Origin of the sequence: Nostoc sp. (genome assembly GCF_036919595.1) — a bacterium.
In the GTDB taxonomy this organism is placed as follows: Bacteria; Cyanobacteriota; Cyanobacteriia; order Cyanobacteriales; family Nostocaceae; genus Nostoc.
This window is the reverse complement of the sequence record NZ_JBALCO010000092.1, coordinates 1-56709: the sequence shown is the minus strand read 5'-3', so window position 1 is coordinate 56709 and position 56709 is coordinate 1. Positions and strand designations below refer to the sequence as shown.

Genomic DNA, 56709 nt, shown 5'->3' with positions numbered 1-56709 from the left:
GTTAAACATTCCCAATTTTTCAAATAGTGATTTTCGGCCTATCGCAATACCAAATACGGGTGAATCAAATCCCCAACGGCGAAAAAATATCTGACGTAGTAGATATTTACCTGATACTACTCCTTCAAATGGCTCTTTACATATGCAGACAATTTTTTCGGTGTCATTAATGGTTGTATGTTGATAGAAAGCAAATGCTACATTGGGATATTTGTCTAATGCCTCGTACCATAGAGCAAACAGTTCTGGCTCATACCTATCAGCATCATGTAAAATAGCAACATATTCATATTTTGCTATTCTGATACCTTCGTTAAGATTATGAGGCATTCTTAAATTGCGATCGCGTCTAACATAATGAATCCGATTATCTTTGGTAGCAAATTCTTCACAAATTTCCTTTGTATGATCTGGCGAACAATCATCACAAATAATGAGTTCAAAATTTGCAAAAGATTGATTGAGAATATCTTGTATTGCTAATTTCAGTCTTTCTGCACGATTATATGTAACAAGAACAGCGCTAATCATATTACAATACTTAAAAACAGTATGAGCATATTTAATCTTGAGCGCACCATTGTAAAATAGTCTTCAATCTAGCAGTATAAGTGTTTGATTCTTTAACTATAAACTGGATGCCTAGTTGCCTCATTTGCTCTCTCTCTATTGGATGATCCAAGAGCCACTTACATTTGTTTGCTAAGTCTTCAGGTGAAGAGAAAAATCCATATTCGGGATAGCAGGACAAAATTTTACGATGTTCTGAGGTGTCCTCATAAATTCCACATCCACCACAGGCAGCTATTTCAAATGTTCTCATAGTTGACTCATCTTTATTACGTTTTCTAACAATACCAAGTGACAACTTAGAACAATAAGTGGCTAACCGTAATTCATGTTCAAAAACTGCTGGTAGCTTTTGCCATTTTTTTAGATTCAATTTATGCCAAGCTGAACCATAGATTTTTAAATGAGATCCATTCAATGAAGCTATAGCATCCAAAAAAGGAATACGTTCACTATCACCTGTACCTATGAAGGAAATATCTGCTTTAAAGAAATCTTGCTCAACTTGAGAAACTTTTATCGGTTGGTGACAAAGAAACGCATCATAGCCAAATGGCAAAAAACTAACTTTTTTAACTTCATATTTAATTAGCTCTAACAAGATTTTGGTTTTTGTACTTATAACTAAATCATAATTTTTAAGATTAGATATAAAAAATGCACTATTATGGTTTGGATTCCACGGATAATCAGTTAAGTAATTAACAATCTTTGTACCTATTTGAGAACAGATATCGAATACTTCATTTGTTAAAGGAAAAATTCCTGTTACTAAAACGACTTGTGGACTAAACTCATTTATACAGTTAACTATTTTTTTATTCAACGACCACCATTCCAAAGGACGTTTTCCTGATATTTTAAAAAATATTTTGCCCCATGAATTTTTCATAGATGGAGCGTAGGAATTCCAGCTTGTATCGCTGGTATCGAACAAAATATTTAATTCTTGAGATGCTCTAACCAATATAGAACCTAATTGATAACTTTCTGAAGTATTGCCAACAATTAGTATTTTATAATTCATAATGAACATTTATTAGGTTTACCCAACCATTCATCGCATTCAAATCCATATAAATCTTTATTTATTAGTATCATAGTATAATTGTAATTCTGCAAAATAGCTTGACAATCACTAACTTCTTTTTTACCATGTGTAGCTAGTAATATAATTGGTCTATGTGCTTGAAAAAATTTTTCTCCACCCCTTAATACATTTGCTTCAGAACCTTCAACATCTATTTTAACTAAGCTAACTGGATTATTTAAATTATGTAACGAATCTAAAGTAATTACAGAAACTTCTAAATCTCCGTTATCTGTCAAATATCCTTGTGCGTGTAAATGAGAACTAGCAAAGTTATTTTTCCCTAATTTATCACTGACTGCTGCTAAAATAATCTCAATATTATCTATTTTATTCAACTGTATATGCTGATCAATAAACTCAATATTTCTAGGTAATGGTTCAAAAGATATTACTTTACCTGTTGCACCAACTAGACGGCTCAAGAAGATACTAAAAAAACCTACATTCGCACCAATATCTAAAACAGTAGTGCCTTCAAGCGATAACTCAGTCATTAGCTTCTGCTTATCTGCTTCATATGAGCCTAGCCACATTCCATGTACTCCACTTCCCACAATCCACTTCATTCCTTTTGCTGGGCCTTGCAGAATAGGAAGTATAGATTTTGTAGGTAATAAAGATAAAGGAAAACGAATAAGTTTTCCAATTGGATTGTTTGAGCGAATATTACTAAAATTAAATGCTATCATATATTAACTAAGCAATTAATTGAATATAAACATTTGTAGCTAGTTTACTTGAATTAGGTAATGATTTTAATTCTCTAGATTTTAAATTAGTTTGCAAGATTTCTTGCGAAATTATTTTTGCCAATTCCAGAAAATTATTACATGAAAAAATTCCACCATGTTTAATATCTGTTATCAATTCTTTTGCACAACCAACCTTATTACTTACAATAGCTCTCAACCCAAACTGAAGGGCTTCATTAACAACTAATCCCCAAGTTTCTCCACTTCTTGAAGGAAGAATTAATGTGTCTGCAATTGCATAATATTGACCTAATTCAGACTGATTTTTAAAACCAACAAAAATTGCTCTTTCACCTAACTGCACTTTTATTCTTCGTTCAAATTCTTCTCTTAATTCCCCATCTCCCACAGCAAGAAACCAAATTTTTTCTTTTTCTACTGGTGATAGATTTTCTAAGGCATCAGGAATTATTAAAGGATTTTTTGGTGGAAACATCTTGCCACAATAAATCAGAACATGGTCTTGTTCTCCAATACCTGCGTTAGCTCGTAAAGCTTCTCTCTGTGGTAGCCAAAAGTCCACCTGTTTTTGAAAAAACTCTATATCAATGGCGTAGTGAGCTAATGTCATACGACTCTTATCTACTCCCATCCACAAATAATGATTGATGGAATTTGTTCCAATAGGGAAAAAATGAGTAAATTGACGATAGTAAAAAGACAAGAATAATTGACGTATTTTGTCCTTAATATAAGAACGTGATAATGCCTCATCTGTTGTTTCTGCCCTAAGCATTAACTTATGTCCAGCTAGACGTAGCAACAAAGTACTAGCAGTAATAAAAGTAGGTGAATAAGCAAAAATAAGTATCGCATCAGGTTGATAGCTACTAATAGCATTAAAAGCTTTAGTCGCTAATCTGATACCTCTTAAGCCTTTTAAATCTTCCAAATAATTGTCAGATAAAAACTCGTGTTCAAAACCTACTGTTGGCTGACAATCCCATTGGAAGACTACGCCAAAGTTAGGATCTTCCCTTGGTATTACCCCATGATTACAACCAAAAAATACTTTTATTTGTAAATTTGGTTGCTGTGCTAACTCACGAAATACAGGTGCAAAATACTGAACTGGATGAGTAAGGAGAATTGCCAGTTTTATTAACATTTTATTTACTTTCTCCAGTATCTTTTAGAGGTTCTAAATTACTTTTATAGAAAATTAAGTAGTTTAGAAGTTAAAAAATGGTATTTGTTGAACACCATTGACATATTTCAAAAAGTAAACAAGAATCCTCTATTAATATTAAAATTCATGATTGAATTCCTAAATCATCCACATTAAACTCATATTGCGCCTATAACTTTACACAACCTAAATCTTGAACTACCTCAGAAAAAACACTGATTTTCCAAAATTATTAACCAGTTAAAGCAGTCTTAATCCAGTGATTTTACTTAAGTTAGACTTAATCTTATCCTTCTTCCCTGAATTATTCTTTCCATTATTTGTATGGGAGTAGTAGTAGTTGTAGTCATTATGATCAGTAGTTACACAATTCACTACCATTCCCAACACAGTCACACGCGAATGTTCTAACAGTGCTTTTGTAGTCTTAGCTGTATCAGAATTAACTACACCAGGACGTGTAACTAGCAAGATTCCATCTGCCATTTTGCCTATAATCGAGGCATCTGCCAGAAGGCTTAAAGGCGGAGTGTCAATAATCACGCAGTCATAATCTTGAGCAGCTTGTTGCAGTAACCCATTCATCCGCTGTGAGTCTAGTAGTGCAACAGGGTTGGGCGGTATGGTGCCAGAACTGAGCAATTCTAGATTTATCACCACTTCCTTGGCAGCTTCTGCTAACGTAGCCTGCCCCACTAAAACATTACTTAACCCCATTAAGTTAGATTGCTGCCACATTTCGTGTTGACGAGGACGACGCATATCTGCATCAATCAATAGCACTCGCCGTCCCATCTGGGCAGTAGCAACTGCTAAGTTAGCTGCCACAAAAGACTTGCCCTCATTCATCACAGAACTGCTAACCACAATCACGTTTAGTTCCTTATCAGAAAGGGTAAAACCCAGGTTAGTCTGGAGCATTTCAAAGGCTGCATTAACCGATGAATAAGGGTTATTAAGTACCACTAATTCGGTTGTACTTTCACCACGAGCCAGTCTAGCTTTTTGATCAAAAACCGGAATCGTACCCAACAAGGGATAGTCCAATAACTCTTGGGCTTCTTCTGCTGTCTTCACAGACTTGTCCACAGCTTCTAGCAATAAAGCTGCTCCAATAGCTAAGAAGAATCCTAAAAATCCCCCTAGTGCCAAATTCAAGCTAATATGAGGAGAAATTTTCTTCTTAGGAACTAAAGCCTCAGAAACAATCGTGGCGTTGCCTACATTTTGGTTCTCTACTAATTCAACTTCTTGCAACTTTCTCAGTATTTGCTCGTAGGTTGTTTGTGCTACTTGTAGCTGTCGTTGTAGCTGTAGCTGTTGTTGTTCCAGTTTGGGTAGGCTTCTGAGACGTGCTTGATAAAGTACAAATTCCTTCATTAATACACCAACTTGATTCTCCAATCCCAACCGTTCTACTTCCACTTGCACCAAATTAGCAGTTAGAGTCTGCTTGAGTTCTCCTATTTGTAAATCTTGCTCTGGGATAGGCTGTGAACTACCCAGAGTTTGGCTGACTCTTCCTTCTAGTTGCTTTTTGAGAGCTTGTTCTTTACTTAACAAATTAGTAATGACTGGGTGTTCATCGGTAAATTGTGACCTCTCCACTGCTAACTGGTCTTGAACCTTCTGATATTCTGATAGCACTTGTTGCACTGCTTTAGATTGACTTAAGTTGGTGAGTGCCATAGCGTGCCGTGTGTTCAATGCCAATTGATTTTGGAAAGCACCAGAACGGCTCTTAGCATCAACCAACTGCGCGCGTAGTTGGGTTATCTGGCTGGATAAGTCATTCAGCCTTTTGACTCCTTGTATAGCTTCTTCTTCTAGGGAAACAACCTCATATTTTTCTTTAAACCGACGCAGTGCTGCTTCCGCCTCTGTGACTTTTGCTTCTATTAGAGGTAATTGCTTGCTTAAAAATTTTCGTGCTGCTGTGGCTTCGGAACGGTTAATCCGAACATTATTTTCCAGATAAGCACTCATCAATGTATTGACGATAGCTGTGGCTTCTTGACGATTAGTACTACGGTAAGAAAGTTGTAAAATATCCGTCCCTCGGATACTCTTGATTTTCAAGTTAGGCAGAAAATTATCTATTTCTAATGGTTGTCCCAGATTATCTTTGAGCTGCAACTTAGCAATAGTTTTTTGACTCAGGGGGTAGGAGCGAATAATTTCGGCTTCGGTTTCCAAAGGGTTAGAGAGACTTGTCACTCCACTGAGTTGTCCCAGTTGTCCCATCTGCTCACTTGCACCTGTAAGGGAAGAGACACTACTTTGTTTATTAAAAAGGAGTTTGCCCTCGGCTTCATAAATTGGTTTTTGACTAAAAGTAACCAGCGCTGTAACTCCTAAGACCGACCCCATAATGGTTATTATCAGTAACCAACGTCTTTTTACAGTCAGCCAATAGTGTTGAAAATTAATCAGGTCTTGCTCGTTTTGATGAGAAGGCATAATTCACCTAATACTCTACATATGGAAACTGTTAAACATTTAGTTGGCTCATTTGTACTGATATAAAGCAGTTCTCGTTTGCATAAAGTGCATTTTTCAACCTTACCCCTAACCCTCTCCTTGGCAAGGAGAGGGAAGTGTTTGTGTCAGCAAATTCAGGGTGACGTTCCAACTGTATTGCACCGAAGTGAGAACTGAATATAGAGCAAAGAAGTAGAACAAGAGAGGTGATACAAGTAGATGGGTGTAAATAAATATAATATGGACTGTGATTGCGTTCGCTACGCAAACGCAATCACATATTACGTTTAATTATGCCTACCTACTTATCAACTGGTGTAATGTTCTTTAAAATTGCTCCTTATTGATTGCAACTGGATCTGAATAATCTATAAAGATTTAGTTAAAGATTATCAAGGTTTTTCTGTTAAAAAACCTACGTATTTTTACGGTTTTTTTTTGATTATGTTACTTAATTTTTAATGTATAATTTACTATAAACACTGTTAATGTATTTACTCAAGAAATATTTTAGCGACGCCGATAGTGAAGCGTTAGCGAGTATTCGTTCGCGCAGCGTCTCATAAGAGAGCGTCATAGCCCGCACTTCTCTACGAGACACTGCGCGTAGCAAGATCCCCGGTTCGACTACTTCGGCTGCGCTCAGTACAAGTGCGCTCACCAGCCGCTCAGTGACGACCGCCCCAAGTAAATCAATAAATATAATGAACAACAAATTTCGTCATAAGCTTTTTACAGCAAGATTTAGCGAAATTGAATTATCATCTGATTTTATGTCTCTCCAGATGTACGGAGCTTTCTCAAAAATCAAATAATATTTGTATATGAATTCAAATAGTTACGTAATTTCTACATGGTTGGATAGCTAAAATAAGGATTAAAAATAAAGGGTTAATAAAGATATGGTAAAACACACAATATGACTTTTCTTATTAAGCTCATAAAACTTGGTTTTTTTAGTAAATACTGGCTTTTATTTTCGATGGATTATCATTGATTTTGCTGAGATTTTGAAATATTTTTCACTAATAAAATTTTATATTAGAATTTCATGATAATTATTGATTGTGTCCAATTTTGTTAGATGTATGCTGTAATTTACTAATTTTTCCTAATTTCTGCAAATGACTATTACTCTTGCTGTTGGCAAAAAAACCAAGAAATTCTCTCAAACAGATAATCTGCTCTGTGTATTACTGTTATTAGGGGATATAGTGTGTTTCTTGTTGAGTTTGTCTCTCTCTTTATGGTTACGATTGAATAAAAATCTGAATAGTTTTGATCCTTTAATTTATTTATTTTTTTTCCTAGTTCTCGCAGGGCTGTATTTAGCAGATACTTACCATCCAGATACCCAAATAGCAGGGTTACGCGCTCCGTTCCGCATTTTGATTAGTAATGTTGTTGTTGGTAGTATTATCGCAGCTCTCATTTACTTTACTGATGTTTGGGGGAAAGATCTGATCTTGAAACGAGGAATTTTGCTCCCCAGCCTAGGCATATTTACTATCTGGGCAATGGGATCAAGAATATGGGCAGCCAAGTGGGTGCGATCGCAAGCTCAACACAGCCGTTGGCTAATTTTGGGTGCAGGTAAAAAAGCCATTTTATTTAGCAAAACTTTTTTAGAACACAGTTCATTAGGGCGCTTGGTTGTTCTAGCAACAGCAGAGCCAAACACCAATGAGTTAGCAAAAAGTAATCGAGTTTTTGTGGGGAGCCTCAATGACTTACCCCAATGGAGTCAACAACCTTGGTCAGGGGTAGTAGTAACAACTCCAATGGAATTATCTGGTGCAGAGATACAGCAGTTGATGCAGTTACGTTTATCTGGTGTCTCCATCTACGGGATTCCCGATATTTGTGAAACCTTGTGGCACAAACTTCCCTCATTTCTGCTTCAGGATAACTGGCTGGCTTTTGGTGCTGGTTTTAATTTAGCGGCTGACAGCATTAGTCAAAAGCTTAAGCGGTTATTAGACATTATTCTGGCATGGTCATTATTTCTGTTTTTATCTCCACTGATGTTGCTAGTAGTACTAGCAATTAAGTTAGATAGTCCAGGCCCAGTGTTATACACACAGATGCGGACTGGTTTGGAAGGAAAGCCCTTTAGAGTTTACAAATTTCGTTCCATGTATCAGGATGCCGAAAAACGGGGAGTGCAGTGGGCGAACGAACGAGATCCTCGGATTACTAGATTCGGACGCTGGTTACGCCTGACTAGAATCGATGAACTACCACAGATTTTAAACGTTCTCTGGGGAGAAATGAGCCTCATTGGCCCCCGTCCAGAACGGCCAGAATTTGATATCAAGCTGCGACAAGAAATTCCCTACTATGACTTACGTTATGTCATCAAACCCGGAATCACAGGCTGGGCGCAGGTAATGTATCCCTACGGTGCATCAGTAGAAGATGCTTACGAGAAATTAGCTTACGACCTCTACTACATCAAAAATTATTCCCTAGCTTTGGATTTAGCGATCATCTTCAAAACCATTCGGGTAGTATTACTGGGTAAAGGCAGATGAATAAAAAAGTCTTAGTTACTGGTGGAGCAGGATACATTGGCTCGCACGTGGTTTGTAAGTTGGGCGAAGCAGGTTACGATGTTGTGGTGTATGACAATTGTTCTACGGGTTCACCCCAAGCAGTATTGCATGGTGAGTTAATTATTGGTGATTTAAAAGATTCAGAATGTCTCTGTCAGGTCTTTTGTCAGCATCAATTTACAGCAGTGTTACACTTTGCTGGCAGTCTGAACGTACCCGAATCTGTTTCTCGTCCCCTAGACTATTACGCTAACAATACTCGCAACACCCTGAATTTACTCCGTTGTTGCAGCAACATGGATGTCAACCAAATTATCTTTTCCAGTACAGCAGCTGTTTATGGACAACCAGAAACAAGTCCTGTTACTGAATCCACACCAGCTGAACCTATTAACCCCTATGGGCGATCAAAACTTTCTTGTGAATGGCTGATTCGTGACTATGCAAAGGCTTCTGATTTACGTTACGTAATTTTACGATACTTTAATGTTGCTGGAGCAGAACCTGGTGGCCGATTGGGACAGATGTCAAAAGGAGCATCTGATTTAATTCGAGTTACGTGTGATGCTGCACTCAAACGCAGACTAGGAGTAAAAATTTTTGGTACAGATTTTCCTACACCAGATGGAACGGCAATTAGAGACTACATTCATGTTGAAGACCTAGCAGCAGCACATTTAGATGCTTTAACCTATCTAGAGCAAGGTAACAAAAGCCAAATTCTCAACTGTGGTTATGGACAAGGATACAGTGTCCGTCAAGTTATCGAACGGGTTAAGGTTATTTCTGGGGTAGATTTTCCGGTTATTGAAACAGAACGTCGCCCTGGTGATCCTGCTTGTGTGATCGCTGATGCTGATAAAATCTCTAAATTACTGGGTTGGCAACCAAAATATAATGATTTAGATCAAATTGTGTACACTACCCTAGCTTGGGAAATGCACCAGAAAGATTTGATGGTGACATCCTCCATACACTGATTCGGAGTACTGAATCAGTGTCAGTAAACCAAAAAGTTTTTCCTGAAAGGTGATCGCTATTAAGTAAAAAGGAAGCATCAAATGTAATCTAGGAACATCTGGTTTGATGTTCTTAGTGATACATCATGAGTTAAAGTGCTATACTAGTCCAATTTATTAATTGTTAACGATTCGTTGTTGATATTCCTGCTCAGTGATCATATCGAGAGTGTTCTCTAGACGATCTACAAATACGATACCGTCGAGGTGATCGAACTCGTGTTGAAAAATCCGAGCAATAAAATCGGTTAATTCTTGCTTCTGTAAGTTGCCTTGACAGTCACTGTATTCCACTTCAATAGATTTATACCGAGGAACTAACCCCCTAATTCCTGGAACACTTAAACAACCTTCCCAATCTTTGACAACTTCAGTTGAATGAGCAATGATTTTGGGATTAATCATCGCAGTAGGTTGCATTTCCGGGGCATTGGGATACCTGGCATTAGGACGGGAAGCCACAATAAATAAACGATAGGATTGTGCTACTTGAGGCGCAGCAATTCCTACGCCGTTAGCCTTGGCAACGGTGGCGATTAAGTCTTCAATTAATTTTTGGATATGCTCATCTTGAATATTCTCAACCCAAGCAGCTTTTTGACGCAATGTTGGATTGCCTAATTGAATTATTGGCGCTAATTCAGTCATGATAAAAACTCCTTTTGGTAACGGGGCATTGGGCATTGGGCACTTGTACTGAGCATCTCGGCTTGCTTCTCTTCGAGAGGCTGCGCCAACGACTGCGCTACTTCGACGCCGCTCAGTACAAGTCAGCACAAGTCACTCGATGGAACCGGCGTCGTAAAGCCTGCGGCATAGCTACGCTTAGGGCACAGCCTCTCTAAGAGTTGTATTGGGCATTAGTTATTCTCTCCTACTCAGCACTCATTACTCCTTACTTCTAATATCATCCTTCACGTCTCACGGGCAAAGGAGCAGGTTGGATTCCTACTTGGACAATTTGCCCATTGCGTTCCACTTCTATTGGTAACTTAGTCCCGATTTTGCTCTTTTCTACTAGCTTTTGTACTTCTTCAATTTTAGTAACAGGCTGGTTATTAATGCTTTTAATCACATCGCCAACTCGTAGTCCAGCCACAGATGCAGGCGATCGCGGCACAATCTCAACCAGCAAAACGCCGTCATCTGCTGTAATATTTAAGCCATCGCCTGCTACATTTTTTATTCTTTCTTTATTTTCTGGTGTCAATGTCACCATCTGAACACCCAAATAAGGATGATCGACTTTGCCTTTAGCAATTAATTCTTGGGCAATTTTTTGCACAGTGTTGATGGGAATAGCAAATCCTAAGCCTTGAGCGCCTCGAATAATAGCTGTGTTCATCGCAATTACCTGGCCACGAGCATTTAACAATGGGCCACCAGAGTTACCAGGATTAATCGCAGCATCCGTTTGGATGTAATCAACCCGCTTGTCACTAGCACCGATATCACTACCAGAGCGACCTGTAGCACTAATAATCCCAGAAGTGACGGTATTATTCAAGCCTAACGGGTTGCCAATAGCTATTACTGCTTCTCCTGGTTGTAAGGCATCGGAGTTACCCACAGATAGAGTTGGCAGATTATTAGCGTCAATTTTGATCGTAGCCACATCTGTTACTGGGTCTTCACCCAAAACTTTCCCGTCAAAAGTCCGGCCATCTTTGAGTATGACAGTCACTCTATCAGCACCATCTACCACATGAGAATTGGTCACAATTTGACCTGAGGAATTAATGATAAATCCAGAGCCGCTACCCTGCTCTACCCGTTGTCTAGGCTGTGGCGCTGCGTCTTTAAAAAACCGCTGGAAAAATGGATCGTTAAATTCGTCTGGTACGCGAGAAGTGATTGTTCGGGAAGAATCAATGCGAACTACCGCAGGCCCCACATTTTGCACTACTTTTACCACAAAATTAGGATCTCCAGACGACGAGAAAATCGGCGGGGGGATGATTCCCGGATTAGGTTCTATTGTTTTTTGGGCTTGAGTGTCGCTTTGTCGAGTCTCAAAGGTCTTGGCTGGTAGAACAGAGCAGCTCCCTAAGAACACCACTGCTACCCCATATGAGAGCATCCACAACCTGTAGGGAAAACCCCTGGTATCAATCTTTTTGGGCGCTAAATCATCGTTTGTTGTCTTCATGTGTCCTTGCTTCTCCGTATAAATCGCTGGTGTGCCTACCGGGTATGTCCCAAAATGATTACAACTTAAAAGCTTATTCTAGGTCTAGCGTGTCTCAATGCTAAATTGGTGCTTTATCTTCTATTGTGACGATTAGCAGCAAAGGTGGTGGATGATGGAAATTCCTATAGAAAGTCTGTGGAGTCAGGTACTAGAGCGCCTACAGCTTGAACTATCCCGACCCACCTTTGAAACTTGGATCAAAACTGCTAGTGCGGAGCGATTAGAAAATAATTGTTTGGTAATCCGTACTCCTAACCCGTTTGCTCGTAATTGGTTACAGAAGTACTACATCAATACCATTGCTCATGTAGTACAAGATATTCTGGGTCATCCGGTGGGAATTTATATTACCGTTGCTCAAGGTGATGAAGTTTCTCATTTTAGTGAACGAGAGATTTCTTGGGAATCACCAAATCCTAGCAGTATTTCTGAAGCTGTTCCTAATCATAACCAAAAAACTACTGAATTAAACTCAAAATATATATTTTCGCGATTTGTAGTTGGTGCTAACAATCGGATGGCTCACGCTGCTTCTTTGGCAGTTGCGGAATCTCCAGGTAGGGAGTTTAATCCTTTATTTTTATGCGGTGGCGTAGGTTTAGGTAAAACTCATTTGATGCAGGCTATTGGTCATTATCGCTGGGAAATTTGTCCAGATTGTAAAATATTTTATGTTTCTACTGAGCAGTTTACTAATGATTTAATTACAGCGATTCGTAAAGATAGTATGCAAAGTTTTCGAGAACATTACCGAGCCGCTGATGTTTTATTAGTTGATGATATTCAGTTTCTGGAAGGGAAGGAATACACCCAAGAAGAATTTTTTTATACTTTTAATACTTTACATGAAGCTGGTAAACAAGTTGTCATTGCTTCCGATCGTCCTCCTAACCAGATTCCTAGCTTGCAAGAACGTCTTTGTTCTCGGTTTTCTATGGGGTTAATTGCAGACATCCAAAAGCCAGATTTAGAAACTAGAATGGCAATTTTGCAGAAAAAAGCCGAGGATGAAAATATTCGTCTTCCCCGTGACGTGATTGAGTATATTGCTTCTAACTATACTTCTAATATTCGAGAATTAGAAGGAGCTTTAATTCGGGCAGTAGCTTATATTTCTATTTGGGGCTTACCGATGACGGTGGAAAATATTACACCAGTTTTAGAACCGCCTAACGAAAAAATGGCAGCTACCCCAGAAGCAATTTTAAAGGTTGTGGCGCATAATTTTGATGTTTCAATAGACGACCTTAAAGGTAACTCACGACGAAGAGAGATTAGCTGGGCGCGTCAAATAGGAATGTATCTAATGCGTCAACATACATCCCTAAGTTTGCCGAGAATTGGCGAGGAGTTTGGTGGTAAAGATCATACAACGGTAATCTATAGTTGCGATAAAATTACCCAACTCCACGAGAGCGATCGTACCTTAGCACAAACACTACGCCAACTGAGCGATCGCATCAATATGACTAGTCGTTCTCAAAAACCATCCTGAAGATGTATTTTAAGTTTTCCACAACCAGCAGTCTGATTATGAGCTTTCACGGCTAAATAATTAGTTGAAAATATTAAGTAACATATAAAAATTGATTAAATTTAACTTAGATTATGGAAAAAATCTTACTTTTCGTAGAAGATTCCGTGGAAAACTTGATATTTTGCTGATAAAACTTAATTAAGTATAATTACCTGGTGGAAAAGTACTTGAGTTTTTCCACAAGTTTTCCACAGATAGTCAACTTGCCTAATATCAAAAAGAAACAGTAATAAATTAGACTTTTCAAATAACCGTAAAATAGCAGCAAGTCATCTTTCTGACGGTTACTGAACAGGTGGTAGATAGCATCTTCTATTTCCTGTCTTTGGGAATTTTTCAGCACTGTGATATCTGCCATAGCAAAGCCACCCATCTCTGGGTTTACCAAAACTCGCTGCATCGCTTCAACATCTTTAACAGCACCAGGTAGCGAGTTCAACCCCGGCTCATATTCACTAACCCCGATTAACAGTGCTACCTTCGCCATCTTTACTATCTTGTGTATTTATTTGTCTTATTCACAAAATCCTCTGCTAGCTGCCTGAGCGAATTCTAAATCCTCATAACTACTGGCTTTTAGGTTAACTTCTCTGCCGCGTTAGGTGCTTGAATTCCCAGCTTAATTGATTTGTTGCCCAATTACTCTACCCAGATTTTTGAGTGCTACTCAAAAGCTACTCAAAAAAGGCTATTCATTAATTAGGGGGTAATTCCAAACTAATGCGCTCCTTCCTTGGCTACACAGTACTTTCAGGCTTGTTTCTCGATAGTACTACTCAATCGCTACTCAAAAGTACCATCTTTAGCCATATTTTTCGCGATCGCAAGCAGTGATCGCGCTACTCAAACACTACTCACTTGACCGCCACCCAATCGGTGACACGAGGATTTTCAGTCCAACGGAAATAGAGCGGGTTTAGCTTGGTATCAAAGGATTTTATCGCTACAAGCTTTCCTTTTCTGCCTAAACCTTGCCTAAAAGTAGTCGGATGAACGCCTAAAATTTGGCGATCGCACTTGATGACAGGGCATATGTTCTGCTGATAGAGTCGAACGGCGCACCACATCCCCCATTACTAAGGGCTTAACACCAAATTGCTGATATCCTGCCACGAGGGAATGCAGGACGATCAAAAATCGTTCTATCCATCAATACAGTTCAGTTAAGGAAATTAATCTGTTGAGCAAGGCTTGGGGGCAGGGGGGCAGAGGAGCAGAGGCGAAAGAACTAATAGACGTTAACTCTTCATCTCCCCTGCTGTCTCAACGAATAAATGTCTTAACCCAAGCATATTGTTTTATTCATCTCGAAAGTATGCAGAATTTTGTGCAATTAGGAGAAGTAACCTACAACGCTGCTAGAGAGCGGCTAAACACTATGGCAATCAGAGGTAAGCTCTTGCCAGAATGGGATAACCTACCACTAAATTATCAACAGAGATTTGAAGAAGAAGTAATCCGAGTTAGCGCGATTTCTTTACAATTACTTCTCCCTAACGAATTTTGGCTTGAGTGGACAGACAATGAAAATTATTAGAGTGAATCCCCGGTAAGTTTCAAAACTTTTTGCCAGGCTTCTAGGCAGTCCCAAGCTTCTTTATAAGAACTGTGTAAATGATTGCACATTGGTTGAGGGTCGCTTTTTTCACAAGTTCTAGCAGTTAATCGCCAGTATCCAGTTTTTTGCCCTTGTGAATCAATAAGTTGTAAAACTTGAATAATCATAAATTACTCACGATTTTTCAAATCATGCTGTTTTTGAATAAGTGCTTGAATTTCTTTTCTTTCAGCCCTTTCTTCACTAAATAATTCTTTTGTCTTATTCCAGGTGTGATTAATTTTCTCGTTCAACCCGTTGGCTTGTAAAAGATTAGCCTCTTTGTAGTTAGCATAATCTTGTAAGTGAATATCGACTTTTCTGTCAGTTAAGACAAATTTATCATTCAAGTTATTTTTACAATTATCAATTAGCAAAAAGCCTTTGGTTTCTAAATTGGAAATCTTAGAATTAATGCTTGGCTCAATTGCAAGTTTATAAATAGCAGATATAATCGCAAAAATGCCAGCAATAACAACAACGTCATCGTGAATATTCATTCTGGCATATCCTCCTAAACTTGAATTGACAGTTATCCGGCTGAGTTGTGGGTGTAAAATCCGTATAATTCCACTTCTCCTAAGCATAGGTAGCCCGCACCCGAAGAATCTGCACCGTTTTGCAATAATCGGAAATAAGAGTATTTTGTAGTTGTTGAAACGGGTATTGTTAACCACTGACTAATGCTACTTAGTGTGTTGTTATTTATTTGCTCATCTACTACATCCCAGTTAATTCCATCATTGCTTCCTAGTAATTGCCAATTTCTCGGATAATAATCGGCATTATTTGACCTAGTTTTAATGCTGTACTTAGTGGGTTTCAACTTACAATTTGTAAGTTGAAATTGTACGTAATTATTTGCATTAATATTCGAGAACCATTGACTTGAAACTCTGTCTACCAAGCTGGATAATGATCCGTTTTCAGTAGAACTAGCACTAATCAGGACTCCGTTTCCTGTAGGATTGCTCCAGTCCGTTGTTTTAGCGTTTGTCCCAAGGTAGTAAAATAATCCGTTTGTGTCACCGTCTGAAGCATAGTTGAGATTAATCTCAAGATTAGTTGTACCTGTACTAAGAAAGTCAGCTTTTAAAATTTTATACAGTGTTCCATCTGAAGCAACCATTAAAACATAATCGCCGTCTGCAACTTGATTTCTTACCTCGGTAGGTATAGCAATAATTGGATTAGTTACTGGCATTTTAAGTCAACTCTCTTACTAAAGCATTTCCATTGATAGCAGACCAAATACCACTAATTACTCCGGTGTAATTAAATGGTGTTTCATAATAACCACCTGCAAACAATTTGGCAGTAAAAGCGCTTGTTGTTGCAGTTGGGCCTAATTCTAAATATAAAATTGCTGTGCTGTTATTCCAGATTGTCGCACCCTTACGATTACTATTAGCAGCTAAAATAGTTTGGTTAGAAGTAGAGGAAGCAACTGTGGTAGGCGTTGAAGTATCACTAGTTGGGGGGGTTACTGTAATTTGAGCCGGATTAACAAGAGCCATTTAATAATTACACTCCACATAAGACAATTTACAGTTACTGGCAGAAATTGCACTAACTTTGCCTTGGTAAAGGTTGTTAGCATTGATTTCGTAGCTTCCCCCTCCAGGTTTGAGGATAATTCCTTTATTAATAGCTCCAGTATTTGAACTTCCCAAAATTAAAGTGATTTCCCCTGAAGAGTTATTAACAAAACATGCATAGGCTCTAGTTTTATTGATTCCAAGTATGTCAGACGGAACATTTTTGTTTAAAATTTTTTCATCATTAACACATTCATCAAATTTGTTTGCAGATGTGTTAGAAGGATTGTTTATCATTCTTAAGCAGTTGGATCTATGACATTATTGATAAAGCTCTCAGGGTCTATACCCACTACTACAACGTATTGAAACGTTGGAGCGTCAATTGTTCCGGTTAAATGCTTTTCACATAATTCAATGGGTGCTAAAGGTGGGCTAGCGGCTGCTCTTGCTGTGTTAATCGCAACTGTAAATTCAGCCAATGCTTCTAAAAATTTTAATATCCCTTTAATAGCACTCGTATTAAAAGTTAAGTTATCTCCTGTAATTTGATTGAAGTTTAACTTAACTTGACTGTTTCCTACAAACTCTAGAGAACCAGCCGGCAAAGAAGTAGAAAGTTCCGAATAAGTAATCATTGTGATAAATTATTGAGTTGAGCTTAACATTGGTAAGTTTCCTTACCGCTAAATTACTAAATTCCGGGACATTCTTTATTGCAAGCGTCTACAACTTGGACAACATCAAAACCTTGATAATCAAGCAAGTCTAAAAATTCGCCAGGAGGCAATTCACCCACGAGTAGCTTTTGAGCAGCCACGCACCTTTGGATCATTGCCTCTACCGAATCTCCATCTTGTTCCCCTGTTTGCACGTTAAACGGAAGATAAAGAAAACTACTCATTAATCTATAAGCACGTAGTATTCGGGTGTAAACCAAATTCGACCGTAGGGGCCAAGTACCTCTTTTTTGGCTGAGGCAATAGCTTTTACTAAAGTTACAACCCCTTTGATTCCTCCGGCAGGAGAAGTAATTGGGGCTGAATAACTAGATTGTTGTCCGTTTGGTTGATAACTCATGTAAGGACGACCGCTATTTTTAGCGTGTTTCACTGTTCCCTCACCGGTAGATCTTGTAGCGTGAATTTTAGCAGTCTTAAAACCTTTGGGTGGATTACCATCGGCTGCTGGCGGAAGTAATCCTAGTTCTGAAAGCGCATCCTCTGTAAAAAATTTATACGACTCAATGGCCCCGTGAATCGTATAATATAGAGCCTCTGCTTCAGGATGGGACATCACTGTATAGCGAGATTTCTGTGTTTGTCTGTGTTTCCCGGTTGAGCCAAGTTCTCTAATTGGAGCCTCATATTCTCTTCTAGCTGTTGCATATTTAAGCTGGGCTTTAAGATAGTTTTCTGATTTTCGGTGAGACATATTTTTAATTTCTTAAATGGTTTTAATTATTAGGAATTAGTACCAAGGGCGTGCAAGACTTGCGGCGAAACTCCTAACTTAGCCACAATATTGCCTTGAACTTGCACCTTCCCGTCAGACCCCAAATTGCCATAGGTTAACGTTGGGAAAGCCGCGAGTTTTTCCCCTGCGGATTGACCAGTGTTAGCAGCCACCTGTGCTGCTGCTGCAAATTCCCGCAGTTTAATCAGAAAATCAACCACACCACCAGCGGATAACGCCCCAATATGAGTGCCAGTAATCAAGCTGACGTCAATCATCACTTTGGCGGCATCACCGACACCTGTAACTGCGATCGCTCCCGTAATTCCTGATGCATCCTCTAGCTGTTGCCAAGTCAAATCTGTAATTGCTGTCATTATCCAAAGGATTTAGCTACTTGTCTGTAATCCAGTCATAACAGCACTTTTTATCAAATCTAGACAATACAATGGTATATCAGTGTATGTGTTTTGCAAATTTTTGTTTTAAGCCAGTGATTCACCGCTGTAATGCAAATCTACAAGTCTAATTGGGCTTCTTAGCCCATAAACATGAAGCTCGGCCCGATAAAAACACACGTCAGTAAGGGGACGGTGGCGGATACCTTTAACCGCTTTACCGTAAACTTCATGAGTTGCTGGGACAACTGGATAGTTTTTATTGGTTTTAGAGACGCTAATTAGTTCTTCATTAAAAGTAATTCCCGCAACTTCTAAAACCCGCTCAATAACTCGAACCGCTTCTATTTGAGACGCTACAAAAAGGCTAAATCTCACTCCATGCGGTAAATCGCGGTAAGTAACTTGCAATGGGCCACGTTCCCAAGTAAAACCATTTCCTTCTGCGAAAGTTTCTTTAATTCTTAAAGCAATAGAGTGAGCTTGACTTTGGCTTATAGTTGCAGAAGTCTCGTTAACTAATCGCCAGCTAATTTCGGCTTTGGCTCGTTGAAACTTGTTTTCTGCTAAAAAGGTGGAGTAGTCCTCTCGAAAAATTAATTTAACTTCTGGTCTTTGGGCTGTAAATATTCGGGATTGATAATCTTCTGTAGGAATTGCATACAGCGGCGCTGGAAGATTGCCTTTAAATTCAAACCAGAAAAGCATTAACCGGAGGAGAATCATGTCTACTGTATCATCTTCTGCAAGTAGACAAGCAAGTTTCATTCCTCCTAGAGGATGTTCTAAATCTGCGTCAGGAACACCAATAAAAGTTTGTTGGACTGTTCTATTATGTGTTCCAATTAGCATTTCTAGCAAATGCTGGGCTGGGCTAAAATCATCAGGTAAAGCCATAGCTAATCTTGCACACTCTTAACTTCTTCAGGGCTAGGAATTGGTGATTTACTGACATTGGTACTATTTGTTGCAGCTTCAGCCGTTGCTTTATGCTCTGGAGGTTTAAAACCGTCAGCGGCATCGCTCATGCCTTTACTTAATTCCTCTGTTTGTTTCCCAAAATCATCTATAGCTTGTCTGCCTTGTAGAATTGATTGAGCAACAAAATCTAAAGATGTTACGACATTTAAAGCTTCACCCAAGAATTTAAAAAAGTTGTTGTGAAAGTTAGGCTGAGGATTCATCCAATTAAAAGCATGTTGCCCAACTACCAAATATTTTTTGAGGGCATTTCCAATAGAGGCATTCCATGAACCAATAATTTCTAATGCTTGCAGAACACTAAACACCATGTTCTGAATTGCAAATAAAGTATTAGTTGCGGCTTGATAAATCCGATTTAAAGCTTTCCATTCCTTTTTAAATCCTGTTAGTTCTTCTTCTCCCAGAATGGATTTTAAAAGTTCTTCAACCTCGTGCCCCAGAATTTCATTAAGATTTAAAGGATTATTGTCTTTATCTTTAATCCCTACAACAGCTAGCATATCGCTAATCATTTGTAGGGTTACTACTTTTAAGCTATCGCACAAAAAATATACATTTTGTACTGTCATTACAAAAGTGAGTATATTTAGCGCTCTATCAAGATGCAACCATTCAGTTAGTTTATTAAAGCCTTCAAAGAAGTTTTGTAAGAAGGCAGATATTCCCCCGTTTGGAAGTAAATTTCCTAATTTAGTATTAATTAATTCTAAAAGTGCTAATTGTGCAGCATTTGCCCCAGTATTAATTTTATCTAAAATATTATTTGCATTTTTATCATTATTTTGATTGATTTTGTCAGCAGAATTATCTAAAGCGTTTCCTAAACATTTCCCAGGTTGAGCGATTTCGCATACTGCATTTTGGGTAGTTGCTTTATTAGCGGCTTGGACTGTAGGACTATGAGCAATTGCATCGGGGATTCCATTAATAACTGGTGTTAGCCCAGCTATTAAAGCGCCTATTTCTATAAGTTTTTTAACTTGTTCTTCTATTGCTTTTTTAGTAGCTTCATTGTTATCCGATTGTTTGCGTGTTTCCGCTTGGCTGCTTGTTTCTGGTTTAGGTACTGTGTTACTTTTCGGTACTGAAGATTGAGCATCACTTATTGGATGTGGAGCCGTGGTAGTTGGTAGCCCGCTTGGTTGCAATCCGTTTGCTACTAATGGGTTTGCAACTAAAGGATTAGGTTTAAAAGAATATGGATCTTCACCATCAATACCCGTTGGTAAAACGTTTCCTTGAGAATCGTATTTAACTGTTGAACCGGGAAAAGACGGCGGACCTAAAGCAAGTCCACCACCTTTGCTTGATGTTACGGTTCCCCCACCTGGGGTATTGAAAGTAATTGTGCGCGGTGCGGGGATATCATCGGGTTCAGCAAAGGGCAAAGGTGGCGGAGGTGGTTGTTTTATTGCAGGTAATCCCCCTCCTAAATTTGAGGGTACTTGAGTTGGATTTGGGTTTTTACTTGGGGCTAACCCACCATGACCAGGAAAGAACGAAGCATTGCTATTGGGTGTGTTATTTGCAGGGATACCTGGTACTACATCACGGTTTTTACCTTTTTTTAGCCCAGCAGCTGGTTTACCTGAAGGGACGGTATTGTCAGTGTTTAATGATGCGCTAGCGCCAGCAAAATAATAAGGTTGATTATCCGGTGGAGGGGCGGGGGCTGTTAAATCTGGATAGACTTCGTTTGTTCCGTCAACTCTTGAAACTTTAATATTATGGGGATTTCTAGCAATAGTGTGGGCTGGATGCCCTACTTGAGGAAATTGATGTTGTGGATTCCCGTCTTGATCTAAAACATCTGAAGTAACTACAAACCCGATTGGGCCATCAATTCCCCCATTTTTAAATTCAATACTTGCAATGGGGCCTGGAACTACTGTTTCAACTGTTCTCTCTCCATATAACGATTCCCCGCTAGGTGATTGTAAAACTACGTCAAAACTTCCGGTGACCCTGTATTGAACTCCTGGGGCTTGTCCCCCTCTAAAGGGTGGGTAGTTAGGAGTATTTGTAGTTAAATGTTCCGTACCAGCCGGGGGAGTTTGCGACCAAATAAAATTGGCAATATCTCCACCAATTATTCCCCCAACCATCCCACCGATTACTCCACCAATAGGGCCAGCGACAGCCGTCCCCACAATTTCAAGCGCGACGCTACCAACTAAAACCGCCCCTGTTCCTGATGCAGCTTGGACAATCGACTGGCCGTGAACAACTCGACTTGCAAAATCGACTCCGGCGATTACACCGGGAACAACAAGCCTGCCGGCTGCTTGAGGTAAAGAGCGCGGCAATGCTTCTGCTAAACCCACCCCAGCCGATGATGAAATTGGTTCTTTGAGCGTTGCGCTTGTTGGGGTTGCTGTTGGTTCTACAAGCGGGCTAGCTCTTGCTGCTGTATTGTTTGGTGTTGGGGGTGGTGCGCCGGTAGATGGCGATGGTTGTCGATCTGGCGTTGAAGTTGACGGCTGAAAGTTTTTTTCATAATCTCTATCTGATACTGATGGTTTCTCTAATTCAGGCGACTTTGTTTGCTGTAATGCGAGATTACGAGCAATTTCACGTTCTTTTAATGCTGCCTCTCTTGATGCTTGTGCTTCTTTTTGTTCTAAAAAAAGAGAACGCCGCCTCTCTTCCTCTTCTCTATAGTAAGCCGCCTCTCCAGGAGAAATGCCACCAGAGGGCTTTTTGCTACTGAGATTTTCCAATGGCAAATTTAATGGGGTAGCTGTAGGAGGTTTATCTGTAAGCGCTCCATACATGTCAGCATTAGCGTAATCTAAAGAAGTAAACTGGCGTGGGTTGTCTGCCATAATTAATTTGCGCTAAAACTTGCTGGTAAAGCGGTATTGCTGAGTGGTTGAATGAATGTCCAGGGCTTACCAGTTGCACTCAAATAATCCGGGGAAACTTCCAGAGACAAACGACAAATCATTCTTGTTTTAGAATCTGCTGCCACCCAAAAAGTCCCTGCTTGGGCTGCGCGTTCTGTATAACCCACGCCTTCAATTACTGTTAACCCTGAGTTGATGGCAAATAGGGCTTGTGCTGACCACGCGTGCAATTGTTCTAAAGTTGTGATCTGAGAGGGAATTTGAGTTGCGATATTAATTGCCGTCATCTGAAGAGGTTTCTAAATAGTTACTCTTCTGTTTTATTAGCTAGTTGAAAATAAGTAAATGTTCCAGTTGTATGCAATTTCGGAAGTGTTTCTACCCATTCCAAATTTCGCTATATCTCAGATGTAGAGATAAAACTGTCATAAATATGGAGAAATACACCTGTTTTGCTTTCTTGCGAGGTTAAACAAGAACTCGGTTTAATTTACATTACATCTTTTCTCCGTATTTATATTTAAAAATACAGTGTAAATTTTTGTCAAGATATTCTGGTTTTACTTAAGGCTGCACGCGATTGGCCTTCAACTAGGCAATTGTACTTTTTATCTACTATCCTGAACCAGAGTATAAAAACCAGAGGCATCCCATGACTACGACTCCCGACTTTTTGGACAAATTGACCGGCTTCTTTCAAAACGCGATCGCGAGCATCCAAGAAAATGTGCAGCTGAGGTCTGAAAACGCCCAACTAAAAGCGGCTAACACCGAATTGACTTCTAAGCTTGAGGCGATATCTTCATCTTTAAGTCAAGACGAGCAGGAAAAAGCCGACACAGCAGCAAAGCTGTCCAGCCTAGAGCAACTTTTGGCAGAGTATGAATCAACGTCTGCGCCTGTTGCCGTCGCTGCTTAAAACCTCAACAAATCGATTGCGATCGCCGGAGGCTCATGGCGCTTGAGCCATCGCGCTTGGATTTCACCGGAGCGATCGCCTCGAGTTGCTGATCACCAAATGGCGAACTATAATTAACCGCTTCAATCAGGTTTACTGAGCTTATTTGGCTTAACGTGATCCCACTTGCCAGAGGCGTATTCTATCTGCAATTCCCTGCCACCACTCTTAAACCCAACAATTTTTACTACTTCTCCTCCATACATAGCTGTTCTGCCTGGTTCAGGCTTCCAGGTTAATAACGTGAGATCAGATAATTTCACGCGGATTATATCGATATCACCGGCAAGGATGATTTTAGCAAGAGCTTTGGTGGCAATTATTTCCTGAATCTTGGCTTTTTTGTTGTGAAGGGAGCAGTGGCAGATATCACCTTCGCGCAAAACGGTAAAAGTAGGACTGGCTTTAGATGGGGAACATTTCTCAAATTCTCCAGCTACAAAGAATAATCCAGATGCAGTCCTGATAGTTTTATCGTCAAGTCTATCAATGGTTTCTTCACGTCCAATCAGTTCCGGTCTGCCGGGGCAGGCAATGACGCGGATCGTATCTTTGGTTTTAAAGCCAAGTTCCGCCAGTTTGGGCCGATGTAGTATGTCGCTGTTGTCATCGAGGCGATCGCGATCGCCTGTGATCACCTCATGATCACCTTGCGATCGCCTTGACGGATCATCTTCGTTACAATTTGGAGCGCTTGTCAGATAAACGTTTTCGGCAATTGTAACGGAGGTGATCATCGAAACATCGTTTTTTCGCGTTTTTTCTTCAATCTCCAATTCTATTTTTTTTGCGATTTCAGGCATACTTAGATGATTATCTTCGTTACAATTGGATAAAGGTGCTCTCTCTGCATGGCTTACAGGATTGTTAAGGAGTTGTGCATCTGAGATGATCATTAGTTGTGCACTAGTTGATCTATTGTTTTGATACAAAGCATCATTGTCGTCGTTTGGCTCCATCTGGCAAGCATTTGAGTCATTTTCAGAGATGATCCGCGGAGATGATGTTATTGTTGCGCTTGGTAACGGATTTTTTGTACTACAGTCTTGAGAATAACGGGCAATGTAATACAGCTTGATTGTGCCGCGATGGCTTTTCTCATCAAGGCCTATAATCCCGTCTCTAGCTAATTGCAAGCAGCAGCGCCTAGCGTTGCCAGAGGTGGTATTGATGTGGTGGGCTATCTCTTCAGCTTCATACTTAGTGTTAGCGTGTTCAAGCAAAAATTTGACGATGCGATCCTTGGTGGGCAAATCTGAGGAGCCTAATTCTTGTCCAACTTCCTCTAATAGAGAGAAGCTAAAACTCTCTTCATTAAAGAATAGGCGATAGCTTACAGGGAAGCGGCGCGATCGCGATTTCTCAATCGTGAGAATTTTCTCTTGAACGTTGGCCCCTTCCTTGGTATCTTTCTCAAGCTTGATTACTTCTGAAACAGCATTCTTAATCGCGGTGGCTCCCCTGGCTTGTCCGTTTCTGTTGGTGTGGTGAACGACAACCACGTGTATCCCAGTTTCATCTGCAAACTTGTTTAACTCTAAGATGGGGCGAGAGTATTCTGTTCTGTTTTCGTCATAAAGGGAATAGCGATTAGCAAAGGTAAGGGAGTCGATCATTACGATCGCAGGCTTAAACTCAGCAGCATCTTGGTAAAGAGTGGGCATAGCGTCCGTATTCCAGCCAAACCGGACTTCTGTTCTTTCTCTAACTTCTGTGCCTGGCTTGAATCCGCGTTTGTTCAAAGCCTGAAGCATATCGTGTTTTGACTCATCCCCCTGGTAAATAAGAACCCGCCTTCCATCGGAGGTGGCAGGAAAGCCATTCCAGTTTTCGCCGTTAGCTATGGAGTAGAGCAAGTCATAAAGCAACTTCGTTTTACCAACACCACCATCAGCGATTAAAAGTGTCGTGGTTGCCTGTGCAAGCATTCCTCCCAAAAGCCATTTCCTCCCCTCTGTGCCCACTTCTTCTTCGAGTTGATCTAAACTTTTACGTGGCTCAACTGTGGCGCACAGCGATTTCATGTAAAGGTCTTCGAGTCCTTTAACTCCTCCTCTAATCTCAGGATTAGCATTAGCTAGTTGATTGAGCCTGTATAATTTCAGCCCAGGATTAGATGTTTTTAGGTAAACATTTTCTAGTTCATTTATTAACTGATTGTAGTGCCACTCTTCATTTTCTTCTTTTGTTGGTGATAGGGGCGCTGAGAAAATTGGTTGAATTCTTTTTTCAAATGCTACACAAATATCCGTCCAATCTGTCTGGGTGTCGCAAGCTAAAGCAGCAAGTTCGTTACTTCCTTTGATTACTTCACGAAGGGTAGCTTTGAAAATAACTGAAGCTGCGAAACTATCAATGTTTACAGCGCTAACCGTTCTATCAACAAGGGTAGCTATTTTATTCCTTCCACCAATCTTCTCTAACAACTTATGGTCTGACAACCAGCTAGTGACATGCAGTGCGCCTGTTGGTATTCCTTTTTTAGAAACACGAAGACAGGCTTGGTAAATATCTTTGTGCGCCCCGATGTAAAAATGTTCTGGTCTTAATCTGTCTTTAACTCTGTAGATAGCGTTTTCATCAAGCAATATCCCACCCAATACTTGTTCTTCGGCTTCAATGTCGCACGGTGGTATCCTGTTATTATCAGGTTCAAAACTTGTTTCTTCAGTGTACGAATAGGGGACTAATACCATTTTCTTGTCCCCCGATTAGCTAGTTTTGAGTTGTTTAATGTGGTAGAATATAAGAAAGTGACGGCTATCCTACTGCCTAATCTTCTTAAATATTTATCCATTTTTTACCTATTTTTTTTGTTGATTGGATTCACTAATTTCTAATTGGTGAGTTTTTTTTTGCGTGTGATCAATCACTTAGTTGCTATCGAAACACTGGGATTAGAAAGGGTCGATCGCAATTCTAGGGATTGGGGTCGGGGGAATCGGTTAGTTGCAGGTACAACAGAAAGTTATCCAACTGGTCAAGGGACAGTGAATAGCGCGATCGCACAGAGTAGAATTTCTGCAAATGCTCTCGCCCTTGGGTATCTGTCCAATTCAACCGCCGCATCTGATCATCTATTTGATTTATTAGAGCGTTGAAATCTTCGTCAATTACTAGTTGAGCAATGGACTGCTTAAATTGAGTCATCGACAAAACACGACTAAAAATCTTTGGATTTTCTGTAAATAACTGAGGTAGACTCGCGATTATTTGAGTCGCTAACTTTTCGGCGTGCTGGTCAGACGTGATTGCTGGGATCTGGATTTTGATGTAGTCCATCAAGAGGCTTATTGATTGGGCTAGGGCTGTATTCGCCATTAGTTAGGAGTTAAGAGTTGAGCGATCGCTTAAGGGAATTTGCTGCAAAGATGTTGTGGTATTCGCTGCCACCAGGTTTTAATTTCCCCGTTTTCGTCCAGAATGGCGATGTAAAAGTATTTGGGGAAGTCGGGATGTTCAAAGTTGATCCACTCTGGCGGAGGTGGCAAGTATTTATTTATGTCCGGAAATAATTCGCTCTTGTCTGGCATCTGAGAAGGTTCTTGCTCACTCATAAAGTCTTTGTAGTTGGTAATTGGTCATGCGATCGCACTTATCTTTGGGTGGCTTTTTAGTTCATCGAGCCTTGGGCATTGTGACTGACTTGTTTTTTTACAATTGCTACTACCTTTTTGAGTTCGTCCACTAACAAGGGGTTCTCGAGAAACAGATTTGGTAAGTTATTCAATACAACGGCTGCTACTACTGCGGATTCATTAGGTTTCAATTCTGGGTGAATGGTGCGGATGTAGTCAATAAATTGGTCTAATTCATAGAGGGCTAGAATTCTCGCATCAACTAGCTTTGATGAAATTCTTCGTTTAATCATTGGTTGTTCCTCATCTGCGATCGCACTTTCTGATCATTGGTTTTATTCCTTGGTGGTCGGTGGGAAAGATTAGGGAAGGCGGATCAAGTTGGCGCTTGATCCGCCATGTTCTGTAGCCAAAGAGAAAATCAAAATGAGTCATAACAGAAAAGAAGTACCAGCCTCCAGCGATAAGAGTAAAAAAATCAGCGAGGATAAATATAGATTCAACTTCAGCTATGAAGACAGATTTGACCTGGATGATGAAGATGCTATATCTAATTTTTCTTCACCGCTTAATAACGTACCTCCGATGCTGAAGTTCAAAGACTTTATGCAAGCTATTTCTAACTGGATTATAGGGATGAGTTCTAAGTATTCAGGAAATCACGAATGGTTTTCGGAAGAGGGTTGTAAGTGTGAGGTTTTGCTCGTTAAAGGTGGAGGCTGGCAGAAGGGACGATTCCGTTTTCGGCTAGAATTTATTCCTGACAACCCAGAAGCTTTTTTGCAAAAATCTTCTCCAGAAGATAAAAAACCAGAGTCACCCTTGGAAGATTTGCGATCGCAACTCAATCCCGAATAGTCACAGATGCGTCGCCTGCTGATGGCAGTAGGCGACATATCCATGAATAAAGCCGTCTACCACATGGCAGACGGCTTATAGAATTTCTTCTATTTGTGTTTCAGTAGAAACTAAATCATATATTTCTTCCTTAAGTGCCTGTACTTCCTCTTTGAAAAGAGTTTCTGTTCCCTTGCTTTCTTCTAAACGCGTCTCAAAATGTTTCTGCTGCCCGTGGACATAGGACAAGAAAGTTTTTTCTATCAGTTCGAGACGCTCAAGGATTTTCCCAGAATCAGACTTTTCTCGGACACTTGTCCTAGAGTTATTTTCTCCTGAGCTATCGAGCGGAGTAATTCCGATCGGGTCAATCCCATTGATTGAGCTATTGTCTCTAAGTGCAACCAGTCCTCCTGGCTCATTCTTACGTTGACCAACTTCGAGTCTTCTGCTAACTGCTTGGGTCGTGCCATTCTTTGTGTTCACCGCAAGGACATCTCCATTTTATCTTTACAGAATTTTTTTGTATATACAGAACTGTTGACAGGTTATGTCTTTACAGTATACTAGCATTAGTTTCGTAAATACAAAATAAAAGCTACCACCCCAAACCAGGCAGAGATAGCAGCCTGCCAGCAATGAGCGAACGCCAAAGACCTGCTAGGGGAAACATGCCCAATGCCCAATACCCAACTCCCAACCAGACAGAGATAGCAGCCTGTAGCCGTAGTGCAAATGAAAGACCTGCTGGGAGTTGAGAAAAGAAAAAAGCGACCACTACGCGCCAGCGATCGCCTTTGGCTCTTGATAAAAAGCAGTTGAAAATTAGTGAGGTTTTTAATGCCTAACAGCTTAACAGACGTAAACCCAAACGACATCATCACCCACGTTGAGCAGAACTTTAGCCGCGCCCAAGCTACCGGCTTAAACTGCCTAATCTTCCTGGCACTGCGCGAACAGACCAGCATTGCCTACCAGAGGAAAGAATTGGGATTTGAAGATATCCCCGAACAGGTCATTGCCTGGTGCGACGGATTGGAAGAAGACGACCTTTTGGATCTGGCAGCACGGATTACAGCAGGCTTATTAGACAACTTAGGAGAAGTGGGAACACAGTATCTGTACGACTTATTCGACGAAGTTACCGCCGCAGCGCTACACACTAAAAGCGCCCAAATCCAGACTACACAGGGATTAGGCAAATAAAAGCTATCGTTTCAGGGCTGGGATCGAGCAACTTACGAGGCATTTATCACCGACTTACGAGGCATTTATCACCGACTTACGAGGCACTTATCACCAACTTACGAGGCACTTATCACCAACTTACGAGGCACTTATCACCGACTTACGAGGCATTTATCACCGATTTACGAGGCACTATGACCGACCAACAAACCACAGATCGAGCTACTACTAATGGCAAATCCACTAACGGGACTGAACCTAAAACCAGAAAACCGAGAGAGTGGAAAGAAATGGCAACAGATCCACTTTCCGAGGGTTTTGATGTTCATCAAGCTGAATACGTAGTTGGAAGAACTCAAATATCTTTTGAGTCTTTAAAGCCTGGTCAACTGTTTGCCCGAAGCAAAAGCGGGAAAAGCCTTTGTATAAAACTCAATGACGGGCGCGGGGTTTGTCTTGACACCCGTGAGCCGATTGAAGTCAGTCCACAAAAGCGAAAAAGTTGGCAGATATGGCTAGTAACCCTTTTCAACTCAACCACTGCAAGCAAAGCCGATTTTTAAAGGCGATCGCCCATCTACCAGGATTGCGATCGCCGCCCACATCATGCGGTCACAACAATGAAAACCACACATCTACACATTCAAGATTATGACAGAAGACATCAACAAATCCTACGTTAAACGTTACATTGACCAAGCCAGATCAACAGATGACCAGAATTTGAAGAATAACGCTCTCTACCGGGCTGGCACTCAGATGGAAGTAATCAACTGTGATGGCAATGACAAACTCACCCCCCAACAGCAGCAGATAGTACTGGATGCGGCGAATAAGTTGCTAGGGGGTCAGTAGTGAATCAAGTAACCATTCTAATTTGCACCATAGCCGCTTTAGTAATTGCTTTCGCAGCACTATGGAAGCAAGAGATTAATCGCCATTGCCCTTTTTACCTCAAAATCGAGGTGCAGTATGGCAGATGAGCAAAAAATTGTCGTCGAGGTTCCCAGCGACCGGGGTTATTCCCCCGTGACTAGTACAGCCGAGCTATCCAAACTAGAAGAATTCAAAAAAGGGTGGGCAGATGCGATCGCCCTCCCAGACAATCTACTGGACTTAGCTTATCAGCTTGCTTCTACAGTGGCGATTCCCGCTTTATTAAGTAGCTGTTGGGTGAATATCCCCATCCCTTGGTTTATCCGCTTGGGAGTAATGGGGATGTTAGGAATGGCGGGGTTTGTCGTCATCTACTTACAGCAAGCCGTGCCAGAGGTGAAAGATATTCTCCTATTCCGGGTTGGGTTAGTTGCTGTGGGGGTGTTGCTAGGAATATGAGCAGTGAGTTGCATCCTTCCCAGTTACACCAACACTTGCAGATGTATAGCCGTGCCAAGTGGTCATCTTGGTGCAGTTTAGCTCTGGGCTGCGGCTTACTGTTTTTGGGGGCAACTCAAAAACCTGAATCTAAGCCGTGGATACTAGCGGCATCGGTTGGGACTTTAGAAGTAGGGCGCAGACATCGCCAAACTGCCAAACTGCTGCTTGAATCTCTAGGCGACATCGACCGCGCCTCAAAGCTCAACTTCCAGGCGTGGGCCCGTGCTAAAACTCAGCCCACAGCAGAGTTAGCGTTGACTGTTGGCGCTATTGATGCTAACTGGAAACCTGATAATCTGATAACAGATCCAGTTGATTACATCCAGAAGAAACAAAAACACGTTGCTTTAGTTGGTGGCACGGGTGACGGGAAATCGACTTTCACTCAATACTTGTCATCAAAAATCGGTGGGCGAGTCGTTGTCTATGATTCCGACGCCAAGCCCGATGATTGGGCATGGATTGATCAAGCTGATGTCATTGGGCGTAAAGGAAATTTCAAAGCCATCGACACCGCGATGGGTAATGACCTTGAAACCTTAGAGTCGCTTGTCCAATTGCGCGGTGAGGGGGGAGATAACGCGATCGCCGGTCGAGAACGATTCATGATCGCAGAAGAATTTCCGATTTTGGTGGACGAATGCGGAAATTCTACCGACTGGATAAAACGCCACGCCAAACGGGGCAGGCGATATAAACAGTTCATTTGTGCCTTGGCCCAAAACGACACCGCCGAAAACTTCGGACTGCAAGGTGACAAAGACATCCTTTACAGCTGCTTTGTCTTGGTGAGATTAGGGCAGTTTGGGCGCGACTACGCTAGGACTAAACTTAAAGATCCTCAGTTAGAGCAGTGGTTGAAAGCTGGTGGAAAGAAGCGGTTTATGGTCGATGACTGCCCGTGTGAGCTTGATCTGAGCAACTGGGGAACCGGAGCAAGGGTGCAGCCGGAAACCTCCGACCTGGATTGTGAGGAGGTGCGATTAACCCAAGACCTGAATGAATATGAGCAAATCATCGTCGCTTGGGGACAAGCGCATCCAAGGGAGACTCTGAAAGCAGCGACGCTTCAGCGCAACAGTCAACCATTCAAGAAAGATGACCCAGAGAACATCAGAATTATCTTCCAGTCCCTAGCTGACAGGGGATTGGGGGAAGTTGAAGGAAATGGCGATCGCCTCGGCTGGAGGTGGCAGAAGTAACGTCTACAGTTTGCCTACAGTCCATCTACAGGCTGTAGGCAAAGCGATACATGCCAAGTTACCGATTAAATAACCAGTACTTAAGTTGAACTGCGATCGCTCAACACATCGCCGATAACTACTCGAAAGTGCGTCTACACCGTCTACAGTTTTTTACCCCAAAAAATTCGACTGTAGACGGCAAAAATTGGCTCAACTAGCGGGTTTTAACTGCTGTAGACAAAAATTATGGTGTTTAAAAAACTTAAAAAATCCTAATAATTTGTAACTCTGCGATGAAAGATTGTCCAATTGGTTTAATTTGTGGTGATTTCGAGTGCGATCGCGCCTTGTGCAATTTTTTAGCCGAGCCGTGGCCATTGCCGTTTTTCGTTAACCCTTGCTGGCGTCCTTGATGCTGATTTTTTCGTAACAGGAAATGACGATCACTATTATCCAAGGTACAGGAAGGTTACATAATGGATGAAGACCGATGGATCAGCCCTGACCTGCAAACCGGAAAACTCATAATTCGTTTTCGCGTTCGGGGTTTTAGTAAGCAGTTTTATCTCAACACAGGACTGGGATGTAGTAAAACTAACTGGGATATAGTTCGTTCTCGCAAGGAAGTGATAGAGCGAGATATCGCATTGAATCGCTTTGACCCCACACTAGAACTATATAAATTTGGAAATTACAAAAAGCCTGTAGTACTTGTACATCTATTTTCTTTGCACGAACTGTGGGCTAAATTTTTAGATTTCTAAAGCCAACAATTAGAGCGCTCAACATTAGAAAGTGACTATAAACAAATAACGAAAATCATTGCTGGCTTACCAACTCAGTCCCTTAAGGAAGCTGCAACAATTAGAGATTTACTATTAAAAAACTATAGTTATCACACTGCATACAAGGCGCTTGCAGCTTTTTCCAGGTGCTGTAAATGGAGTGTTGATTCTTGCTTGATTGATTTTAATCCTTTTGAAAAAATTCGGTTGCCAAAGCCCAAAAATCCTAGTAACGAAAATGAGCAAAAAGCTTATACCTTGGAGCAGCGGGATTTAATTATCACGGCTTTTGAGTCTCACTTGAAATTCTCGCACTATAGCAGCCTGATTAAATTTTTGTTCTGGACTGGATGCCGACTTGGAGAAGCCTTTGCCCTGACCTGGGACGACATCAGCCGCCAATGCACACGCATTTCTATCACAAAAGCTTATGCCTCTCGTGTTTGCGTTCTCAAAGGCACTAAGAATAACAGACGGCGGGTTTTCCCTTGCAAAAAAGGATCAAAACTACAATCCCTACTTTTAGAAATTCAACCCGACGCCCCAGACCCAAAAGGATTGATTTTTAAAAGTAAAGCAGGACGGAGAATGAATTTAAACATCTTGGATAAATGCTGGAGGGCACACGACAGCAAAAGCTATCGTTATAACGGTGTAGTCGCAGAATTAGCTGACCAAGGCATAGTTCCTTACTTAAAGGCTTATAGCACTCGACATACTTTCGCCACTTGGGCGATCGCTTCTGGGGCATCTCCTGAAAAGGTAGCTTACTGGCTCGGTGATAACGTCGAAGCGGTCTTGAAGTACTACTGTCACCCAGATGTCACCAAGGCAGAGTGCCCAGATTTTTGAATACTACTCATCTGCTACTCAAAAACAAGTTAAAAGTGCTTGCAATCTAATTAGGTGGTAATTCCAAACTCATTTCACCCAACAACCCCTTGCGAAAATCTGTTAAAAGTTGCCTTGCAGCACGCTCTATATCACCTTTGTAACGATGCTCTGCCAAGGCGTGCAAATAAGTATCTCCGCTGTCTGATACCGAATCGAGTTGGTAACGGGACTGTAATGGTTTTTTTGGTAACAAATCTGTGGCTACAGCTTCCAAATAGTTTAGTAAATCCACTAGGGCTGCTGCTACTAGCTGATTATCGTAAGATGCTTCACCGATATCATCACAAATGGCTAATTTCAAAGCTGCGTCTTGGTCTTCCAACCTTACAGGGATGACACCAGGAGCATCTAGCAATTCCAAATGTTCGGAAATTCGCACCCAGCGCAGTTGGCGAGTTACCCCAGGACGGGCTGCACTTTCCACTACTCGCTTTCCTAACAGACGGTTAATCAAAGCTGATTTGCCAACATTGGGAAAACCAATCACCACAGCCCGCACTGGACGGGGTAACATCCCGCGATCGCTTCTTCTTTGATTAAGTTCTACCCCAGCGGCTTGCGCTGCCCGTGCCACTTCTGCTATACCTTTACCATGTTGAGCGTTGGTAAAATAAGGGACTTCTCCCTGACGTTTAAACCAATCTATCCACAGCGATCGCATTTGCGGCGTAATCATATCTACTCGGTTAAGTATCAACACCCGTTTTTTACCCTCCACCCACTCGCCTATTTGGGGATGGTGAGTCGCTAAGGGAATCCGGGCGTCTCGCACCTCAAACACTACATCTACGCGCTTAAGCTGTTCTTTGAGCTTCTTTTCAGCTTTAGCAATGTGACCTGGATACCATTGAATCAGGTTTAATCTATAGTTTTGAGTTATAGCCATAGTCAATTACCAAATAAATTATTATTACTTATCAATTATCATTCACTATGGCTTGATGTAAAATCAGACGATTGCCATCAGGGTCATAAGCATAAATTTCTCTGCCGTGGTCAGCAATGGAAATATTGCCTGGTGGAGGATAGCCCAAAGCAGTTAGGTGAGCGATCGCATCTTCTAAGTTACTCACCTCTAAACACAAACTTATCTTACTTTTGGCAATCGTTTCAAATTCCGATTCATTTGTGTTCTTGGGTTTAAAAATACCTAATCGCATACCAACCAAATTAAACTCAGCATAGATATTCGGAATCAAAATAATTGGTTTTTGCTCCAGAAATCTAGTATAGAAATTCACTAACTCCTCACAATTAACCGATGCTATGGTGACAAATGCGTTAGTGTACTGGAAAATCATATAAGCCTTAAGTTATTTGATTTTTTTGAGATCACTTTTCTAAAGTTCTTACACTCAGGACTTGCGGTGGTGTCGAATCTGGTGGATAAATCACATCTACCTGTACTATCCGCTTAGTCGAAGGTGGAAGTACAAGCTGCACCAATGGTTCTAAGACCTGACCAGTTCTGTGCCATAGATGTACATAGCGCGTCTTTTGTTGACCTTGGTCATCAAAGTAGCCGCACTGTACCACGGAAGAAAGGAAAATCTAGGGATGGTTTGCGAAAACGCACACCACCTTGAGATAATTTATCTTCTTTAATCCATTCTGGGCTATTACTGTTAAAAACGGGTATTTTATCCAACTCACCTGGTAGAGCCAGAACTTCTCCTGGTTGCACAATTTCTTGGGGTGCTGACTGAGGTGAAGTTTGAGCGATCGCTGAATTATCTTTATCAGCTGTGCTTCCATTGGTTTGAGTTATGCCAAATCCTAATAGAAGTATGAATAGAGGTGATGGTAATTTAGCTAGCATAAATTTGAGCGTCAAGAAAGCTGTGGTGTCAAATATAACAAGTTATTACTACAACTTCCTGGAAGCGAATTTCGGAGAATGCGATGCTTACGGCGGGCGCAGCCATCGCTGTTAAATTTTAAGTGTAGTGCCAAGTTCAGTATGCGGCTTTGATGTTCAAAGGGAGTGTCGATGGTTTAAGCGATCGCATGACCACAAGTGCGTAATATTTATAAAAATTTGAATTTGAGAACGTTCAGTGATTGTAGAAATAAAATCAAGATAATCAGTCATCTATGCAAAAATCTGCTGTAAATTTAAAATAAAACCATGAAGAACATCTTCACCCGATAAACTTGTGGGAGATTGTAAAACTTTCGGTGCAAGATTTGGGCGATAAATTATTACTTGTTTATCTTTAGGATTAATTAACCAACCAAGTTGTAAGCCATTTGCTAAGTATTCCTCCATTTTTGCTTTAGTATCTTCTACATCATCAGTCTCAGAAACTAATTCCACTGCAAAATCAGGACACAAAGGGAGAAATTTCTTTCTTTGTTCTGGGGTAAGAGCATCCCATCTTTCTATCCTTATCCAAGAAGCGTCAGGTGAACGAGTTGCCCCATTTGGCAGTTTAAACCCAGTAGAAGAATCGAAAGCTTTTCCCAAATTATTTTGATTGCTCCAAAACCATATCTGACCTAATAAATCAAAATTACGGTTTCCCGTTTCTCCCCCAGTAGGTGACATGATAATTAATTCCCCTTCAGCAGTTAACTCTAGTCGTAATTCTTTATTCACGGCTACAATTTGTGCAAATTCCTCATCAGTAAATTGCAAATTAGGAGGTAATTGTAAGGTTAAAGCAGTCATAATTAATTGCGCTCCACAAAAATCCTAGTTGCATCAAACCCATGCGCTGCTAAATAGGGAAGATTTAGCCTCTACCTCTACTTTAGGAATTCCTGCCAACAAATGCGACGTTGTTTTATTTTTTAAAAAAGTTTGGGGTAGGTATAGGTGTGAGAGATTGAATGAGAAAACAAAATCTCCCGTATAGTGTTATATCACTCACCACATACGTACACTAATTTTTGTATTGCAGACTATCCGTTTACCATTCTGTCTCGTAGGGTAAATCAGGTTTATCCGATGAGAGAAAATAACCTCTCGATTTTGCGGTTAGTCTTGTAAAGGTAACGAGCGCGGAGGGATTTGAACCCCCGACCCACAGAACCGGAATCTGTTGCTCTATCCACTGAGCTACGCGCCCTTAACCTTTTATATTATAGCATGTCTGTGATCAAGTTTGCAGCTTAGAGAAACTTGGCTTCTGAGTTAAAGAAAATTAGCTGGGTCTACTGGTGTACCATTGCGACGAACTTCAAAGTGGAGGTGGGGGCCAGTTGAGAAACCTGTAGAACCGACAGCACCGATCGCTTGTCCGCGTTCAACTGCTTGTCCTTCGGTAACATACAACTCACTGGTATGACCGTACAGTGTAGTCATACCATTGCCGTGGTCGATAATTACAGCTCTGCCATAACCACCATACCACCCAGCAAAAATCACTCTTCCTGAATCGGCTGCCCGAATTGTACTACCATAGCTAGCGGCAAAATCTAACCCGGCATGAAAGCGACGATAGCCGAGGATTGGGTGTATCCGCCAGCCGAAGGGACTGCTAGTAGGAGCGTCGCTAGGATATGCCATTACACCAGTTCCGCGAATGATCATGCTTGTCTGGCCGTTGGTTTTTGCTTGGGCTTCTTCTGCTGTAGCTTCTGCTACCTTTTGTTGAATCAAGACTTCCAGATTTTTGGATTCCCTCTCTAGCTGGTTTTGCGCCGCTTCCAAGGCTAGCCGATCGCTATTGAGGCGTTGAATCAATTCTGATTGTGACTGCGCCTGAGTTTGATAATCGGCTTTTTGTGCTAATAGTTGCTCACGAATCAAAGCAATTTCGTTTTTTTGCTGTTCAACGTCCGTCTTCTGTTTATTGATCAGGTTTGCTTGAACGTTGAGTTTTACCAAAATTTTCTGGTCTGCCTGATACACTAACTTCAACTGATGACGGCGGCTGATAAAATCGCTGATATTTTCACTTTGGAGCAAAACTGCCCATCCTACAGATGCAGGCGATCGCTGGAGATAACGCAATCGTGCTACTGTTGCTATTTGCCGCTCCTCATAGTCACGTTCCGCTACAGCTAAATCAGCTTCTAACTGCTGGAGGCGTTGGGTGGCGAGTTGTAATCGTGATTCGCTCTCTTGAATGTAGCTATCTGTGGTTTGCAGATTTTGCTTTAAACCAGTGAGGTGTTTTTGGGCCTCTTGTTGGAGATTTGTTAAGTGATCGCGATCGTTAACCAGACTCTGATGCTGCTGATTTGTTTGTTGCTGCTGTTGTCGCAAAGTATCAATAGACTCTGTGGACGTTGCGTGGGCTGGAATTAATGCCAAATAAATCCATAAAATGCAGCAAAATGCAATAGATAAACAGCTAAAAATCTGCTCTTTTCCGATAAATCGCGCTCTCATAGTGTGCAGCCAAACCAAAATGATGCTTACAAACCTATGAGGATTATTCCCAAAATCTGATTCACTTACTCCAACACATTATTAAAAGCGAATTAAATTTGGCAATACCTTACAATGCCAATGCATCTTGATACAATGTTAATGCGTCCCCCTGCAATGTTAATGTAGTCGGCTGCATTATTAATGCGTTCCTCTGCAATGCCAATGCGTCCCCCTGCATTAAGAACGTTAGGCTTTTACGCAAAACTGTACTAATAAATTGATCGACTACCGCGATTTACTCAAATAACGTCAGTCAGCAAAGTGAAAAGTTGCTAGGTGATAAGCAGATCCAAGGTAAGCTGATGAGTAAAGTAGTGAACCTCTTGTTTAGTGAAACTCATAACTCAGCACTCAGGACTGATGCAGAACAAGAAAGAAAAAATTTCGCAAGTGGTAGTGACTGCTGGTCAGATGCGCGATATTGAAGAGCGGATCTTTGCAGCAGGAATGCCTGTAGTAGCTTTGATGGAAAAGGTGGCAGGATTAATTGCCCGTCGCATCCAAGATATCTTCCCAAATCCCCTTAAAAAGGGAGATGTTCCTTCTGGTGTTGGAATTCTTGTTGGCCCCGGTCATAATGGCGGGGATGCTTTAGTAGTAGCCCGTGAATTACACTTTCGCGGGTATGAGGTTTGGATTTATTCTCCTTTCTCTAAGCTTAAGGAATTAACTTCGCAGCACTTGCAGTATGCTCAGAGTTTGGGCATTCCAATTTATCAAACAATTGAGCAACTGCCAGATTCTGATTTGTTGATTGATGGGTTGTTTGGGTATGGTTTAGAAAAAAACCTCACTGATCCCATTGCCTCTGCAATTAATCAGCTAAATGAATTGTCTGTGCCGATTTATAGCATCGATTTACCTTCAGGTTTACACACCGACACTGGCGTTGTATTGGGAACCGCGATTCGCGCCAGTCACACTTTTTGCTTGGGTTTATGGAAACTAGCTTTCTTCCAAGATCAGGCGCTGGAATATCTCGGCAAAGCTGAGTTAATCGATTTCGATATTCCTTTAGCTGATGTAGAAGCTGTTCTCAAAGATGCACCCAGGATTAAACGTATTACATCAGCAACGGCACTTGCTACTTTACCTCTACCTCGTCCAGCAGTCACCCACAAATATAAAGAAGGACATTTACTGTTGATTTGCGGTTCGCGGCGCTATGCAGGTGGAGCAATTTTAAGTGGTTTGGGTGCTAGGGCTAGTGGTGTAGGGATGCTTTCGATTGCGGTACCCGAATCGCTGAAATCTCTTTTGGTGTCACACTTGCCAGAAGCGTTAATTGTCGGTTGTCCAGAGACGGAAAGCGGAGCGATCGCCCACCTACAACTACCAGAAAAAACCGATCTAAGTTCCTTTGATGCGATCGCCTGTGGCCCCGGTTTAACACGAGATGCTACTCCGATTGTGGAAGAAGTCATAAAAAGCGATCGCCCTTTACTTCTCGATGCCGATGGTTTAAATATCCTGGCACAAATGGGAGCGATCGCCACGCTAAACAAACGTCTTGCCATAACCGTACTCACACCCCACACTGGCGAATTTGAGCGATTGTTTCCTGATGTCCCCGATGCCAAACATGACAGGGTGCAAGCAGTAAGGGAAGCAGCCCCACTTTGCGCGGCTGTAGTGTTGTTGAAAGGGGCAAGAACTGCGATCGCAAACCCTGAAGGTGCCGTTTGGATTGTTCCTGAAAGCACACCCGCCTTGGCACGTGGCGGTAGCGGCGACGTGTTAACTGGGCTACTGGGTGGATTGTTGGCGCAAGCAGCAACTAAACAGATTCCCGTAGAAGATATTGTGGCAACTGCCGCTTGGTGGCATTCACAAGCCGGTATAATAGCCGCCCAAGAGCGTAGCGAATTGGGTGTAGATGCGTTTACATTGACACAATATTTGATAAAAGTTCTAAACAATTAAATGGCTTCTAACTATGACTCTAAAAGTCCAGACCCAAAAATAAAAATTACAGGCAACCATTAGTAGTCTGCTAAGGTAACAATGCTTGGTCATATAGTCGGATATAAGCGTTCCCTTTTTCTTTGTCCATTTGTGCTTTTAAATGGCATTTTTTGACTCCGTAATCATATAACTAGTAACTTGAGTTATGAACCAAACGACTTGGGTGAAAAGGGTAATACTTTCATCTCACTACCGTCTTCAGTAACGACTTTTAATGGAAGTGAATCCTGATGCTCTCGTCTAGATAATTGAATATATTGAAAACCTTTTTCTGTAGGCTTAACTACCATAAGATAGTGATTGCCTACCCAGTTGATACTTATTACTTTGTACAGCAAAACCCAGACTTCAGCTATCTCTCCAGTGTTAATTTTATGCCTTGATTCACCACATTGCCATACACGATTACCTATGGGTGTCCATAAACCCGCAAGATAATGATAATCAGCAAACGCACTACCACCAAAAATTGTAAACGAAAAAATATTATACCTCAACCATCTTTCATAACGCTCAGGTTCCTTAGTTACATCACCATATCTTTTTTTAGACAGCAGAAACTTTATTTGTTCTGCTTTAGTAGGACGCACCCATATTTCGGATGAGTAGCAAACTTTAAATGGTACTTCAATCGCTTTACTGCGATTAGTGGACTGTGAGGCAGCAGGCTGTGGAAAAGTTATGCTGATAATAGTCTGAGCGCTTACAAATGCTCCTGTTAACAGGAACATGCTTACTAATTTAAGAAGTTTCATGATTTTGCTTGTTTATTGCTATGAACAGTATTTGTAAGGAAACCCCATTTAAGGATAGCGGGGTTAGGAATGAGTGAAGTTAGCTTATGCATTAGACTCAGCCGCAACCCAGAAGCAAGAATAGACCAATGTCTACTGCAATCAGCCGCCATGTGACCTTGAAATAGTTCACACTATCGAAGTCGAGGAAATAACCCTAGATTTTTTTATCAAGTTGAATTTCGTTTTCTAGTTGGCCCAGAGGCACTAATGTTAGCTGTGACACAGCGCGTTGCTGAGTTATATTTTGGCGGCGGCGATCAAGAAAGTGTAGCGTGATATACCCGTAGCGCTTACCTCGGTAAAAACTGGGTCTGGGAGTGTTATCGTTTCTCTTATATATCAGGGTAGAAGATGAAAAATCTTGAGCGATCGCAGAATCGTACACTTGTCGAATCAGATTAATTCCGGCGGAATTGTTTGGATCGAAATTGAAAGACGTATCACTAGATCGATAATCGATCATTTCTTGGATCACCAGGCCATTAGGTGCCCAAACGTCAAAACTTAACTCCTTGCAAAGGCACTTAGATGTAGAGAACAAATCGGGTTCTCCCGCTTGTAACTTGATGCTAGGCATGAGGAAAGCAATCAACTGATGATCATGTGACCATCGCATAACTGTCTCAGCATCTTGCCCTGGTAAAGCTACTGCTGGTAGATTAACACAGGCGCTAAGGGCGCTGATTAAGCCTACTAAAAAACTAAACTGAAACTTAGACACGTTGGTGTAGATCAGTTGAATAGGGGGCATTATTCACTTTTGCTTATAAATTTCAACGCTATAACGTTGTTTACAATTAACAATATATAAAATTTAGTAAAATATGGATGAAGACATTGTGTCACTACCTGAATCTAACTATTAAATAGTGGGTAGTGCATAGCTTATCAGTTTTATTTAAAAGTAATGATAAGCATTGTTATACATAAACTTATTCTTTAACACGTAAGTATAGACTTTTATCATTTTGAGTATGACAATTCTCCAATTGGACTAGTTAGTGCGAATTATTTGAAAAATATCATTACTTAAACTATAAAAATTCATATCTCGCCATTTACCATATAACAGGGTTTTACCTCTAAAAATGTCGGCAAATGTGTAGTTTCTCGGCAGCATAACGAGCCGCAGCACTTTTTTTGAGTTGTTTATCTCCGGTAATATCAATAGAGTCCAAGTCTTCTAAGAAAGTTAAATCAGGTTCCCAGACTTGCCGAATCGATGTCGAGTAGTAGCCACTGAGAACCGATGATATTGGCCTTGCTCCGCCATTTACCACCCAACAAGCCAGCACAGATGGCTTGACCTGCTTTAATGTGGTGCTGGACATCGGCTAGAGTGCCTTCTACATCAATGAAGTTGGCAGCCATGCATTTGAGACTTTTGCAAGAGGTCTATAGTATGTCAACGCGCCAAGCAACCCAATAGGCGGTACTAACAAGGCTAATGTTGTACCTTGTGCTTCGTGCTGTGATAACCCAAACCAAAAGACCAGCACCGGGACAATTAAAACCCCTCCACCAATGCCAACCAGCCCACTTAAGAATCCTGCTAATACGCCCAACAGTAAATAAAGCAAAATGTTCGTCATAGTCACTTTTATTATTTCTTACTAATGCACAACTAATACAATGACACCAAGCGAAGTAGCACTAATAAATATCCACAACACTACCCCCTGAAGCATCGGTTTCCAACCAACCGCTTTCAACATCCGTTGCGATAGCCCTGCACCGATTAGAAACAGCGTTAGCGTCAAACCCGCTTCTGAGACGTGTGTTACCACTGGCGACCAAGAAGCAACTTCCGGGATAAAAGTCCGCACTACAGAAGCAAGGATAAAGAAGCCAATAAACCAGGGTATTTGGGGTTTATGGATCACACTCTTACCCGATTTTGCCTGCTGACGCTGAAATACATAGCTTGCTGCTGCTGAGATAGGTACAATCCATAAAGCGCGGGAAAGTTTGACAGCTGTGGCTGTATATAGCGCACTCTGACCATAATGTGATGCTGCACCAACCACACTAGAAATGTCATGGATTGCTATACCCGACCAGGTTCCAAATTGTGCCTGAGTCAAGTGCAGCGCGTGTCCTAGAGGTGGAAATACGAATAAAGCAACAGCGTTGAGGACAAAGACCGTCTCCATTGCTACAGAAATCTCGCTTTCTGCTGCGTTAATTACTGAACTAACAGCTGCGATCGCACTTCCGCCACAAATAGCTGTTCCGGCTGAAATTAAGGCAGAGGCAATGATTGGAATCTTCAACCATTTCCCTAGAAAATAACCAAGAATGAAGGTTGCACTGATGCTACCAACGGCAAACAAAGCACCGCTTGCACCTGCCTTTAGCACAACTGCTAAATTCATCCCAAAGCCCAGCATAATTACGGACGCTTCTAGTAAATATTTAGCGGCTGGGCGACTAATCCGATGAAATGGGTTCTCGTGAGTCAGTGCCAAAAAAATCCCCAACATTAGTGCTATTGGTGGTGAAGCCCAAGGAGTTAGACAAAATCCAGCCGCTAAGAGGAATACAATTTTTCGGTACAGCAGCTTTTGTTCTGAACTTAGTTGCAGTATCTGCACTCTCTTGTTCGTCCTAATATTTTGTTTCATATCAACCTCGTATTAAGGGTTGGTATAACTCTAAGTGGTTTAAATCATAGAAACAAACGTTTTTAATTATTTATATGATAGTTTTAAACTATTTAATATGACATGAAAGTTACTCAAAGCAAGAAGATGAAAAGAGCTAAACTACAGTTCTCGAAGATATGCATAATTCCTCTGTCACCTACAAATGCATCCAGAATTCTTCTCAACGTTTGAGTATGTAACAGTTTCAGATAAACCTAGAGTATCAATAGACTAAAACTATTGTTTATATAGTAAAGAACGTTTGTTTCTATTTTTTTATTCATCTAAGCTGAAATGGTAAAAGTGAAAAGTTGATGACAATTAAAGCCAATCTCTGCATTGTTGTGCATTAATTTGCACAGCCTGAAATCAATTTACCCAAATAGAAAGCCTAATTTTTACCTTGATATTGAGATATTGATGCAACTAAAAGGAGTTTAGGAAAATGATTCGATTACTAGTTAATTTTTTAGAGTTCATCTTGAACGTTTTTTACCGCAATCGTTTATATCCACGATTTTATGTGCTAGAAACGGTAGCGCGAGTTCCCTACTTTGCTTTTTTGTCAGTCCTTCACCTTTATGAAAGTCTCGGCTGGTGGCGAAAATCTGACTGGCTTAAAATTCACTTTGCTGAATCTTGGAATGAGCTACATCACCTACTCATTGCTGAGTCATTAGGAGGTAATCAATATTGGATTGATCGCTTTGTTGCAGGTAGTGGGGTCATAACTTATTACTGGATTTTGATATTCGTGTATATTATTTATCCATCCTCTGCTTATTACTTCACACAGTTAATAGAAGAACACGCATATCACACATACGATGCATTTTTAAAAGAGTATGAGACGGAACTTAAAACTCAGCCAGCACCCCAAGTAGCGATTAATTATTACCGCGATGGCGACCTTTACATGTTTGATGAATTTCAAACTTCTCATCCTCTAGCCGAACGTCGTCCAAAAATCGAAAATCTCTACGATGTTTATGTAGCAATTCGAGATGATGAAGGCGAACACATCAAAACAATGGTTGCTTGTCAGCAATCTGACGCACAGTTAACTTTCAAAAGTCCCCATAGTCCTGAAGCTAAATTTTTACCTGAAGAGACTATTAATGCCATTAATCAGGAGGCTGAATCAATTATTGAAGCTACCGATGCAGATGAAGTGTTGATATCATAATGAGATTTTTAGGACGCTGTTTGCTAAACTTGCTACTAATTTATATCATCTTGGAGCAAGGATAATGAGCAATATCGAACCTTTAAAATCGTCAGCTTCCCAGATAGGTTTAAGTAATGAGGAACTATATTTAAAACTTTGGGAACGGGAGCAGGAACACACTAAGACTTGGTGGAATGTAACAACTTTCTTTTTCAGTATCAGCTTTGCCATATTTGGCTTCTCATTGCAAACTAAAAATTCACCTGTTCCGCCAATTATTTCCCACGGTGTGGCTTTATCAATTTACTGGTTTGCTTTTGTTTTATTTTGGCGCTTCAATAGTTTCACCAATTGTCTGCGTGACTATTTACGATAAATGGAAGTGTTAGGACAAGTAAAGATGAATGTCCAAACTAGAGCTAACCAGGCCATGAAAGGACAATATGGTAAATGGCTTTCCACATTCAATCTCATGTTTTATTTTGGGATTCTATATTCTGTGGCAGTAAGTCTTTTATGGTGGCAAAGAATTGCTTAATTCGTAATTCGTAATTCTTAAAAAGGCTTGATACAGACTGTTTTCAATAATTTACCCTGTTCTTTAAACATTAGAGGTTGATTTCATTATTTCTACTAAAGCTTTCTCAAAATCGGCTATTTTCCCAGTTTTATTTGTGCTTGTTCTTACCTTGAGTGTGGCTTGTTCCAATCAATCACCAAATAATGCTGATTTCGGGTATGGTTCTGCACCAAGCACAACTTCATCCCCAACGATCGCTAGTAGCCCTACTAATAGCCCCACAACAACTTTAGCTCAAAGTCATTGGGAGCGCGATCGCCTAAGGTGACTTAACAAAAGTGATGTCCCAGTACAGCGAATCCCCAACCTTGCAATGGGTTGGTGGGCCTCTAGCAGGAAAATATCAAGGTAAAGACAAGATTCAAGCAGTATGGCAGAAGTTTATCAAAGCCCAAGCGCCTATGGAAACTGCTATCACCAATGTGAAAAGCACTACACCTCTTCAGGGAACAGAGACAGTGAAGGCGTTGATTACATTCAGTAATGTCAAGACTAAAATTCCGGTTGACTATACCTTAGTTTACAAATCTGTCTCTGGTCATTCGTGAGAGGTTAAGCTCGAATAGCATTTGTCAATAAGCAATAGTACTTAAAATATTGCTGAAATCGGGGTCGGAAACACAATTTTTGAGCAGGCGATCGCTCAATCTTGATACGCATGATTCATTCTTGCAGCATAAGTTCAGTACAATAGTTAACTTCATACCTGTGTTTATCCTAAATTTTCAGCATAATTTCTAATTGACAAAAGTAAGATTATCTTAAACTCTCACTGATGGTCTCTAGTAACTATCAAATTACTGAAGAAACCTTGAAGATTGTTAAGCCATAGAACAAGATAGGAAAATATGTCTTTTTTGAACTCCGCACCTTTTCTACTTTCCTTATCAATTGGCATTCCAGTAGCGTCAATGATGCCGAACCATCAGATCCCGGCAAATCAAGCTTTTGGTAAAGCAATGACCTCTATGCACACTGCTATGGAGCGTGTGCAAATGACTGGTAATACAGATACTGACTTTGCGACGATGATGATTCCACATCATCAAGGTGCAATTGAAATGGCAAAAACTGAATTACAGTACGGTACAGATCCTCGTCTGCGACGATTAGCGCAAGAAATTATCGTCACTCAACAATCAGAAATTGAACTGATGCAGCTGACGCTCAAGCATCCACAATCACCCGCGCCTTCACCAAAATAAGTTTTGAAAATATCTTTATGAAAAATCGAGCGATGGCGCAAAGCACCGCGCCCCAAAAGGCGATCGCCACAATCACATCTGCTATTCTACTAGGTTTAACGGCACCAGCCTTAGCAGGGCAAGTTCCTTATGCAGCATCTACACCAGATATTCCAATTAGTGGACGCGATCGCGTTTACACGGCTGACCAAACCTCTAATACAATTTCTGTATACAATCCCGAAACCAATAAACTGCTAGGAGTAATTCGTTTAGGTAAAACAGCGCCAGAGAATTTGAGTCCCCTGTATACTGGTCAATTGCTGGTACATGGGATGGGTTTTTCGCCCGACAATCACACCTTGGCGGTAGTTTCCGTAGGTTCTAACTCGGTAGCCTTCATTGATACCCACACAAATAAAGTTAAGCACATTACTTATGTTGGGCGATCGCCTCACGAAGCTTTCTTCACTCCTGATGGTAGTGAAGTTTGGGTAACGGTGCGGGGGGAAGATTATGTTTCAGTGTTAGACAGTCAAACGTATCAAGAAAAACAACGCATCACCATTGGTAATGGCCCTGGGATGACAATTTTTCGTCCCGATGGTAAATATGGATTTGTCTGCTCTAGTTTTACACCGCAGACAAGCGTCATCAATGTCAAGTCGCATCAGGTTGTGGGAACAGTTAAACAAGCCTCTCCTTTTTGCCCAAATATTGCTGCAACTCCCGACGGAAAGCAAATTTGGTTCACATTAAAAGATACTGGCAAAGTTCAAGTATTCAACGCAGAAGCACCTTTCAATATCATTGCTACCTTGGACACTGGAGCAATCACCAACCATGTCAACATCGTCAGGAATCAGCAAGGACAATTCGCCTACGTTACAATTGGCGGCGAGAATGTGGTGAAAGTTTTTACAACGACGAATACTCCCAAGCTGGTAGCAACCATCCCGACAGGTGAGTTACCCCACGGTCTTTGGCCGAATGGTGATGGCACTCGGATCTACGTCGCATTAGAAAATGGTACTAAGATGACTGTGATTGATACTATCAAAAATAGAGCGATCGCTACAATACCTAGTGGTCAATCCTCGCAAGCACTGGTTTATGTGACTAATGCAGTTCCTACTGGAGATGGATTGGCAAATCTAGAGCCTTTGGGCAAGTCTGGTATGGTGGCTCATCTGGTAATGGGTGCGCCAGGTTCATCAGCTAAAAAGCCTGCGACGACTGTGACTGTTAACAACTTAGGCGTGATTGATTTACTAGAAGCAGCAGTAACTGGACTCCAACCTAAAAGTATGTATCAATTGGCATTAGCGGAGCGTTCTAGCCAACCTTATGGCAAACTACAGTCGTTGGCAAAGTTCCAAACTAATCCATCGGGCGCAGCAATTGTGACGACACTGGGGCCAATTGGGCAGATTGTAAAGGGTGATGCAGATGCACAATCTCGTCGGTATTTAGTAATCGTACCATTGAAGGATAATGTTCCGGGAATGCCTGTGCAGATTCAGCTTCAGGCAAAATAATTTGTAATTGATAATGACGCTCGTGACGCTCGTTCGCTCGATTGCGTCTCCCCTTCTCCCAAAGGGAGAGGCTAACGCCAAGGGAGAAGACTCGCTAACGTAATTCGTAATTGTTACCCTATGCATTTCTGATCGCACTTGCGGAATGGGGGCTACAGCTATTCCGTAGATTGAGCCGATACTAGCAGTTGCTCAAACACTTGGGAGATGCGGGTTTGAAAGCGTTCTCGATGCTTTAATAAAAAGAAAGGTCGTGAGAGTGGATCTGGATCATTAGTGTTTCTCGCAACACCTGTAACTTTAATACAACGAAGCATATCAAGACGTAGTTCTTTAGTAATAATCAGGTTGGAAATCGCTGCTGCTCCTACCCCATCCTCAACAGCTGCTTTGACCATATCACCGCTTTTCATTAACAAAATTATATTTAACAGTGTTGGTTCAATACCCCACTGTCTTAGCACTTGCTCAAACTGCTGACGGGTTCCTGAGCCTTTCTCGCGCATCACCCAAGCAGTGTTTGTTAATTCTGTTACCTCAACTGCAATTTTTTCAAACCAAGGATGAGATTGACCGACAACTATTTGCAGACAATCTCCGCCGACAATTTGTTGTTCTAGAGAAGCTAAAAGCGATGGTTCAACTTCCCCTTCTACTAGGCTGAGGTCAAACAATCCTGTAACCGTTCCTTCACTAATTTCAGTAGTGTTACCTAATGTACAATCCACAGAGATGTTAGGATACTCTTGCTTAAACAAACTAATGAAGCGGGGAAGCCAGTAATTACCTATGGTTTGGCTTGCACCTAACTTGAGTTCACCCCGTTTCAAGTCATTTAATTCTCGCAAACCGCGCTCAGTTAATTCCACCTGAGTCAAAATTTTTTGTGCTTCTACTTGTAGCATCTTGCCAGCAAGGGTTAGTTCAATGCGACGACCAATTCGATTGAACACTTTCACTCCATACTGTTCCTCAAGGCTTTGGATTGCAGCACTTACAGAAGGTTGAGTGATGTAAAGCTCCTCTGCGGCGCGAGTAAAGTGCATGTGCTGCGCCACCGCCAGGAAAATCTGTAACTGGTCAATGGTCATCCTTGCCATTTGTAAAAGTGCTAAATTATTCGGATGATAAATGTCCTTATATAAAACTATATGGGGTTGCGATCGCAAACTGACAAAAGTGCCACTCGTTCCCCCAAATTGAGTGCAAATTCAATCCGGGGTGATCGTGACCCCCTAATTCACCAATAGCCTATTCCTCGCAAGAAGGGTGCGCGGTCGTTCCTGGCTGAAGTCTTTGCCAGCAAAGCTTTAGAGCAAGTCAAAAAATATTGTTGCTTAATTTTTGCTTACTTGCGCTGTTTTCCATAACTAAAAACAATGATTTTTATCGCATCTCGCCAAATTGCTTAATATATGTCATTTGAATCATAATTTGGGAAAAAGTTGGAATTATAAATCGAGAAAGAGTTAACGCAATTTCAGGCTTTCTCACCAATCACAACATAAAACTTTGAATCAAATCATGAAATAGAGTTGAAGTTCTGAAGCATAATTAAAGAATGAGTTGAAAAAACACAAAGAGACAAAACTTGGACAAAAAATCTCTGAAAAAATTGATCTAACTTAAACTTTCAATTCAAAATATGGTTCAAAATTCCAAGATATGCTTCACTTAAAACCATGACTCCGTAGTTTTGTATTGCGTACTGAAAGCCTAAAACTACCTCATGACAAGAGAAACACTCTTTTCTTGGATGAAAAACTCTCATGACAGACGATGAATTTGATTATTGGTGTAAGCAACAGCAACTAAGGCATCATGTAAAAATAAGTTGTACAAAATTTATATGGAATAGCTTGCTAAATCTAACTTATACATAAAATTTGTTCAGGTTATTTTTACACAAATCCTAACGGCACAAACACTCTTACTAATCGCCGCAATTCGCGCTGCCCCACCTTCTCGCAGAGTACAAGGACGCGCCAAAAACGTCAGTGGAGTTTACCCTAGCCGCAAAATGGGTCAAACCATTCAATTTGAAAGCCACACAGTAGAACTGTGGGCGATTTATCAAATGGAACATGATCCAGAGGTGTTAGAGTTCTACGACCAACCACCGCCATTTAAAATTCAGTACCAAAAACAAAACGGACGAAAAATAGCTCATTACCATACCCCAGACTTCTTCGTACTGCGGACGACAGGTGCAGCTTGGGAAGGATGGAAAACCGAAACCGAATTAAAACGACTAGCCCAAAAATACCCTTCACGCTACCAAAAAACTGAAACTGGTCATTGGCATTGCCCACCAGGAGAAGCTTACGCCGCATCATTTGGACTAAAATACCATGTTCGCACCGATACCGAACTAAATCCTATATTCACTCAGAACCTAATGTTTTTAGAAGACTACTTTAGGTTCACCGCCAATATCCCCCTTTCCATTACAGAACAAATACGGTCTTCAGTTCAAGCCACTCCAGGAACAACCATTGCCGCCACACTTGCAACCATACCTAGAGTGCGTGCCAACGATATCTATGCCATGATTGCCACAGAGCAAGTCTACGTAGACTTGTATGCAGTTCCCCTAGTGGAACATTGGCGAGTTCAGCTATGGGCAGACCAACAAATTCATGCTGCTCATACACATTTAGCAATAGGGACAACTGGGCATCATCAACAAATCACCTCACCCACAACACTCTTGCCTAACACCTTATTAGTCTGGGATGCACAACTTTGGACTTTAGTTAACTTGGGCGAGACGACAACCACACTGTTACCCGAAGTCGGACAACCAATGCAGTTGCCCACAGCATTTTTTCTACAATTATTTGACAGTGGCACTATCAACATTCATACTTCAGAAACACACGCAACCATCAATGAAAGAGTGGGTGAATTGATGGTTGCCGCCTCGAGAGCAGATCTACAAAAAGCAAATCGCAGATTTCATCTAGTACAAGCATATTTCCAGCACCGCACAGACATATATAAGGACATACCTCAAAGCACCTTGTCTCGATGGGTCAAACAGTTTCGGGAAGCCGAAGCCACTTTTGGTTGCGGTTATGTTGGGTTGCTCCCACGTACGAATAGTAGAGGAAATCGCCTCCCCAAAGCACCAACAGATGCAAGTAAATTATTAGATAACCGTCTACGGCTGTTTTGTTGTATAGGTAAAGGTAGGGTCGCGGCTAATCTTTCTATCCTGACTTGCTTCTGGTTTTGGAGTAACCACACCAACATGGAGAGAGTGATTAACTGCGCTTCATTCAGGTATTTCTCTAAGAACTTTTGATAGAATGAAGGCAGCATTTTTTCTGACGGTCTTGGTCAAATTACGAGACCGTTCTTTTTTACCACAAAACTGATCTCTACAGATTGGTCTACGACTCCTACACGGTTCATTCTCAATAAGCAGCCTAATTTTTCAACGGGTCTGTACCTTCTAAACCTTTAGCTGACTCGGTTTTGAGGCGATTGTCGCCCCCTGAATGTACGGGCAGTGATTTTGGATGAAGCACAGCACTTAATGAAAATTGGGACTGGTGCAAGTGCTGGTAAGCTTTTAGACCAGTTGGACTGGATTAAGTCCATGACCAATGTTACGGGAGTGCTACACATTCTGATTGGGACTTACGAACTGCTCAATTTTCGTAATTTAAGTGGTCAAGCATCCCGGCGGGGACTGGATATCCATTTTCCGCGTTATTTGTATCAAAATGAACAAGACCGCCAAGATTTTCAAGCCGCATTAATCGTTAGCTATTGCTTGGGACAAGAGTTTTTTTCGCAGTTCCTCATCTTTTACCCGTGCTAGAGCTTGGGCTTTGGTATATTCCAACTTGCCCTCTCGCAGTGCCATTAAAATTTCTTCGTGCAGATTGAGCAACGGTAAACGCTTGGTTGTGAACGATAGCCAATTCATCAGTCCCAAGCTCTGAAATACCTCTTGTACCGTCTTTGATTGCTCATCCTACCCTTTAGGAGAAACGTTTCTCCTAGATTCTGTCTCAGAATCTAAATGAAGAGAAATGGTGTAAAGAGATTCCGTCTGCTCTTTTTTAGGAGAAACGTTTCTTTTAGATTCGGTTTCATCGGATAAATTGTCAAAAATGTTGTCAAGAGATTGCGGATTATCTAAGTTAGGAGAAACGTTTCTCCTAGATTCATTTAATGAATCTTTTGATTGCTCCTCACCTTTACTGTGAGCGTTCTTCATTCGGTAGAGCAAGGATTTTACGGCTTCTAAATCGCAATGCAGCCGGATTGCCAACAGGTGCAAAATCCCTTCAGTTTCTTCAATGGGGTTAAGGTCTGATCGTTGCAGGTTTTCAATTAGAGCCAACTGAAAAGCTTGCTCTACCGATAGCTCACGCACAACCACAGGCACGTTTTCTAGTCCCACCTCTGTAGCTGCTCGATAGCGTCGTTCTCCTGCTACTAATTCATATTTCCCAGAGCCTAGTGGACGCACCAACAGAGGTTGGAGGATGCCATGCTGTTTGACTGACGAGACTAATTCAAGTAATGCTTCTGGGTCAAAGTATCGTCTGGGTTGCTGTTGGGGCAGAACTATATCTGAAAGCTTGATTTGAGTTTCAGTTGCGGCTGGCGACTCTGCATCCGGTGAAGATAACCAAGGTGCAGGGGGTGGAGTGGTAATTTGACCCCCAAAGGGTTTGTCTGTTTGTTTGCGTCGGTTCACAAAGCCTCCAAAGCCAAAGCAATTTCTTCAAGGATAGCGACTACAGGATGTTTTTGGTCAAATACTGCTAGGGGCGCACGTTCTTCTGATGCATCGACAAAAGCCGTGGCTCTGGGAATGGGCGGGAAGATACGACCCCAAGCAGAAAGTTGTGCTTGGATAGCTGCTAATGCGCGTTTATCGCCTGAATTCTGTTGAGCATACCGAGTGGGAACAAACCCTGCTATTTGGATTTTGCGGTTAGCTTTATTTTTAACGTGGGTAATAGTTTGTAAAAGTTCGTCGGTTCCCTCAAAGGCTTTTATATGGGTTTCAACGGGAACGAGTACGTGTGTGGCCGCGACTAAGGCGATATAAGAAAGCAATCCTAAGCTGGGGGGACAATCTATAAGAATGAAGTCGTATTCATTTAGAACAGATTCAACAGCTTCCTTAAGGCGCAACTCGCGCATCGCAGCACTGACTAACTGCATTCGGCTCCACTTAGGACTCGACTTGCTGGAACCAAGTCCATACCGTGAATACCAAAGTGAATCGGTAAGGGCTACTCGTCGATAATGGCATCAGCAATGGTTTTTTGTAACTGAGATGGCACTAACCCCATGAATTTGGTCAAGGACGCTTGGGGGTCTATGTCGATGAGGAGAACGTGGTGTTCTCGTTTTGCTAAGTGGTATCCCAAATTTTGGGTTAGTGTTGATTTGGCGACACCACCCGCCTGATTAAACACGGCAATAATCCGGCAAAGATGGTCAGAAGTTGACACTGGCTCTTGTTCCTAGAAAATACGTTGAGGTTTGGTCAACCGACTCGGTTTTAGTTTCCAGTTTACGTGTATCAGATGAAAAAAGTTTATTAATAGAATATAAATTGCAGTAGATTTTATATAACTTCATTGTATGTAGATTTAACAGTGTCACTATCCGGTCAGATAGCTATTAGCTGTGCGTGGGGTGGTCAAAAGTAGCTTTTTGGGGTGCATTATGGAGAAAAACTATACATTTAAATTCAATTCTGACACTGCCAGTGAAGCTCTGAAAGCTGGTTTATATGACCCGATAAACTTCTACGAAGCGCGTTTAGACCTGTTCAACCTTTCGGTAATGGCAGACTACGATCAGCTAATTTGCCTGCCCACACTAACTGCTATTGACAAATACTGGTATCAGATTGAAACAGCCCGAAAAGTACTTAGACAACTGGGTGGACGCGCATTACTAGCCGATGAAGTCGGATTGGGCAAAACCATTGAGGCGGGACTAATCATAGCCGAGTACTTAGCAAGGGGTATGGTACAGTCCATGCTGGTGTTAACTCCCGCATCCCTAGTTTCACAGTGGCAATCAGAGTTAAGTGACAAATTTAATATTGCTACTATCACCACAGATAATCGTGACCCGCAACAACCGATAGACGAATTTTGGACGAATAATCCGCGAATTATCGCTTCATTAAACACGGCTAAGTCTGCTAAACATTATCCCCACGTCACCGATCGCACTTGGGACTTAGTTGTTGTCGATGAAGCCCACCACCTGAAAAATCGCACTACCCTCAACTGGAAACTGGTCAATGCCCTCAATAAGCGGTTTATCCTCATGCTCACTGCTACGCCAGTGCAGAACTCCCTTATTGAACTGTTTAATCTCCTCACCCTCCTCAAACCAGGACTACTACAAACAGAAGCCGCTTTTAAAAAAGAATACGTAGATTCCAGAAATGGGCGAGTTCCTAAAAATCCAGAAAAGTTGCGCTCCCTGATGCGGGAAGTCATGGTGCGAAATACCCGCGCCTTAGTAGATGTCAAACTGCCCAAACGCTTCGCCACCACAATTACCGTTACCCCTGCTGACGGCGAGGAGAAACTTTACCAGGACTTGAGCGAGTATTTACGTTCTTCAGAGGACAAGCTAGACAGACTCTCCCGTACCAATTTGTTGATGCGTGCTGGTTCATCCCCTGGTGCTTTGGCTGACTCTCTCAAGCAACTGACTCTTCGCTTACCCGATGAAGAACTGAAGTCTTTAGCAAGACGAGCAGCCCAGGTGAAGCAGGTCGAGAAAGCAAAAGTATTGGTAGAGATGCTCTCAAAATCTTCCCAGAAAACCTTGGTCTTTACGACCCACAAAGCAACTAGCACCTATTTAGCCCAAACTCTGCAAGCAGCAAATATCCCCTTTGCAGAATTTACTGGTGGGATGTCCCTTAAACAGAAAGATGAGGCTATAGCCGCATTTCGGGATAATGTTTCTGTACTCTTAGCATCGGAAACAGGCGGAGAGGGACGTAACATTCAGTTTGCGAACGCGATCGTTAATTATGACCTGCCCTGGAACCCAATGAAAATAGAACAGCGCATTGGTCGTATCCACCGCATTGGACAAACCCAGGATGTTTTTATTTTTAACTTTTGTCTAAAAGGCAGTATCGAAGAGTATATTCTGCGGATATTGCATGACAAAATTAATATGTTTGAACTGGTGATCGGAGAGATTGAAACAATTTTAGGGAATGTGGATGATGAATTTGATTTTAGTGAAATTGTTATGGATATCTGGCTCAAGCATCAAATAAAACCCGAATTAGATACAGCCTTCGAGCAATTGGCAGATAATTTGTTGAAAGCCAAAAACCAGTATCAGCAAATTCAAGAACTGGATGAACAGATTTTTGGCGAAGATTTTGAAGCTTGAGAGATTGATTTGACTGAATATGTTATCAGACCCAATTATTGCTACCTTAGAAAAAATTGTTTCTCTGCATGATGGAATAGCAGAACCTGCTGGGGAACACATTTTGAATGTGTTGTTGACTGAAAATATAGCATCGCTGCTTTCGCTCCCAGAAGAAGTTACTTTTACAACTCTTGCTGATGTACCCCAAAGTGTTTTTGTCACCTATCATTCAGAAGTCCTGAATAAGCTATCTGAACTATTAGCTGTTAAAGGACTTATTAGTGCGTTGGGTGTTAAAATCGATGGACATCTGAAAAACACAGGCTTTGAGAAAATTTTATTGGAGAGACTCGCACCTCAAAATGGCTTAATTCGTTTTTTAGATGCTAAACCATCAATGACTCGCTACATCTTGTGTAATGTGGCTTACACCGCGAATGCTTCCGAAAAAAGGATTGGTTTAGTTTCGTTCATTATCAATGAAATAACAGGAGTAACACCAGTAGAAATTGGGGATGCTTTGTTTTGGGAGTCTGACAGAATTTCTGTGGAGCATCAAGAGACACCATTGGCGATGACAATTGAAGATTTGTTGAGGTTAATCGAACATCAAAGTGCAATATTGATTGGAAAATCTCTAGATAATTGGCAGGCTAAATTAACAAGAGCAAGAGCTAGAGATGAAGAAAGACTCAAGGATTATTACAACACGATTAGCGACTCAATTCGCAACAAGATTGAGTTAAAAAAATTGATTGGTGATGACAAAGACAAAGAATTAGCACGAATTGAAGCTACTAATAGAGAGTTAGAGAGAAAATTGTTAGATATCCAAGAGCGTTATGCAATGAGTGTAGAAGCTTGGTTGCACAGTGCAATGATTATCCATCTCCCTACGGTACATATTCAGTGTGAGTTGCAACGAAAGAAAGTAAAACGGACTGTTACAGCAGTTTGGAATCCGTTCACTAAAATTCTTGAGCCGCTTCGCTGTGAATTATCAGGAGAACCTGTTTACAATTTCTATTTAGATGACAAGTCAGCTAAAATTATCTCACCCACAGTCTGGATAAAGTAATTTATGACAATCAATTTACCTATGAAATTGTCACACTTGCCCAACAGTTTACCATTAGATGGTGCTGTCCGCATCGAGCTAGTAGAAGGAGTGCCAATATTTCGAGCTTCCAGCTTAGTACAGGGGCGAATTGAAGCCTTATTAATTAAGCAAAAAGAATCTACACTGACTTCAGAGGAAGAAAAAGAATTAGATGAATATGAATAATTAGACGATTATCTGAGTTTGGTGAATCGGATGATCAGAAATTCATCGCTAACTCAAAATCAAAGTGAATTATAGGAAACTATAAATTTGTCTGCGAATCGTTACATTAGTGAAGCTACTCAAAATCAAGTACGACAACGAGCCAAGTTTCTGTGCGAATATTGTCACGCATCGGAACAATGGCAATATGTTTCCTTCACTGTAGACCATGTAATTCCTCTTACCAAAGGTGGTGCTAATTTCATTGATAATTTAGCTTTGGCGTGTTTTCATTGCAATCGCCAAAAATCCGATAAACTTAAAGCCTTTGATGAACAGTCATTATCAGAAGTACCCTTATTTAATCCTCGCACTGATAGTTGGCAAGAACACTTTATCTGGTCAACAGATACACACTCGATTATCGGCTTGACACCTACAGGACGCGCCACAGTCGCAGCATTAGCATTCAACCGAGCCAGAATAATTAATAGACCTCTTGCAAAAGTCGCTCAAGAAGATTGGGTATGGTCTAGATGCAACTCATAATTGTAGAGAGCAGCAATCAGATTAAACCGCAAACTAAATCGTTTTTGACGATTTCTATAAGTCAAAGACAAAATTTTAAATATCTTTAGCTTGCGATTTACATGCTCACCTAAAAGTCGAATCTTGGCTAATTCTTGATTGCTCTTTTTATCCTCATAACTTCATTTACCTTTTCGTGGCTTTTTCTTAGGAATCTGACTATTACTATAGGAATCCTATTTGATTTTTGAAAAAGATTACGAGATAATACGGATGAGTGTACAAGTGTAAGAGCAGACAATGAGCAATCAGGATCTACAA

The 56709-nt window shown here is 41.2% G+C and carries 63 protein-coding genes, 1 tRNA gene and 4 pseudogenes (1 of these 68 only partly in view); 26 read left to right on the top strand and 42 right to left on the bottom strand.

From position 1 onward, the window contains the following. The 5 genes from V7K21_RS13530 to V7K21_RS13510 form a co-directional block, all read right to left on the bottom strand. Positions 1–531 carry the 5' portion of a glycosyltransferase family 2 protein gene (locus V7K21_RS13530; protein WP_335174982.1) on the bottom strand. Its footprint begins 429 nt before the window's first position, so the window shows 531 of its 960 coding nt (coding positions 1–531); its start codon is at positions 529–531; its stop codon lies off the left edge, out of view. 31 nt (positions 532–562) lie between these two features. Next, positions 563–1597, bottom strand: coding sequence for a CgeB family protein (locus V7K21_RS13525; protein ID WP_335174980.1), 1035 nt, complete (start codon positions 1595–1597; stop codon positions 563–565). Continuing rightward, positions 1594–2352 (bottom strand): FkbM family methyltransferase, encoded by a 759-nt coding sequence (locus V7K21_RS13520; protein WP_335174978.1) that lies wholly within the window; start codon positions 2350–2352, stop codon positions 1594–1596. The genes V7K21_RS13525 and V7K21_RS13520 overlap by 4 nt, the downstream gene beginning before the upstream one ends. A gap of 7 nt (positions 2353–2359) precedes the next feature. Beyond that, a complete protein-coding gene (locus V7K21_RS13515) occupies positions 2360–3523 on the bottom strand; it encodes a glycosyltransferase family 4 protein (protein ID WP_335174976.1) in 1164 nt (387 codons plus the stop codon). Between the two features lie 261 nt (positions 3524–3784). Further along, positions 3785–6004: a GumC family protein gene (locus tag V7K21_RS13510; protein WP_335174974.1), complete on the bottom strand. Its 2220-nt coding sequence runs from the start codon at positions 6002–6004 to the stop codon at positions 3785–3787. A gap of 1145 nt (positions 6005–7149) precedes the next feature. Here V7K21_RS13510 and V7K21_RS13505 point away from each other — a divergent pair. Together V7K21_RS13505 and galE are read left to right on the top strand one after the other, a co-directional pair. Next, a complete protein-coding gene (locus V7K21_RS13505; protein WP_335174972.1) occupies positions 7150–8559 on the top strand; it encodes a sugar transferase in 1410 nt (469 codons plus the stop codon). Beyond that, on the top strand, positions 8556–9560 hold the full coding sequence (galE, locus tag V7K21_RS13500; protein WP_335174970.1) for a UDP-glucose 4-epimerase GalE: 1005 nt from the start codon (positions 8556–8558) through the stop codon (positions 9558–9560). Before V7K21_RS13505 ends, galE begins: the two co-directional genes overlap by 4 nt. A 156-nt stretch (positions 9561–9716) precedes the next feature. On the opposite strand, the gene def is transcribed toward galE, so the two are convergent. Then, the gene (gene def, locus V7K21_RS13495) at positions 9717–10247 is read right to left on the bottom strand and encodes a peptide deformylase (RefSeq protein WP_335174968.1); all 531 of its coding nucleotides are present in this window, start codon (positions 10245–10247) and stop codon (positions 9717–9719) included. Positions 10248–10506: 259 nt separating this feature from the next. Further along, complete coding sequence (locus tag V7K21_RS13490; RefSeq protein ID WP_335174966.1) at positions 10507–11748, bottom strand: HhoA/HhoB/HtrA family serine endopeptidase; 1242 nt, start codon at positions 11746–11748, stop codon at positions 10507–10509. A 154-nt stretch (positions 11749–11902) separates the two neighbouring features. Here V7K21_RS13490 and dnaA point away from each other — a divergent pair, with 154 nt between their 5' ends. Next, positions 11903–13285, top strand: a complete 1383-nt coding sequence (dnaA, locus tag V7K21_RS13485) for a chromosomal replication initiator protein DnaA (RefSeq protein ID WP_335175113.1) — start codon at positions 11903–11905, stop codon at positions 13283–13285. Between the two features lie 190 nt (positions 13286–13475). Here dnaA and V7K21_RS13480 read toward each other — a convergent pair whose 3' ends face one another. Both V7K21_RS13480 and V7K21_RS13475 read right to left on the bottom strand, forming a co-directional pair. Next, entirely contained in the window at positions 13476–13814 is a 339-nt protein-coding gene (locus V7K21_RS13480) for a caspase family protein (protein ID WP_442948879.1), read from the bottom strand. Between the two features lie 488 nt (positions 13815–14302). Beyond that, positions 14303–14440 (bottom strand): hypothetical protein, encoded by a 138-nt coding sequence (locus V7K21_RS13475; RefSeq protein ID WP_335174964.1) that lies wholly within the window; start codon positions 14438–14440, stop codon positions 14303–14305. A gap of 67 nt (positions 14441–14507) precedes the next feature. On the opposite strand from V7K21_RS13475, the gene V7K21_RS13470 reads away from it, so the two are divergent. Continuing rightward, the gene (locus V7K21_RS13470) at positions 14508–14864 is read left to right on the top strand and encodes a hypothetical protein (protein WP_335174962.1); all 357 of its coding nucleotides are present in this window, start codon (positions 14508–14510) and stop codon (positions 14862–14864) included. Here the strand turns inward: V7K21_RS13470 and V7K21_RS13465 are convergent. The 12 genes from V7K21_RS13465 to V7K21_RS13410 all read right to left on the bottom strand — a co-directional run bounded on the left by V7K21_RS13465 (position 14861) and on the right by V7K21_RS13410 (position 22432). Next, positions 14861–15052, bottom strand: a complete 192-nt coding sequence (locus tag V7K21_RS13465) for a hypothetical protein (RefSeq protein WP_335174960.1) — start codon at positions 15050–15052, stop codon at positions 14861–14863. The genes V7K21_RS13470 and V7K21_RS13465 overlap by 4 nt on opposite strands. A gap of 3 nt (positions 15053–15055) precedes the next feature. Beyond that, positions 15056–15424, bottom strand: a complete 369-nt coding sequence (locus tag V7K21_RS13460) for a hypothetical protein (RefSeq protein ID WP_335174958.1) — start codon at positions 15422–15424, stop codon at positions 15056–15058. 32 nt (positions 15425–15456) lie between these two features. Next, complete coding sequence (locus V7K21_RS13455) at positions 15457–16128, bottom strand: discoidin domain-containing protein (RefSeq protein ID WP_335174956.1); 672 nt, start codon at positions 16126–16128, stop codon at positions 15457–15459. A 1-nt stretch (position 16129) separates the two neighbouring features. Then, entirely contained in the window at positions 16130–16441 is a 312-nt protein-coding gene (locus V7K21_RS13450) for a hypothetical protein (RefSeq protein WP_335174954.1), read from the bottom strand. Further along, positions 16442–16759: a hypothetical protein gene (locus V7K21_RS13445; RefSeq protein WP_335174952.1), complete on the bottom strand. Its 318-nt coding sequence runs from the start codon at positions 16757–16759 to the stop codon at positions 16442–16444. Positions 16760–16761: 2 nt separating this feature from the next. Continuing rightward, a complete protein-coding gene (locus V7K21_RS13440) occupies positions 16762–17100 on the bottom strand; it encodes a hypothetical protein (RefSeq protein ID WP_335174951.1) in 339 nt (112 codons plus the stop codon). Between the two features lie 56 nt (positions 17101–17156). Continuing rightward, positions 17157–17366 carry a hypothetical protein gene (locus V7K21_RS13435; protein WP_335174949.1) on the bottom strand — a complete coding sequence of 70 codons (210 nt, stop codon included), beginning with the start codon at positions 17364–17366 and terminating at the stop codon, positions 17157–17159. Then, positions 17366–17896 carry a hypothetical protein gene (locus V7K21_RS13430; RefSeq protein WP_335174947.1) on the bottom strand — a complete coding sequence of 177 codons (531 nt, stop codon included), beginning with the start codon at positions 17894–17896 and terminating at the stop codon, positions 17366–17368. The genes V7K21_RS13435 and V7K21_RS13430 overlap by 1 nt, the downstream gene beginning before the upstream one ends. Positions 17897–17925: 29 nt before the next feature. Beyond that, entirely contained in the window at positions 17926–18294 is a 369-nt protein-coding gene (locus V7K21_RS13425; protein WP_335174946.1) for a hypothetical protein, read from the bottom strand. A gap of 108 nt (positions 18295–18402) precedes the next feature. Beyond that, a complete protein-coding gene (locus V7K21_RS13420; RefSeq protein WP_335174944.1) occupies positions 18403–19212 on the bottom strand; it encodes a hypothetical protein in 810 nt (269 codons plus the stop codon). 2 nt (positions 19213–19214) lie between these two features. Beyond that, entirely contained in the window at positions 19215–22124 is a 2910-nt protein-coding gene (locus V7K21_RS13415) for a hypothetical protein (RefSeq protein WP_335174942.1), read from the bottom strand. A gap of 2 nt (positions 22125–22126) precedes the next feature. Next, positions 22127–22432, bottom strand: a complete 306-nt coding sequence (locus V7K21_RS13410; RefSeq protein WP_335174940.1) for a glucose-6-phosphate dehydrogenase — start codon at positions 22430–22432, stop codon at positions 22127–22129. Between the two features lie 365 nt (positions 22433–22797). Here V7K21_RS13410 and V7K21_RS13405 point away from each other — a divergent pair, with 365 nt between their 5' ends. Further along, complete coding sequence (locus tag V7K21_RS13405; RefSeq protein ID WP_335174938.1) at positions 22798–23064, top strand: hypothetical protein; 267 nt, start codon at positions 22798–22800, stop codon at positions 23062–23064. A gap of 122 nt (positions 23065–23186) precedes the next feature. On the opposite strand, the gene V7K21_RS13400 is transcribed toward V7K21_RS13405, so the two are convergent. The 4 genes from V7K21_RS13400 to V7K21_RS13385 all read right to left on the bottom strand — a co-directional run bounded on the left by V7K21_RS13400 (position 23187) and on the right by V7K21_RS13385 (position 26974). Next, positions 23187–25799, bottom strand: coding sequence for an AAA family ATPase (locus V7K21_RS13400; RefSeq protein ID WP_335174936.1), 2613 nt, complete (start codon positions 25797–25799; stop codon positions 23187–23189). Between the two features lie 223 nt (positions 25800–26022). After that, on the bottom strand, positions 26023–26424 hold the full coding sequence (locus V7K21_RS13395) for a hypothetical protein (protein WP_335174934.1): 402 nt from the start codon (positions 26422–26424) through the stop codon (positions 26023–26025). A gap of 29 nt (positions 26425–26453) precedes the next feature. Further along, complete coding sequence (locus V7K21_RS13390; RefSeq protein WP_335174932.1) at positions 26454–26660, bottom strand: hypothetical protein; 207 nt, start codon at positions 26658–26660, stop codon at positions 26454–26456. Between the two features lie 56 nt (positions 26661–26716). Then, positions 26717–26974 carry a hypothetical protein gene (locus V7K21_RS13385; RefSeq protein ID WP_335174930.1) on the bottom strand — a complete coding sequence of 86 codons (258 nt, stop codon included), beginning with the start codon at positions 26972–26974 and terminating at the stop codon, positions 26717–26719. A 133-nt stretch (positions 26975–27107) separates the two neighbouring features. Here V7K21_RS13385 and V7K21_RS13380 point away from each other — a divergent pair, with 133 nt between their 5' ends. Further along, on the top strand, positions 27108–27539 hold the full coding sequence (locus V7K21_RS13380; RefSeq protein WP_335174928.1) for a KGK domain-containing protein: 432 nt from the start codon (positions 27108–27110) through the stop codon (positions 27537–27539). 75 nt (positions 27540–27614) lie between these two features. Here V7K21_RS13380 and V7K21_RS13375 read toward each other — a convergent pair whose 3' ends face one another. Further along, the gene (locus tag V7K21_RS13375; protein ID WP_335174926.1) at positions 27615–28004 is read right to left on the bottom strand and encodes a hypothetical protein; all 390 of its coding nucleotides are present in this window, start codon (positions 28002–28004) and stop codon (positions 27615–27617) included. 354 nt (positions 28005–28358) lie between these two features. On the opposite strand from V7K21_RS13375, the gene V7K21_RS13370 reads away from it, so the two are divergent. The 5 genes from V7K21_RS13370 (at position 28359) to V7K21_RS13350 (ending at position 31285) form a co-directional block, all read left to right on the top strand. Next, positions 28359–28724: a hypothetical protein gene (locus V7K21_RS13370; protein ID WP_335174924.1), complete on the top strand. Its 366-nt coding sequence runs from the start codon at positions 28359–28361 to the stop codon at positions 28722–28724. A gap of 176 nt (positions 28725–28900) precedes the next feature. Continuing rightward, complete coding sequence (locus V7K21_RS13365) at positions 28901–29269, top strand: hypothetical protein (RefSeq protein WP_335174923.1); 369 nt, start codon at positions 28901–28903, stop codon at positions 29267–29269. 88 nt (positions 29270–29357) lie between these two features. Next, positions 29358–29561 carry a hypothetical protein gene (locus V7K21_RS13360; protein WP_335174921.1) on the top strand — a complete coding sequence of 68 codons (204 nt, stop codon included), beginning with the start codon at positions 29358–29360 and terminating at the stop codon, positions 29559–29561. A 117-nt stretch (positions 29562–29678) separates the two neighbouring features. Continuing rightward, positions 29679–30041: a hypothetical protein gene (locus V7K21_RS13355; protein ID WP_335174919.1), complete on the top strand. Its 363-nt coding sequence runs from the start codon at positions 29679–29681 to the stop codon at positions 30039–30041. Then, positions 30038–31285, top strand: coding sequence for a hypothetical protein (locus V7K21_RS13350; RefSeq protein ID WP_335174917.1), 1248 nt, complete (start codon positions 30038–30040; stop codon positions 31283–31285). Before V7K21_RS13355 ends, V7K21_RS13350 begins: the two co-directional genes overlap by 4 nt. Positions 31286–31529: 244 nt before the next feature. On the opposite strand, the gene V7K21_RS13345 is transcribed toward V7K21_RS13350, so the two are convergent. Beyond that, positions 31530–31724: a hypothetical protein gene (locus V7K21_RS13345; RefSeq protein WP_335174915.1), complete on the bottom strand. Its 195-nt coding sequence runs from the start codon at positions 31722–31724 to the stop codon at positions 31530–31532. Positions 31725–31743: 19 nt separating this feature from the next. Here V7K21_RS13345 and V7K21_RS13340 point away from each other — a divergent pair, with 19 nt between their 5' ends. Next, entirely contained in the window at positions 31744–32031 is a 288-nt protein-coding gene (locus V7K21_RS13340) for a hypothetical protein (RefSeq protein WP_335174913.1), read from the top strand. 228 nt (positions 32032–32259) lie between these two features. Next, positions 32260–32904, top strand: a complete 645-nt coding sequence (locus V7K21_RS13335) for a tyrosine-type recombinase/integrase (protein ID WP_335174911.1) — start codon at positions 32260–32262, stop codon at positions 32902–32904. Positions 32905–32950: 46 nt separating this feature from the next. Here V7K21_RS13335 and ylqF read toward each other — a convergent pair whose 3' ends face one another. The 7 genes and pseudogenes from ylqF to V7K21_RS13300 form a co-directional block, all read right to left on the bottom strand. Continuing rightward, complete coding sequence (ylqF, locus tag V7K21_RS13330; protein WP_335174909.1) at positions 32951–33832, bottom strand: ribosome biogenesis GTPase YlqF; 882 nt, start codon at positions 33830–33832, stop codon at positions 32951–32953. A 31-nt stretch (positions 33833–33863) separates the two neighbouring features. Further along, positions 33864–34247 (bottom strand): VOC family protein, encoded by a 384-nt coding sequence (locus tag V7K21_RS13325; protein ID WP_335174907.1) that lies wholly within the window; start codon positions 34245–34247, stop codon positions 33864–33866. A 31-nt stretch (positions 34248–34278) separates the two neighbouring features. Further along, a pseudogene (locus V7K21_RS13320) lies at positions 34279–34552 on the bottom strand (DUF3370 family protein); the annotation flags it as partial. A gap of 24 nt (positions 34553–34576) precedes the next feature. Continuing rightward, positions 34577–34765, bottom strand: a pseudogene (locus V7K21_RS13315) (DUF3370 domain-containing protein); the annotation flags it as partial. A gap of 273 nt (positions 34766–35038) precedes the next feature. Beyond that, positions 35039–35617 (bottom strand): Uma2 family endonuclease, encoded by a 579-nt coding sequence (locus V7K21_RS13310; RefSeq protein ID WP_335174905.1) that lies wholly within the window; start codon positions 35615–35617, stop codon positions 35039–35041. 327 nt (positions 35618–35944) lie between these two features. Next, positions 35945–36017: transfer RNA gene (locus tag V7K21_RS13305), tRNA-Arg, on the bottom strand. 65 nt (positions 36018–36082) lie between these two features. Continuing rightward, on the bottom strand, positions 36083–37285 hold the full coding sequence (locus V7K21_RS13300; RefSeq protein WP_335174903.1) for a murein hydrolase activator EnvC family protein: 1203 nt from the start codon (positions 37283–37285) through the stop codon (positions 36083–36085). Between the two features lie 402 nt (positions 37286–37687). Between V7K21_RS13300 and V7K21_RS13295 the strand changes: the two genes are divergently transcribed. Beyond that, entirely contained in the window at positions 37688–39250 is a 1563-nt protein-coding gene (locus tag V7K21_RS13295) for an NAD(P)H-hydrate dehydratase (RefSeq protein WP_335174901.1), read from the top strand. A gap of 185 nt (positions 39251–39435) precedes the next feature. On the opposite strand, the gene V7K21_RS13290 is transcribed toward V7K21_RS13295, so the two are convergent. The 5 genes from V7K21_RS13290 to V7K21_RS13270 all read right to left on the bottom strand — a co-directional run bounded on the left by V7K21_RS13290 (position 39436) and on the right by V7K21_RS13270 (position 42713). After that, a complete protein-coding gene (locus tag V7K21_RS13290) occupies positions 39436–40047 on the bottom strand; it encodes a hypothetical protein (protein WP_335174899.1) in 612 nt (203 codons plus the stop codon). Between the two features lie 196 nt (positions 40048–40243). Further along, entirely contained in the window at positions 40244–40840 is a 597-nt protein-coding gene (locus V7K21_RS13285) for a hypothetical protein (RefSeq protein WP_335174897.1), read from the bottom strand. 331 nt (positions 40841–41171) lie between these two features. Next, complete coding sequence (locus V7K21_RS13280) at positions 41172–41420, bottom strand: hypothetical protein (protein WP_335174895.1); 249 nt, start codon at positions 41418–41420, stop codon at positions 41172–41174. A 15-nt stretch (positions 41421–41435) separates the two neighbouring features. Next, entirely contained in the window at positions 41436–41681 is a 246-nt protein-coding gene (locus V7K21_RS13275) for a TSUP family transporter (RefSeq protein WP_335174893.1), read from the bottom strand. 21 nt (positions 41682–41702) lie between these two features. Further along, the gene (locus V7K21_RS13270) at positions 41703–42713 is read right to left on the bottom strand and encodes a YeiH family protein (protein ID WP_335174891.1); all 1011 of its coding nucleotides are present in this window, start codon (positions 42711–42713) and stop codon (positions 41703–41705) included. Positions 42714–43179: 466 nt separating this feature from the next. Here V7K21_RS13270 and V7K21_RS13265 point away from each other — a divergent pair, with 466 nt between their 5' ends. The 6 genes from V7K21_RS13265 to V7K21_RS13240 all read left to right on the top strand — a co-directional run bounded on the left by V7K21_RS13265 (position 43180) and on the right by V7K21_RS13240 (position 47204). Next, the gene (locus tag V7K21_RS13265) at positions 43180–43920 is read left to right on the top strand and encodes an alternative oxidase (protein ID WP_335174889.1); all 741 of its coding nucleotides are present in this window, start codon (positions 43180–43182) and stop codon (positions 43918–43920) included. A gap of 64 nt (positions 43921–43984) precedes the next feature. Further along, on the top strand, positions 43985–44278 hold the full coding sequence (locus V7K21_RS13260; protein ID WP_335174887.1) for a hypothetical protein: 294 nt from the start codon (positions 43985–43987) through the stop codon (positions 44276–44278). A gap of 298 nt (positions 44279–44576) precedes the next feature. Further along, the gene (locus V7K21_RS13255; RefSeq protein ID WP_335174885.1) at positions 44577–44750 is read left to right on the top strand and encodes a hypothetical protein; all 174 of its coding nucleotides are present in this window, start codon (positions 44577–44579) and stop codon (positions 44748–44750) included. Positions 44751–44760: 10 nt separating this feature from the next. Then, positions 44761–45030, top strand: coding sequence for a hypothetical protein (locus V7K21_RS13250; RefSeq protein WP_335174883.1), 270 nt, complete (start codon positions 44761–44763; stop codon positions 45028–45030). Positions 45031–45330: 300 nt separating this feature from the next. After that, positions 45331–45687 (top strand): CopM family metallochaperone, encoded by a 357-nt coding sequence (copM, locus tag V7K21_RS13245; RefSeq protein ID WP_335174881.1) that lies wholly within the window; start codon positions 45331–45333, stop codon positions 45685–45687. A gap of 17 nt (positions 45688–45704) precedes the next feature. Continuing rightward, complete coding sequence (locus tag V7K21_RS13240) at positions 45705–47204, top strand: YncE family protein (RefSeq protein WP_335174879.1); 1500 nt, start codon at positions 45705–45707, stop codon at positions 47202–47204. Between the two features lie 158 nt (positions 47205–47362). On the opposite strand, the gene V7K21_RS13235 is transcribed toward V7K21_RS13240, so the two are convergent. Beyond that, complete coding sequence (locus V7K21_RS13235) at positions 47363–48295, bottom strand: LysR substrate-binding domain-containing protein (RefSeq protein WP_335175111.1); 933 nt, start codon at positions 48293–48295, stop codon at positions 47363–47365. A gap of 929 nt (positions 48296–49224) precedes the next feature. Here V7K21_RS13235 and V7K21_RS13230 point away from each other — a divergent pair. After that, a complete protein-coding gene (locus V7K21_RS13230; protein WP_335174877.1) occupies positions 49225–50511 on the top strand; it encodes a TnsA endonuclease N-terminal domain-containing protein in 1287 nt (428 codons plus the stop codon). Between the two features lie 207 nt (positions 50512–50718). After that, entirely contained in the window at positions 50719–51033 is a 315-nt protein-coding gene (locus tag V7K21_RS30705) for a hypothetical protein (RefSeq protein ID WP_442948878.1), read from the top strand. On the opposite strand, the pseudogene V7K21_RS30700 reads toward V7K21_RS30705, so the two are convergent. Together V7K21_RS30700 and V7K21_RS13215 are read right to left on the bottom strand one after the other, a co-directional pair. Then, positions 50968–51921, bottom strand: a pseudogene (locus V7K21_RS30700) (ParB/RepB/Spo0J family partition protein). The gene V7K21_RS30705 and the pseudogene V7K21_RS30700 sit on opposite strands and share 66 nt — an antisense overlap. Then, positions 51918–52687, bottom strand: a pseudogene (locus V7K21_RS13215) (ParA family protein). The pseudogenes V7K21_RS30700 and V7K21_RS13215 overlap by 4 nt, the downstream one beginning before the upstream one ends. Before the next feature lie 217 nt (positions 52688–52904). On the opposite strand from V7K21_RS13215, the gene V7K21_RS13210 reads away from it, so the two are divergent. From V7K21_RS13210 to V7K21_RS13195, 4 genes are all read left to right on the top strand, one after another. Next, the gene (locus tag V7K21_RS13210; protein ID WP_335174873.1) at positions 52905–54614 is read left to right on the top strand and encodes a DEAD/DEAH box helicase; all 1710 of its coding nucleotides are present in this window, start codon (positions 52905–52907) and stop codon (positions 54612–54614) included. A gap of 19 nt (positions 54615–54633) precedes the next feature. Further along, positions 54634–55674 carry a hypothetical protein gene (locus tag V7K21_RS13205; RefSeq protein ID WP_335174871.1) on the top strand — a complete coding sequence of 347 codons (1041 nt, stop codon included), beginning with the start codon at positions 54634–54636 and terminating at the stop codon, positions 55672–55674. 3 nt (positions 55675–55677) lie between these two features. Then, a complete protein-coding gene (locus tag V7K21_RS13200; RefSeq protein WP_442948877.1) occupies positions 55678–55881 on the top strand; it encodes a hypothetical protein in 204 nt (67 codons plus the stop codon). A gap of 87 nt (positions 55882–55968) precedes the next feature. Continuing rightward, positions 55969–56409: an HNH endonuclease gene (locus V7K21_RS13195; RefSeq protein WP_335174869.1), complete on the top strand. Its 441-nt coding sequence runs from the start codon at positions 55969–55971 to the stop codon at positions 56407–56409. The last annotated feature ends 300 nt before the right edge of the window (positions 56410–56709 follow it).

Coding starts and splice junctions, on each gene's coding strand:
- V7K21_RS13465 (WP_335174960.1), bottom strand. CDS start 15,052: ATGATTATTCAAGTTTTACAACTTATTGATTCACAAGGGCAAAAAACT.
- V7K21_RS13300 (WP_335174903.1), bottom strand. CDS start 37,285: ATGAGAGCGCGATTTATCGGAAAAGAGCAGATTTTTAGCTGTTTATCT.
- V7K21_RS13280 (WP_335174895.1), bottom strand. CDS start 41,420: ATGTCCAGCACCACATTAAAGCAGGTCAAGCCATCTGTGCTGGCTTGT.
- V7K21_RS13295 (WP_335174901.1), top strand. CDS start 37,688: ATGCAGAACAAGAAAGAAAAAATTTCGCAAGTGGTAGTGACTGCTGGT.
- def (WP_335174968.1), bottom strand. CDS start 10,247: ATGACTGAATTAGCGCCAATAATTCAATTAGGCAATCCAACATTGCGT.
- V7K21_RS13525 (WP_335174980.1), bottom strand. CDS start 1,597: ATGAATTATAAAATACTAATTGTTGGCAATACTTCAGAAAGTTATCAA.
- V7K21_RS13260 (WP_335174887.1), top strand. CDS start 43,985: ATGAGCAATATCGAACCTTTAAAATCGTCAGCTTCCCAGATAGGTTTA.
- V7K21_RS13230 (WP_335174877.1), top strand. CDS start 49,225: ATGGGTCAAACCATTCAATTTGAAAGCCACACAGTAGAACTGTGGGCG.
- V7K21_RS13380 (WP_335174928.1), top strand. CDS start 27,108: ATGAGTCATAACAGAAAAGAAGTACCAGCCTCCAGCGATAAGAGTAAA.
- V7K21_RS13270 (WP_335174891.1), bottom strand. CDS start 42,713: ATGAAACAAAATATTAGGACGAACAAGAGAGTGCAGATACTGCAACTA.
- dnaA (WP_335175113.1), top strand. CDS start 11,903: ATGGAAATTCCTATAGAAAGTCTGTGGAGTCAGGTACTAGAGCGCCTA.
- V7K21_RS13440 (WP_335174951.1), bottom strand. CDS start 17,100: ATGATTACTTATTCGGAACTTTCTACTTCTTTGCCGGCTGGTTCTCTA.
- V7K21_RS13445 (WP_335174952.1), bottom strand. CDS start 16,759: ATGATAAACAATCCTTCTAACACATCTGCAAACAAATTTGATGAATGT.
- V7K21_RS13515 (WP_335174976.1), bottom strand. CDS start 3,523: ATGTTAATAAAACTGGCAATTCTCCTTACTCATCCAGTTCAGTATTTT.
- V7K21_RS13395 (WP_335174934.1), bottom strand. CDS start 26,424: ATGGCGAATACAGCCCTAGCCCAATCAATAAGCCTCTTGATGGACTAC.
- V7K21_RS13355 (WP_335174919.1), top strand. CDS start 29,679: ATGGCAGATGAGCAAAAAATTGTCGTCGAGGTTCCCAGCGACCGGGGT.
- V7K21_RS13275 (WP_335174893.1), bottom strand. CDS start 41,681: ATGACGAACATTTTGCTTTATTTACTGTTGGGCGTATTAGCAGGATTC.
- V7K21_RS13450 (WP_335174954.1), bottom strand. CDS start 16,441: ATGGCTCTTGTTAATCCGGCTCAAATTACAGTAACCCCCCCAACTAGT.
- V7K21_RS13425 (WP_335174946.1), bottom strand. CDS start 18,294: ATGACAGCAATTACAGATTTGACTTGGCAACAGCTAGAGGATGCATCA.
- V7K21_RS13310 (WP_335174905.1), bottom strand. CDS start 35,617: ATGACTGCTTTAACCTTACAATTACCTCCTAATTTGCAATTTACTGAT.
- V7K21_RS13265 (WP_335174889.1), top strand. CDS start 43,180: ATGATTCGATTACTAGTTAATTTTTTAGAGTTCATCTTGAACGTTTTT.
- V7K21_RS13360 (WP_335174921.1), top strand. CDS start 29,358: ATGACAGAAGACATCAACAAATCCTACGTTAAACGTTACATTGACCAA.
- V7K21_RS13455 (WP_335174956.1), bottom strand. CDS start 16,128: ATGCCAGTAACTAATCCAATTATTGCTATACCTACCGAGGTAAGAAAT.
- V7K21_RS13350 (WP_335174917.1), top strand. CDS start 30,038: ATGAGCAGTGAGTTGCATCCTTCCCAGTTACACCAACACTTGCAGATG.
- V7K21_RS13235 (WP_335175111.1), bottom strand. CDS start 48,295: ATGACCATTGACCAGTTACAGATTTTCCTGGCGGTGGCGCAGCACATG.
- V7K21_RS13200 (WP_442948877.1), top strand. CDS start 55,678: ATGACAATCAATTTACCTATGAAATTGTCACACTTGCCCAACAGTTTA.
- galE (WP_335174970.1), top strand. CDS start 8,556: ATGAATAAAAAAGTCTTAGTTACTGGTGGAGCAGGATACATTGGCTCG.
- V7K21_RS13290 (WP_335174899.1), bottom strand. CDS start 40,047: ATGAAACTTCTTAAATTAGTAAGCATGTTCCTGTTAACAGGAGCATTT.
- V7K21_RS13415 (WP_335174942.1), bottom strand. CDS start 22,124: ATGGCAGACAACCCACGCCAGTTTACTTCTTTAGATTACGCTAATGCT.
- copM (WP_335174881.1), top strand. CDS start 45,331: ATGTCTTTTTTGAACTCCGCACCTTTTCTACTTTCCTTATCAATTGGC.
- V7K21_RS13370 (WP_335174924.1), top strand. CDS start 28,359: ATGCCTAACAGCTTAACAGACGTAAACCCAAACGACATCATCACCCAC.
- V7K21_RS13205 (WP_335174871.1), top strand. CDS start 54,634: ATGTTATCAGACCCAATTATTGCTACCTTAGAAAAAATTGTTTCTCTG.
- V7K21_RS13240 (WP_335174879.1), top strand. CDS start 45,705: ATGAAAAATCGAGCGATGGCGCAAAGCACCGCGCCCCAAAAGGCGATC.
- V7K21_RS13285 (WP_335174897.1), bottom strand. CDS start 40,840: ATGCCCCCTATTCAACTGATCTACACCAACGTGTCTAAGTTTCAGTTT.
- V7K21_RS13325 (WP_335174907.1), bottom strand. CDS start 34,247: ATGATTTTCCAGTACACTAACGCATTTGTCACCATAGCATCGGTTAAT.
- V7K21_RS13420 (WP_335174944.1), bottom strand. CDS start 19,212: ATGGCTTTACCTGATGATTTTAGCCCAGCCCAGCATTTGCTAGAAATG.
- V7K21_RS13490 (WP_335174966.1), bottom strand. CDS start 11,748: ATGAAGACAACAAACGATGATTTAGCGCCCAAAAAGATTGATACCAGG.
- V7K21_RS13510 (WP_335174974.1), bottom strand. CDS start 6,004: ATGCCTTCTCATCAAAACGAGCAAGACCTGATTAATTTTCAACACTAT.
- V7K21_RS13410 (WP_335174940.1), bottom strand. CDS start 22,432: ATGACGGCAATTAATATCGCAACTCAAATTCCCTCTCAGATCACAACT.
- V7K21_RS13210 (WP_335174873.1), top strand. CDS start 52,905: ATGGAGAAAAACTATACATTTAAATTCAATTCTGACACTGCCAGTGAA.
- V7K21_RS13340 (WP_335174913.1), top strand. CDS start 31,744: ATGGATGAAGACCGATGGATCAGCCCTGACCTGCAAACCGGAAAACTC.
- V7K21_RS13400 (WP_335174936.1), bottom strand. CDS start 25,799: ATGGTATTAGTCCCCTATTCGTACACTGAAGAAACAAGTTTTGAACCT.
- V7K21_RS13435 (WP_335174949.1), bottom strand. CDS start 17,366: ATGAGTAGTTTTCTTTATCTTCCGTTTAACGTGCAAACAGGGGAACAA.
- V7K21_RS13390 (WP_335174932.1), bottom strand. CDS start 26,660: ATGAGTGAGCAAGAACCTTCTCAGATGCCAGACAAGAGCGAATTATTT.
- V7K21_RS13385 (WP_335174930.1), bottom strand. CDS start 26,974: ATGATTAAACGAAGAATTTCATCAAAGCTAGTTGATGCGAGAATTCTA.
- V7K21_RS13460 (WP_335174958.1), bottom strand. CDS start 15,424: ATGAATATTCACGATGACGTTGTTGTTATTGCTGGCATTTTTGCGATT.
- ylqF (WP_335174909.1), bottom strand. CDS start 33,832: ATGGCTATAACTCAAAACTATAGATTAAACCTGATTCAATGGTATCCA.
- V7K21_RS13505 (WP_335174972.1), top strand. CDS start 7,150: ATGACTATTACTCTTGCTGTTGGCAAAAAAACCAAGAAATTCTCTCAA.
- V7K21_RS13430 (WP_335174947.1), bottom strand. CDS start 17,896: ATGTCTCACCGAAAATCAGAAAACTATCTTAAAGCCCAGCTTAAATAT.
- V7K21_RS13405 (WP_335174938.1), top strand. CDS start 22,798: ATGACTACGACTCCCGACTTTTTGGACAAATTGACCGGCTTCTTTCAA.
- V7K21_RS13365 (WP_335174923.1), top strand. CDS start 28,901: ATGACCGACCAACAAACCACAGATCGAGCTACTACTAATGGCAAATCC.
- V7K21_RS13480 (WP_442948879.1), bottom strand. CDS start 13,814: ATGGCGAAGGTAGCACTGTTAATCGGGGTTAGTGAATATGAGCCGGGG.
- V7K21_RS13520 (WP_335174978.1), bottom strand. CDS start 2,352: ATGATAGCATTTAATTTTAGTAATATTCGCTCAAACAATCCAATTGGA.